This is a genomic window from Streptomyces sp. HUAS MG56, assembly GCF_058673395.1.
Genome location: NZ_CM178722.1, coordinates 2544925 through 2601042, shown reverse-complemented (window position 1 = coordinate 2601042; position 56118 = coordinate 2544925). Strand labels below are relative to the sequence as shown.

Sequence of the window (56118 nt, the reverse complement as noted above, 5' to 3'; positions counted from 1 at the left end):
ATGGCGTGGAAATGGTGACATGGAAACGGTGAGGCGGCGGCCTCGGCATGGCGTCCCTCCGGGGCGTACACCCGGTAGACGTACTGCTTGCCGTCGACCGCCGGCAGCGCCACGAGCCGGAACGCGCGTGCGCTCTGCATGATGTCGGCCGAATCTCCTCCGTAAGGATGAGATTGAGGTCGGCGACGTCCACTCTGTGTGGGACGCGAAGATGGTTCCGCTCGCGGATGACTCGGGCCGTTGAGGCTGATGGGGTAGAGGTTGTGCAACCCCGTACTACCCGCGGGACCGCCCACGACGAGGCGGTTCCGCACATCGAGGACGATGCCGCGCTCGGCGCCGAGCTGGCGGCGGTGGTCGCGGGTGCCCGCCGGAGGGCCGTCCGGGACGGGGACCGGCAGATCGACACCGCCCATCTGCTGCACTCCCTCCTGGAGCACGACCCCGGGGTCCGCGCCGCCGTCGGCGACCCGCAGCGGCTCGCGAGGCTCCTCGGCTACCTCGTGCAGCGCAGCATCGGCTACGGCCTGCGCTGGCAGGGCAGCGTGGAGGACTCCGGCGCCATCGCCGTCGTACCCGCTCCGGCCCGCTCCCTCGCGCGCGACACCCGGGACGCCCCCGCCTGGTCGCCCACCGCGGCCGCCGCCATGAGCGGCGCCCGCGAGCGGGCCCGGCGCCGCGGCGAGCTCCGCCCCGTCGGCACCGATCTGCTCGCCGCGCTCGCCGCGGACCCCGGCGCTCGCGCGGTCGAGGTCCTCGAACGCGCCGGCGTCTCCGCCCTCGACCTGGGTGCCCGCATCGACGCCGGCACCGGGGAGTACGCGGGCGACGGGGGCACGAGCTGCTGAACCGCCGAGTCCGGAACGGCCGCCGGCCGGTCGGCGGCCGCGCGGTCCAGCCCCTGAGACAGGTGTCAAAGGGCGTGACGCTCATGTCGCCGCCTGTCATCATGTGCCGGTGCAGATGTCTGAAAGCAGTCAGGGCAGTCACGGCAAGGGCGCCGGACTCGGTCTCGCGCTCGTGTCGGCGCTCGCCTTCGGCGGGTCCGGGGTGGCCGCGAAACCACTGATCGAGGCGGGACTCGACCCGCTCCACGTGGTGTGGCTGCGGGTCACCGGCGCCGCCCTGGTCATGCTGCCGCTCGCCGTACGCCACCGGAGCCTGCCGCGCCGCCGGCCCGCGCTGCTCGCCGGGTTCGGACTGCTCGCCGTCGCCGGTGTCCAGGCCTGCTACTTCGCCGCGCTCTCCCGGATCCCGGTGGGCGTGGCGCTGCTCATCGAATATCTGGCCCCGGCCCTGGTGCTGGGCTGGGTGCGCTTCGTCCAGCGGCGGCCGGTGACCCGCGCCGCCGCGCTCGGTGTCGTCCTCGCGGCCGGCGGTCTCGCCTGTGTGGTCGAGGTCTGGTCGGGACTGAGCTTCGACGCGCTCGGCCTGCTGTTCGCGCTCGCCGCCGCCTGCTGCCAGGTCGGCTACTTCGTCCTCGCCGACCAGGGCAGCGACGCGGGGGATGAGGCCCCGGACCCGCTCGGCGTCATCGCGTACGGGCTGCTCGTCGGCGCCGCGGTGCTGACCGTGGTGGCCCGCCCCTGGACCATGCGCTGGACGGTGCTGACCGGCTCCGCGGAGATGAACGGCACCGCCGTACCCGCCGTCGTCCTGCTGGCCTGGATCGTGCTGATCGCCACGGTCGTCGCGTACGTCACCGGGGTGCTCTCGGTACGGCGGCTGTCGCCGCAGGTCGCCGGGGTCGTCGCCTGTCTGGAGGCGGTCATCGCGACCGTGCTGGCCTGGGTGCTGCTCGGCGAGCACCTCTCGGCGCCGCAGCTCGCCGGCGGACTGGTCGTCCTGGTCGGCGCGTTCATCGCGCAGTCCTCCGCCCCGGCCAAGGGCTCCGCCGATCCCGTGGCCTCGGGCGGGCCGGAAAGGGAGTTGTCGGCGCGCGGGACGTCCGCCTAGGGTGCCGATCGTGCCGTCCCTCCTCGTTCTCTCGCCCCCGGCCGCCTGAGGCGGGCCTCCGGGACACCGCCCGGCGCGTGTGCGCCGGGCCGGACGGTGCTGCCCGCAGACGAAGTCCGCGCGCCCCGCTCAAACGGGTCGCCTTCGAACTTCCGCACCCCGTCGGTGCGTTTCTGCGGAGAAACTCTCTTGTCGACGAACCCGAACGTCTCTTCCGGCCTGCCCGTCGGGCATGGCCTGCTCTGTCTGATCGTCACCGGTGCCGCCTGGGGCACCGCCGGCGCCGCCGCCTCCCTCGTCTACCGGACCAGTGACCTGGGTGCCTTCGGCCTGTCGTTCTGGCGCTGCGCGCTGGGGCTGCTGTTCCTCCTGGCCGGGCGCGGGCTGCGCCCCAAGACCCGGCCGGCCCCGACCGAACCGCTGCCGCGCCGGACGGTCCGGGCCCTCGTCACGGGCCTCGGGCTGGCGGTGTTCCAGAGCGCCTACTTCGCGGCCGTGGAGTCGACCGGGCTCGCCGTGGCCACCGTCGTCACCCTCGGCGCCGGGCCCGTGCTCATCGCGCTCGGCGCCCGGCTCCTGCTCGGGGAACGGCTCGGCGCCGGAGGTGTCCTGGCCGTCGGCGGCGCGCTCGCCGGGCTGGCCGTGCTGACCTTCGGCGGCTCGGCCGCGACCGTCCGCCCGGCGGGCGTGCTGCCGGCGCTGCTGTCGGCCGCCGGATACGCCGTCATGACGCTGCTGACCCGCTGGTGGGGGAGGAGCGGCGCGGTCGACGCCTCCGACACCACCGTCTCGGCCTTCGCGGTGACCGGCCTGTGTCTGCTGCCGTTCGCCCTGCACGACGGGCTGCTCCCGCACACCGCCCACCCGGCCCGGCTGCTCTGGCTCCTCTGCTACATCGCCGCCGTGCCGACCGCTCTCGCGTACGCCCTGTACTTCGCGGGAGCGGCCGTCGTACGGTCCGCCACCGTCTCCGTGATCATGCTGCTGGAGCCGGTGACCGCGGCCGTGCTCGCCGTCGTGCTGCTCGGCGAACGGCTCACGGCGGCGACCGCGGCCGGCACGCTGCTGATGCTCACGGCGGTCGCGTGCCTCGCGGTGAGCGAGGCACGCGGCGCCGGCCGGCGGGGGCCGGTCCCGGGGAGACCGCGCCGCCCTACCGCGCCCTGAGGTAGTCCGGCAGTGCGATGCCGGGGGCCAGGTCGGCGTTGGGGACCGGCGTGTCGTAGCCCTTGCGGAGCGGGACGACGCCGGCCCAGTGCGGCAGGGCGAGGTCCTCGGGCTCGTCGTTCGCGCCGCCGGTGCGGACCTTGGCCGAGACCTCGTCCAGGTCCAGGCGGATCACCGCGGTGGCGGCCAGCTCCTTCTTGTTCGCGGGCCGGGAGTCGGCGGCCCGGCCCGGCACGACGTGGTCCACGAGCGCGTCCAGGGCGAGGCGCCGCTCCTCGGGGTCGGTGACCTGGTGCGCGACGCCGTGCACCACCACGGAGCGGTAGTTGATCGAGTGGTGGAAGGCGGAGCGGGCGAGCACCAGCCCGTCCACATGGGTGACCGTCAGGCACACCGCCAGCCCCGGGTCGGCCGCGCCGGACATCCGCAGCGGACGGGAACCGGTGGACCCGTGGACGTAGAGCCGCTCGCCGACCCGGCCGTAGAGCGTCGGCAGCACCACGGGTGCCCCGTCCCGGACGAAGCCGAGGTGGCAGACGTATCCCTCGTCGAGTATCGCGTGCACCAGTTCCTTGTCGTACGACGCCCGGTCCGCGGAGCGCGTGGGCACGGTGCGGTCGGTCGGGGCGTAGGCGGCGGCCCGGGATTCCTCGGTCGTCCCCTGCATGACGGTCCTCCATGGCGAGCTGTGGCGAGCCGCGTTGCGGCGCATATTGCACTAGTGCATAATTGGCTTTGTGCTAGGAGAGTATCGGATCGAAGGGCGTGGCGCAGCGGAGATTGCGGCCGGCATCGAGGGCGCGGTCGGTTCCGGTGAGCTCGCACCGGGGCAACCCCTGCCGCCCATGCGGGAGTTGGCGGTTCGGCTGGGCGTGAATCCCAACACGGTCGCGGCCGCCTATCGCACCCTGCGCGAGCGCGGGGTGATCGAGACGGCCGGCCGCCGCGGCAGCCGGGTGCGCCCCAGGCCGGCCACCACCGGACGCGAGGAACTGCACGTGGAGGTCCCCGCCGGGGGCCGCGACCTGGCCTCCGGCAACCCGGACCCGGCCCTGCTGCCCCGCCTCGCCCCGGCCCTCGCCGCGGCGGCGCGGGAGGGCGACCGACGGCCCGTCCGCTACGGGGACGACCCCGTCGACGCGGACCTCGTCCGCCTCGCCCGCGCCGAACTCGACGCCGACGGCGTCCCCGAGGGCCCGCTGACCGTGACGTCCGGCTCCCTCGACGCCATCGAACGCGTCCTGTCGGCCCACCTCAGACCGGGTGACGCCGTCGCCGTCGAGGACCCGGGCTGGGGCAGCGTCCTGGACCTGGTCCCCGCGCTGGGCCTGCGCACCCTTGCAGTGGCCGTGGACGACGACGGGCCGCGCCCCGAAGACCTGCGCGCGGCCCTCGACGCCGGGGCCCGCGCGCTGATCGTCACCGACCGCGCCCAGAACCCGACCGGTGCCTCGGTGACCGCCACGCGCGCGCGTGCGCTGCGCGCGGTCCTGCGAGACCATCCGGGGACCCTGCTGATCGAGGACGACCACGGCCACGGCATCGTCGACCTCCCGCTGCACCCCCTCGCGGGCGTCACCCGCCACTGGGCCGTCGTCCGCTCCGCCTCCAAGGCCTACGGCCCCGACCTGCGCGTGGCCGTCCTCACCGGTGACCCGGTCACCGTCGACCGGGTGCGCGGTCGCCAGCGCCTGGGCCCGGGCTGGGTCAGCCTGCTGCTGCAACGGGCCGTGGTCCGGCTGTGGCGGGAGGGCGCCGTGGACCGCACGGCGGTGGCGCGGTCGTACGGCGCACGCAGGGACGCGCTGCTCGACGCCCTCGCGGACCGGGGCGTCGTCGGCCACGGCCGCAGCGGCATGAACGTCTGGATCCCGGTCCCCGACGAGACGGGCGCGGTGGCACGCCTCGTCCAGTCCGGCTGGGCGGTGGCCCCGGGCGCCCGCTACCGCCTGAACAGCCCCCCGGCGATCCGTATCACCGTCTCGACGCTCACGGAGAAGGACATCGCCCCCCTGGCGGAGGCGGTGGCGGCAGCGGTACGGCCGTCCCCGGCGCGGGTCTACGGGTGAACGCTCCCCCGGGAGGGCCGGGGAAGTCCGCCGCGGCTCGGCAGCGGCCCGAAAGGGGCCGTGTCCGATATGCGGCTGCCGCCGCGTGGGCGCGACCGGCCGGGACGGCGCCGCGGACGAGCGACGGCACATCGCGGCACTTCCAGCGGAGCGCTCAGGCCCCCTTCCGCCCCCGCACCTGCGTCAGGGCGGCCCCCGCCAGCACGATCACCGCTCCGACCGGCGTGGTCCAGCGCAGTGACTCCCCGAGGATCGCGATGCCGGCGGCGGTGGCGATGACCGGGATGAAGTACGTGACCATCTGCGCGGTCGTCGGGCCGACCTCCGCGACCAGGCCGTACTGGATGAGCACCGCGAGTCCCGTCCCCAGGGCGCCCAGCGCGGCGACCGCCAGCAGCGGCACCGGCGAGAAATGCGTCGGGAAGCCGGTGAACAGCGGTGTCACCACGGCCAGTTGGAGCGTCGCGAGCAGCAGCTGCGCCCCGGTCATCGACAGGTGGGAGTTGCCGGTTCCGGCGAGTGTCCGGCGGACGTGGATCCAGCCGACGGGATAGCTCAGCGAGGCCAGCAGTGCCAGCGCCGTACCCGTGGGGTCCAGGCCGTGGAAGCCCTGCCACACGCCCAGCACGGTCAGCACCCCGAGGAAGCCCAGGCCGAGGCCGGCCACGCGGACCCGGGTCGGCCGGTCCTCGGAGAGGGCGACCAGGGACAGGGCCATGCCCCACAGGGGCGAGGTCGCGTTGCAGATGCCGGCCAGCGTGGACGGGATCGTCAGCTCGGAGTAGGCGAAGAGGGAGAAGGGGAGAGCGTTCAGGAAGAACGCGGCGACCGCCATGTGACCCCACAGGCGGGCCCCGCGGGGCAGCCGTTCACGCTTGACCGCCATCGCGGCCGCCAGTACCGCCGTGCCGAACGCCAGCCGTCCGAGGGTGACCTGGAACGGCGCGTAGCCGTCCGTCCCGACCTTGATCAGCAGAAAGCTGAAGCCCCAGATCAGGGACAGCGCGCCGAAGCGGAGCCGCCAGTCGAGGCGGGGGCGGGGCCGGGACGGCGACTCGGCGGACGTGGGGGAGGACTGGGCTGGGGGTGCGGTGACCGTGCTGCGCATGGCTTCACGATGCCCGGAGCCAACCTCGTAGCACAATCGAGATTTGTCACGCAGTATCTCTTAGACTCGCTTACATGTTGAACCTTGAGCGCCTGCGCACCCTGGACGCCCTCGCCCGGCACGGCTCGGTCAGCGCCGCCGCCGAGGCGCTGCACGTCACCACGTCCGCCGTCTCCCAGCAACTGGGCAAGCTGGAGCGGGAGGTCGGCCAGCAGCTCCTCGCCAAGAACGGCCGGGGCGTGCGGCTCACGGACGCCGGCCGGCTGCTGTCGGAGCACGCGGGCCGGATCCTCTCGCAGGTCGAGCTGGCCGAGTCCGATCTGGAGGCGCAGCGCGGGCAGGTCGTCGGCGAGCTGCGGCTGGCGGCGTTCCCGACCGCCGCCCGGGGGCTCTTCCCGGCCGCGCTCGGCACGCTGCGGGGCCGGCATCCGGGGCTGCGCGTGCGCTCGACCGAGCTGGAGCCGGAGCAGGGCATCGCCGGTGTCGTGCGCGGTGACCTCGATCTCGCGGTGGTCCTGGACTGGTACAACAAGCCGATGCCGGTGCCCGACGGCCTGGTCAAGGCGCCACTGCTGGACGACCCGGCCGACGTCGCCATGCCGACGGACCATCCGCTGGCCCACCGGGACGAGGTGGACCTCGCCGAGTTCGCCGACGACGAGTGGATCACCTGGGCCGAGGGCGAGTTCTGCCACGAGTGGCTCACCTTCACCCTGCGCTCCAAGGGCATCGAGCCGATCGTCGGCCACCGCGCCAGCGAGACCCACACCCAACTCGGCCTCGTCGCCTCCGGGTTGGGCGTGTGCATCGCCCCGCGCCTGGGCCGCCGCCCGGTGCCGGAGGGCGTGGTGCTGGTGCCTCTGGTCCAGCGCGTACGCCGCCATGTGTACGTCGTCTGGCGCGCGGACGCCGACCGCCGCCCCTCCATCCGGGCGGCGGTCGAGGCCCTGCGCACGGCGGCACAGTCGGTACATTGAGCCGGTGCACTGAGCACTGCGCCCCGCCCGACGGACGTGCGCATCGCCCAACTTCCCTACGCTGCACCCAGCTTCGTGAAGTCCCAGGAGACGATCTTCTCCGGGGTCAGCCGGACCCAGGCGTGCCGGCCGTCGTGCGGCATCTCGTCCAGGCCGAAGTTCTTCCGCGCGAACAGCGTCTCAGCCGTGTCGAGTTCGGCGCAGAGCTCGCCCGTACGCGGCGCCTCGCCCACGAACTCCACCCGGCCGGCCAGCTCGACCCCGCGCAACTGGTCGTACTCCTCGCCCGAGTCGACCACGACGGCCACGCGCGGATCCCGGCGCAGCTGGGTCCAGCGCCTGCTGCGCACCACCGAGTACAGCCACAGCGAGGTGCCGTCCCAGGCGAACCACAGCGCGCTGACGTGCGGCGTGCCGTCCGCCGAGACGGTCGCCACCCGGCAGGTGCGCTGCGCGGTCAGGAACGCGTCCAGCTCACCGGGCGTCATCATGATCCTGCGGCCCCGGCGCTGATCGGTCACGGTCATGCGGCCCCCTCTTCTCCCACGCCGTCTCGGCGAACTATCGTGTCCCGGTGATCCTCTGACAACTCGTCAGAAAAGGAAATGGGTATGCCGTCGCACGCACAGCTCAGCGAACTCCTCGACCCCGCGAGCACCGTCCTGCTCACCGTGGAGTGCCAGCAGGGGGTCGTCGGCCCGGACAGCGCGCTGCCCGAACTCGCCCGCGAGGCCCGCTCCTCCGGTGCCCTGCACAAGGTCGCCCGGCTGGTCGCCGCCGCCCACGAGAGCGGGGTCCAGGTGATCCACGCCATCGCCGAGCGCCGCCCGGACGGCCGGGGCGCGAGCCGCAACGCCCGGCTGTTCCGGGCCGCCGAGCGGCTTCCGGTGCGGCAGCTGGCGGGCAGCAGCGCCGTCCGGGTCGCGCCGCCGATCGAGGTCACCGAGGAGGACATCGTCGTGCGACGGCTGCACGGGCTGTCCCCGGTGCACGGCACGGAGGTCGACGCCCTGCTGCGCAACCTCGGCTGCCGCACGCTGGTCGTCACCGGGGTCTCCGCCAACGTGGCGATACCCAACGCGGTGTTCGACGCGGTCAACCTCGGCTACACCGTCGTCGTCCCGGCCGACGCGGTGGCGGGGGTGCCTGCCGAGTACACCCCCGCGATGATCCGGCACACCCTCGCGCTGGTCGCCACGGTGGCGACCACCGACGAGGTGCTCGGCTGCCTGGAACGGCCGCGCCGGCGCGGCTGAACCGGCTCAGGCCAGGGTGATGTTCTCGCCCGAGACACTGATCTTCTCGGCGGCCAGCGGCTGGGTCGCGGGACCCTGCTTCACGCTGCCGTCCGCGACCGAGAAGTGGCTGTTGTGACACGGGCAGACGATGACGCCGCCCGACACGCTGCCCACCGCGCACCCCTGGTGGGTGCACTTGGCCGAGAACGCCTTGAACGTGCCCGCCGTCGGCTGGGTCACGACCACGCCCTGGTCCTTGAAGATCTTGCCGCCGCCCTCGGGGATGTCGCTGGTCCTGGCGAGCGCGGTGCCGCCGCCGTTCTGGGACGACCCGGAGGACGCGGACGCCCCGCCGGTGGCGGCGGCCCCGGTCGAGCCCGTCGTACCGGTCGATCCGGACCCGGTGCCGGTCGTGCTGGACGAGTTGTCGTCGCTCGAACCGCAGGCGGTCAGCGCGGCGGCGAGACCCGCGGCTCCGGCCGCCGCCACGACGGTACGACGGGCCGGGCCGGCGGACGGCTGGGGCGTTGCGGTGCTCATGTGGATTTCCCTTCCGCGGAGCTTCTCGTGATCCGTCCAGGGGTACGGCGCTCGGGCACCACCCGTTCAGACGGGCACCCAGATCCTCGCGGCCGGGACATGAGGCGGCCGTAAGCCAGAGCTGTCCGTGAGCTGTCGCCATCGCCCCAGTAGCCTGGGGCGATGCTCAAGGAAGTCACCGCGACCCGCTACATCACGCCGCTGCGTGAGGGGGGCTCGCTGCCGGGGCTCGTCGAGGCCGACGACTTCGGGACCTACGTCATGAAGTTCACCGGAGCCGGACAGGGCCGCAAGACCCTGGTCGCCGAGGTGGTGTGCGGCGAACTCGCCCGGCGCCTCGGATTCCGGATGCCCCGGCTGGTCACCATCGCGCTGGACTCCGTGCTCGGACTCGGCGAGCCCGAGCAGCAGGTGCAGGACCTGCTGCGGTCCAGCGGCGGCGCCAACCTCGGCATGGACTTCCTCTCCGGCGCCCTCGGCTACGACCCGCTCGCCTTCCCGGTGAGCCCGCAGGAGGCCGGCCGGATCGTCTGGTTCGACGCGCTGATCAACAACGTGGACCGGTCCTGGCGCAATCCGAACCTCCTCGTGCACCGGGGCGAGCTGTGGCTCATCGACCACGGAGCGACGATGATCTGGCACCACAACTGGCCCTCCGCCGAGGCCTCCGCGGCCCGTCCCTACGACGCCCGCGACCACACCCTCGCCCGCTTCGCACCGGACGTCGCCGCCGCCGCGGCCGACCTCGCGCCCCGGGTCACCGAGGACCTGCTCGCCGAGGTCACCGCCGAGATCCCCGACGCCTGGCTCGCCGACGAGCCCGGCTTCGACACCCCGGACGACCTGCGCCGGGCCTACGCTCGGCCGCTGCTCGCCCGCGCCGCCGTCATCGCCGAGCGCATCACCGGCATCGGCTCCGGCTCCGAGGAGGGCAAGTGAGCGAGACGCACATCCACATGGCCGGGCACGTCGTCGAGCGGCACATCACGCGGGCGGGCCAGGGCGGCGACCGGGACGTGTTCGAGTACGCGCTGCTGCGGGTCGTACCCCGCGTGGAGCGCGGCGAGTGCATCAACGCGGGCGTGGTCGTCTACAGCCGGGCCACGGCCTACGTCGGAGCCCGCACCCATCTGGACGAGGCCCGGCTGCTCGCCCTCGACCCGGCGGCCGACGTGGCCGGGATCAGGGCCGCGCTCGACGCGATCGAGCTCCACTGCGCGGGCGGCGAGGGGGCCGGACAGGCGGCCCGGGACGACGCCGGGCGCCGCTTCCGCTGGCTGATCGCGCCCCGTTCCACCGTCGTCCAGCCCGGCCCGGTGCACACCGGGCTGACCACCGACCCGGCGGCCGAGACCGAGCGCTTGCTCGACCTCCTGGTGAGGTAATGGGTCAGGTAATGGATCACACGCACCCGGCGCGCCGTTGACACCGGGTGCCAGGGCTTCTAGCGTCACCTGTACTGAAGGTACTAAGCGGTCGCTCACCGCACCAGGGGTTCTCTCAGCGAGGGCCCCGTCAGGTTCTCTCAAGGGCGAGGAGAAGCAATGTCCACCACTGAACAGCGGGTCGCGGTCGTCACCGGCGCGGCGCGCGGCATCGGTGCCGCCACCGCCGTACGGCTGGCCGCCGAGGGTCGCGCGGTCGCCGTGATCGACCTCGACGAGGCCGCCTGCAAGGACACCGTCGAGAAGATCACCGCCGCGGGCGGCAAGGCCATCGCGGTCGGCGCGGACGTCTCCGACGAGGCGCAGGTCGAGGCGGCCGTCGCCCGGATCGTCGAGGAGCTGGGCGCCCCGACGATCCTCGTCAACAACGCGGGCGTGCTCCGTGACAACCTGCTGTTCAAGATGAGCGTCTCCGACTGGGACACCGTCCTGAACGTGCACCTGCGCGGCTCGTTCCTGATGACCAAGGCCGTCCAGAAGCACATGGTCGACGCGGGCTTCGGCCGCGTGGTCAACCTGTCCTCCTCCTCGGCCCTCGGCAACCGCGGCCAGGCCAACTACTCGGCCGCCAAGGCCGGCCTCCAGGGCTTCACCAAGACCCTCGCCATCGAGCTGGGCAAGTTCGGCATCACCGCCAACGCCGTCGCCCCCGGCTTCATCGCCACCGAGATGACCAAGGCCACCGCCGACCGCGTCGGCATGGGCTTCGAGGACTTCAAGAAGGCCGCCGCGGGCGCGATCCCGGTGCAGCGCGTCGGCGAGCCCGAGGACATCGCCAACGCCATCGCCTTCTTCACCGGCGAGGCGGCCGGCTTCGTCTCCGGCCAGGTGCTGTACGTGGCCGGCGGACCGCTCGACTAAGCAACCCTGAGGACCTGGGGAAACACCGACATGACTGAACTCCCGGAGCTGTCCGGCAAGGTCGCCCTCGTCACGGGCGCGAGCCGCGGCATCGGCTACGGCGTCGCCGAGGCACTGGTCGCCCGCGGCGACCGCGTGTGCATCACCGGCCGCAACGAGGACGCCCTGAAGGAGGCCGTCGACAAGCTCGGCGCCGAACGCGTCATCGGCGTCGCCGGCAAGGCGCACGACCTCGCCCACCAGGCCGAGGCCGTCGAGCGCACCATGGAGGCCTTCGGCCGCCTCGACCACCTGGTCAACAACGCGGGCACCAACCCGGTGTTCGGGCCCATCGCGGACCTCGACCTGGACGTCGCCCGCAAGGTCTTCGAGACCAACGTGATCTCCGCGCTCGGCTTCGCCCAGAAGACCTGGCACGCCTGGCAGAAGGACAACGGCGGCGCGATCGTCAACATCGCCTCGGTCGCGGGCCTCGCGCCCTCGCCGTTCATCGGCGCCTACGGCGTCAGCAAGGCCGCGATGATCAACCTGACCCAGCAGCTGGCGCACGAGTTCGCGCCGAAGGTACGGGTCAACGCGATCGCCCCGGCCGTCGTGAAGACCAAGTTCGCGCAGGCCCTGTACGAGGGCCGGGAGGAGGAGGCCGCCGCCGCCTACCCGCTCGCGCGGCTCGGCGTGCCCTCCGACATCGGCGGGGCCGCGGCCTTCCTCACCTCCGCGCAGTCCGACTGGATCACCGGCCAGACGCTCGTCGTGGACGGCGGCATCTTCCTCAACGCCGGCGTGGGCTGAGCCACGGTCCGGGCGCCGATTTTCGGACGGATCGGCGCCCGGAACGCCCATCGGGTCCGCACAGCGAACTGACAACGTCGTCATCGATTCGTCATCGTCTTTTCGATCAAGAACCCTTGATCCAGGGGAGGTTCAGAGGATCGAACGCTGCGGTATGGTCTGCCGACCCTTGGTACGGCGGATCGAGGAGCGTGCGCGTGTTCAACCGGAACCGAAGCCGGAACAGAAGCCTGCGTGTCGTCGCGGCGATCGCGTCCCTGTCCCTGGCGGCCGGCTGCGGAATGCTGTCCGGCGGCAGCGGTGACGGCAAGGGCCCCATCGTCGTCGGGACCACCAGCGCGCCGAGCACGCTGGACCCGGCGGGCGCCTGGGACGGTTCCTGGGAGCTGTACCGGAACATCTACCAGACGCTCCTCGCCTACCCGAACGGCGCCACCACCCCGCAGCCCGACGCCGCCGCGAGCTGCTCCTTCACCGACTCCGGCAGCCGCGTCTACCGCTGCGAGCTGCGCCCGGGCCTGAAGTTCTCCGACGGCGACCCGCTGAACGCGAACGCCGTCAAGTACTCCATCGACCGCATCCGCACCATCGACGCCCCCGGCGGTCCCGCCGGACTGCTCGGCAGCCTGGACCGGGTGCAGGCGCTCGGCGACCGCGAGATCGTCTTCCACCTCAACCAGTCCGACGCCACCTTCCCGTTCGTGCTGGCCACCCCCGCCATGTCGATCGTCGACCCGAACGACTACCCGGCGCGCTCCCTGCGCAAGGACACCGCGGTCAACGGCTCCGGGCCGTACACCCTGCGCTCCTACACGGAGGGCGAGCGGGCCGTCCTCGCCGCCAACGGCAGCTACCACGGCTTCGCCGAGCGGCAGAACGACGCGGTGACCATCCGCTACTTCCAGGACTCGGCCGAGATGGTCAAGGCACTGCGGGACAAGCGGATCGACGTCACCTACCGCGGCCTCGCCGCCGACGACATCCTCACCCTCCAGCAGCACGGCACCGCCAACCTGCAACTGGTCGACGGCGCGGGCACCGACATCAGCTACCTCGTGTTCAACCCCAAGGACCCCTGGGCCAGGGAGCCCGCCGTCCGCAAGGCGGTCGCCCAGCTCGTCGACCGGGCCGCCATCGCGCACAAGGTCTACAAGGACACCGTCGACCCGCTGTACTCGATGGTCCCCAAAGGCCTGACCGCCCACACCACCGGCTTCTTCGACGACTTCGGCGACCCGAGCGTCCCCAGGGCCGCGAAGATCCTCACCGACGCGGGCATCCACCAGCGCGTCCCGCTCACCCTCTGGTACACCACCGACCGCTACGGCTCCGAGACCGCCCTGATGTTCCAGGAACTGAAGCGGCAGCTGGAGAGCTCCGGGCTGTTCACCGTCACGCTCCAGGGCCGCCCCTGGAAGACCTTCGTGGTCGGCTACCAGAAGGGCGAGTACCCGGTGTTCGGCCGCGGCTGGTTCCCGGACTTCCCCGACGCCGACAACTTCATCGCCCCGTTCGTCGGCGAGCACAACGCGCTCGGCACCCCGTACCCGTCCCCGGAGATCACCGGCAAGCTGCTGCCGCACTCGCGCGCGGAGAGCGACCGCGCCCGGACCGTCAAGGACCTGGAGCAGGCCCAGCAGATCATGGTGAACGACGCCCGGCTGATCCCGCTGTGGCAGGGCCGGCAGTACGTCGCGGCCAGCGACGACATCTCCGGCGGCGAGCAGGCCCTCGACCCGTCGACGATCATGATGATGTGGATGCTGCACCGCAAGACCAGCTGGTGAACCGGCCTTCACGTGCCCGTTGTCAGTGGTCGCCTGTAGGTTCTGAAGCCTGGAAGTGACCGCACGTCGGCTTCGGCCGTAATTGATCGACACCGTGAGGACGTTGACGTGACCGACATCGCCATGCTGCCCGAATCCTGGCGCGGGGTTCTGGGCGACGAGCTCCAGCAGCCCTACTTCAAGGAGCTGACCGAGTTCGTCGAGGAGGAGCGGGCGCGGGGTCCCGTCTATCCGCCGCGCGACGAGGTCTTCGCCGCGCTCGACGCCACGCCGTACGACAAGGTCAAGGTCCTCGTCCTCGGCCAGGACCCGTACCACGGCGAGGGCCAGGGCCACGGCCTGTGCTTCTCGGTCCGCCCGGGTGTGAAGACCCCGCCCTCGCTGCGGAACATCTACAAGGAGATGCAGGAGGAGCTGGGTCTGCCCGTCCCGGACAACGGCTATCTGATGCCGTGGGCCGAGCAGGGCGTCCTGCTGCTCAACGCGGTGCTCACCGTCCGGGCCGGCGAGGCCAACTCGCACAAGGGCAAGGGCTGGGAGAAGTTCACCGACGCCGTGATCCGCGCGGTGGACTCGCGCCCGGACCCGGCGGTCTTCGTCCTGTGGGGCAACTACGCGCAGAAGAAGCTGCCCCTGATCGACGAGACCCGGCACGTGGTGGTCAAGGGCGCGCACCCCTCGCCGCTGTCCGCGAAGAAGTTCTTCGGCTCCCGCCCCTTCACGCAGATCAACGACGCGATCGCGGCGCAGGGCCACGAGGCGATCGACTGGACCATCCCGGACCTCAAGGGCTGACCGGCCGTACGGGCGGTCCCGTGCCGTACGGGGCCGCCTGCCCGGGATTGCCGCCGCGGCCGGTTAGCGTCGGGACCGGACAGTCGACGAGTGCCCGGAGGACGCGGTGGCGGAGCGGCAGGAGCAGGTGGCACCGGATGCCGTGCTGACGCGGATCGGGCAGGTCGTGATGCTGCACCACGGCGGCGACCGCGAGGAGGCCCGCAGTCGCTTCCTCGCGCTGTGGGCGGAGATCGGGGAGTCGGGGGACCCGCTGCACCGGTGCACCCTGGCCCACTATCTCGCCGACACCCAGGACGACCCGGGCGACGAACTGGCCTGGGATCTACGGGCGTTGACGGCGGCCGAGGAACTGGCCGACGGCGGCGACGGTGAACCGGCGCGCGTCCGCGGTTTCCTTCCGTCCCTCCACCTCAATCTCGCCGCCGACTACGTGAAGCTCGGCCGAGCGGACGCCGCGCGCAGCCATGTGCGCCGCGCCCGCCGCGCCGCGGGTGCCCTCTCCGACGACCGCTACGGCGACGGGGTGCGGGCCGCCATCAGGCGGCTGGAACTGCGGCTGGGGGAGTAGGCCCTGCCCGGCCCCGGACGTGGACCGACCCGGCCAGGGCGGCGGAACCGGTGGAGATGCCCCGGGCGGCGGGGAACAGCGCGGCCGAGGCCGCGACGACGTCAGCGGCCGTACGTCTGCTCGCAGATCCGCGCCGCCGGGCTGTCCCCCTGCCAGCCGCCGTACTTCCTGCCCAGGGCACAGACGTCCGGGGCCTGTTGGGCCGGGCCGGGGAAGTCGGGGGTGTCGGTGTGCGGGGGGCGGTGCCGGTGCTCGGGGCGGGTGCGGGGGTGCGGAGGAGCGGGCTCGGCCGCGCGAGGCCGGGGTGCGGTCGGTGCGGCCTCGGCCGTATGCCGTGGGGCAGCGTGCTTCCTGTGCTTCGGCCGCCGGGGCGAGCCCGCCATTTCCAGGGCCTGCTGGGCCGGGGCCTGGATCACCCGGGGCGCCACGCTGCCGTCCGGCCGGGGTGCCGTCGGCTGTGTGGGAGCCGTGTCCGGCGGCGGTGCCGGAGTCGCCGGGCCCGGTACCGTCACGCAGCCGGAGAGGGCCGAGAGGGCCACGGTGACGAGGAGCGCTGCGGTGGTGGTCGTTCGATGCACCCGGGCAACTCTGCTGGTTCGACGCCCGCGTTGGCACGAAGGTGCCGAGGTCGATGCCCCCGCACGGGTGATCTCGTGCCCCGTACGGAGGGTTCCGGGGTGCCGAAGGTGACGATCAGTCTCCGGTGGCGCCGTCGATCCGCTCGCGGATCAGGTCGGCGTGGCCGTTGTGCCGGGCGTACTCCTCGATCATGTGGGTGTAGATCCAGCGCAGGCTGAACGGCGTGTCCCTGAACCTGCTCTTCCCCACGGACAGATCGTCGAGCCCGAAACCGGCCGCGTTGCGCCGGGCGGTCTCGATCTCCGCCTGCCAGGTCGCGTACGCCTCCTGCCAGGTGTCGGCCTCGGGGACATGGAAGTCGCCGTCCTCGTCCTCGTCCGTGTAGTAGATCGGCCCCGGATCGTCGCCCGTCAGCACCTTGCGGAACCAGCCGCGCTCGCACTCGGCCAGGTGCCGCACCAGCCCCATCAGCGACAGCTCGGAGGGCGGCACGGACGCGGTGCGCAACTGCTCGTCCGTCAGCCCCTGGCACTTGGCGGCCAGCGTCTGCCGGTGGTACTCCAACCAGCCCTCCAGCATGGCGCGTTCACCGGCGGTCTGCTCGGGCTCTCGGCGTTCGGTCGTCGTCATGCCCCGTATCCTCCCCCGGTCCATCCCGCCCCACCAGCGGTTTTCCGGCTCCCGCGCGGCTTCGACGGCATCGCCGGCCGGCGGCCCCCGTATGCTGCCGAGGAAGCACGCACGGGCAGGCGAGACAGGGAGCACACGTGAAGGTCGGCTGCATCGGACTCGGGGACATCGCGCAGAAGGCCTACCTGCCGGTGCTGGCCACGCAGCCCGGGATCGACCTCCACCTGCAGACCCGGACACCCGCCACCCTCGGCCGGGTCGCGGACAGCCTCCACCTGGCGGACGAGCGGCGGCACACCACGCTCGACTCCCTGCTCGCCGCCGGCCTCGACGCGGCCTTCGTGCACGCGCCGACCGCCGCCCACCCCGAGATCGTCACCCGGCTCCTCCAGGCGGGCGTGCCGACGTACGTGGACAAGCCGCTGGCCTACGAACTGGCCGATTCCGAACGGCTGGTGGGCCTCGCCGAGGAACGCGGGGTCTCCCTCCTCGTCGGCTTCAACCGCCGCTACGCCCCCGGGTACGCGCAGTGCCTGGACCATCCGCGCGAGCTGATCCTCATGCAGAAGAACCGGATCGGGCTGCCCGAGGAGCCGCGCTCGATGATCCTGGACGACTTCATCCATGTCGTCGACACCCTGCGGTGGCTGGTGCCGGGAACGGTCGACGACGTGACCGTGCGCGCCCGGACCGAGGGCGGGCTGCTGCACCACATCGTGCTCCAGCTCGCCGGGGACGGCTTCACCGCGCTCGGCGTGATGAACCGCCTCAGCGGCTCCGCCGAGGAGATCCTGGAGGTCTCCGGGCAGGACACCAAGCGCCAGGTGCTCAACCTCGCCGAGGTGATCGACCACAAGGGCCAGCCGACCGTGCGCCGGCGCGGCGACTGGGTGCCGGTGGCCCGGCAGCGCGGCATCGAGCAGGCGGTCCTCGCCTTCCTCGACGCCGTACGCGCGGGCAGGGTGCTCAGCGCACGGGACGCACTGGCGACCCATGAGCTGTGCGAGCGGCTGGTACGAGCCGTCCAGGACCGTTCCGCCGCAGCAGCCTGAGCGCCCTCGCCCCCTCTGTCGCGCCGAGGGCGGCCAGCACCAGCAGGGCGCCGCCCACCGGCCAGTCGCCGTAGCGGACGTACGGCGTGACACCGTGCGTCAGCGGTACGTCGTACACGCGGGCCGTGTTCGCGTCGGTCCCGAGCCAGGGGCCCAGGCGCTGCCCGCTCGGCCCGAAGACCGCCGAGACCCCGGTGAGGGTCGCGTGCACCATCGGGCGGCCGGTCTCGGCGGCCCGCAGCGCACCCAGCGAGGCGTGCTGCTCCGGCGCCCAGCTGCCCTGGAAGGTGGAGGTGGCGGACTGGCCGAGCAGGACGTCGGCGCCGTCCTCGGCCAGATGCCGGCTCATGTCGGGGAACGCGGTCTCGAAGCAGATCAGCGGGCCGATCCGCAGCCCGTGCCCCACGTCCATCACGACCTGCCGGGTGCCCCGCCTGCGGTCCTCGCCGGCCGCCTTGCCGACCGAGGTGGCCCAGCCGAGCAGCGAGCGTGCCGGTATGTACTCGCCGAACGGCACCAGCCGCATCTTGTCGTACCGGTCGCCCGTCGGGCCGTTCGGGCCGATCAGCACCGAGCTCTTGTAGATGCCGGGCCGGTCGGAGCGGCGGGCGTCCACGTTGACCAGCACATCCGCGCCGACCGTCCGGGACAGCGCGGTGATCCGGCGGGCCAGGTCGGGCCGGTCGCCCAGGTCGAAGCCGACGCTGGACTCGCCCCACACGACCAGGCCGACGTCCTGCCCGGCCAGCTGCCGGGTCAGCTGCTCCTCGCGGTCGAACCGCTTGTCGCCGCCGTCCATGACTCCCGGCTGTACGACGGCGATCCTGACGTGCCCGGCCACCTCCGGGCGGGGCGCCCACGCCCACGCGGCGGAGGTCGCGGCGGCCGTCGCGACCAGCGAGGCCACCGCCGGCACCCGCGCCTCGCGCACCGAGACCAGCACGGCCGCCGCCACGTTCACGGCCACGATCAGGAAGCTGAGCAGCCACACCCCGCCGACCGAGGCCAGCCGCAGCGCGGGGGAGAGCTGCCACTGGCTGGCGCCGAGCATCCCCCACGGCCCGCCGAGGCCCTGCCAGGACCGCACCAGCTCCACGATCAGCCAGGCCGACGGCAGCACCAGCAGCGCGGCGCCGCCCCGGCCCGCCGTGGGCCGCCCGCCCAGGAAGCGGCGCACGAGCCAGCCCCAGGGCGCCCAGAGCGCGCCCAGCAGGGCGGCGATCACGAAGAGGAACACGGTCAGGCTCGGCAGCAGCCAGTGGTGCACGGCCAGCAGAAAGCCGAAGCCGCCGCTCCAGCCGTCGTACGCGGCCCGCCGCCCGGTCGGCGCCGAGCGGGCCAGCAGGATCCAGGGGACCAGGGCGACGTAGGCGAACCACCAGAGGGAGGGGGCCGGGAAGGCCAGTACGGGCAGGGCGCCGGCGAGCGCGGCGACGGTCGAGCGGCGCCAGGGGGAGGTGAGCCAGTGATCGATCGTCCTCATGTGGACCCTCCCTACCCGGCCTGCGCTTCCAGTGTGCGCTGGGGGAGCGATCTAGGACAGGGGGCCTGGTGAGCCTCCCTGCGGGGCCGCGGTCACCTTGGCCGAAAGGCTGCGCCACTTCTCCTCGACCGCCACCCGGTGCAGGCGCCAGCCCTCCGCCGTGCGCAGGAGCCCGAAGTCGTAGCGGCCACCGCACACCAGGTCCGGTGGCGTGGGGGTGTCGGCGGCCGTGAAGCACATGGGGTTCAGGTAGTCGGCCCGGACCCGGGCGGTGTCGCCCGTGTCGTGGTCCAGGACGCCGAAGCGGATCCGGCGGTTGACGATCAGGTGCTGGCGCACGGGGAACAGGGCCAGGTTCTCGGCGAGCCAGTCGGCGATCCCGGGCGCGGGGCCCTCGATGCCGCCCGACGAGCGGTAGTCGGCGCGGCCGTCCGGTGTGAACAGCCGCCGGTACGCCGTCCAGTCGCCGTCGTCCACCGCCACGGCGTACGCGGTGATCACCTCGTCCACGGCCAGCCGGTCGATCACGGTCGCGAGCTCCGCGCGCTGGGTCATCGGCACAGTGTTGGGCATGGCGGGTGAAGTGCCAAGAGGACGAACGGGTTTATTCGGGGATCATGGCCGGGTGACGAAGTGGACGAAGAACGAGCCTCCGGTCGAGCGGCCGGGCCGGGAGCCGGAGCTTTCCCCCTACCAGGAGGCGATGAGGCGAAGGCTTCTCGCCGCCCCGGTGGTAGAGGCGCCCGAGCCCTGGCGGCGCATCGCGTACGCCCCGGTCGGCGGACTTCTCGGGATCGGATTCGCGTCACACCCCGGCACCGGCCAGGACGTGGTCATGGTCGTCTCGCACGACGGGCACGGCCTCTTCGACGCCGTCACGGGGGAGAAGATCGCGCGGGATCGTGACGCGGACCCCGAGGACGGCGGCCCCGACGCGGATCCCGCGCTGTGGTGTCCCGGGCTGGGACCGGTCGCCGGAAGCAGGGTGCGCATCGCCGGCCTCTTCGGAGGAGGACTGCACACTTCCGGCGGAGACGGCTGGAGGCTGGAGGTGGTCGCCCCGGCCTGGCCGAACGAGCGTGTCCTGCTCTCTCGCGACGGCGGTCTGCCGCACTCCGGACCGCACGGGGAGCGCTGGTGGCACATCTTCCACTCCCACTACTCCGAACTCCGTGCCGCTGGATTCTCGCCCTCCGGTCGGACCCTTGCCGTGGCGACGAGCAGCGATCTGTCCCTGTGGACCCGCGACGCAAAGGGTGTGTGAGCGCGGCGACCCCGCCGCGGGCCGGCTCAGGCGGCCTCGATGACCTCCGCGCGGATCGCCGTGGCCCACTGGACCACCAACAGCTCGTACTCCTCGCGCTCTTGGGCGGACAGGGTGCCGCCCGCGCGCAGCCAGAGGGCCCGGATCTGCTCGTTCACCTCGGCGGCGGACCGCACGGAACCAGAGGTCGGGAATTCGCGGGACATGCGGACAGCCTAGGGGCAAGCACTGACACTGCGCTACCGCCCGGCTACGCAGAACGTATGGGGTTGGTCACCGCGGCCACGCGCCGCGCGGGACCCCGCTCAGCTCGCCGACTCGGCCGCGTGCGGGCTCAGTTCGCCCGCCGCGACCAGGGCGATGATGACGACGCCGAGGGCCACGCGGTACCAGACGAACGGCATGAAGCTCCGGTGGGAGATCCACTTCATGAACCATGCGATCACCGCGTATCCCGACGCGAACGCGATGGCCGTCGCGAACAGGGTCGGGCCCCACGCCACATGGCCCGCGGCCACCGAGTCCTTCACCTCGAACGCGCCCGAGGCGAGCACCGCCGGGACGGCGAGAAGGAACGAGTAGCGGGCCGCGGCCTCGCGCCGGTAGCCCATGAACAGGCCGCCGCTGATGGTCGCGCCGGAGCGGGAGACACCGGGGACCAGGGCGCAGGCCTGGCACAGGCCGAAGACCAGACCGTCCTTGACGCCCAGGTCCTGAAGGGACTTGCGCTGCTTGGGCGCCCGGTGCCGGCCGCCGGTCTCGTCGCGGGCCGCCAGCCGGTCGGCGACACCGATGACCAGGCCGACCACGATCAGCATCGTCGCGGTGACGCGCAGGTCCCGGAACGGGCCCTCGATCTGGTCCTTGAGCGTCAGACCCAGCGCGCCGATCGGGACCGAGCCGACGATCACCAGCCAGCCCGTCCGCGCGTCCTGGTCCCGGCGCATCGTCCTGTCGAACAGTGACCGGAACCAGGCGGAGACGATGCGCCCGATGTCCTTGCGGAAGTAGATCAGTACGGCGGTCTCCGTGCCGATCTGGGTGATCGCCGTGAAGGCCGCGCCGGGGTCCTCCCAGCCGGAGAACGCCGCGGTCAGCCGCAGATGCGCGCTGGAGGAGACGGGCAGGAATTCGGTCAGCCCCTGGACGAGTCCGAGGATGAGGGATTCGAACCAAGACATGAAGGTAATGCGTCCAGTGCTGTCGGGTAAAGAAGTGACCAAATGGCGAGGGTAGCGTAGCGGGCCCGGGTGACAGCGTGGAAACGGGGGCTGGGTGTGCTTCCCGTGGGGTTACGAGGCGACCGGGCCCGTGATCGTCCAGCCCGGCGCCTGCGGGTGGGCCGTCAGGTCCTCGTGGCGCACCTCGTCGCCGCAGGCCCGGCAGGTGACGACCGGGACGAGTTCGTGGCCGCAGGCGTGCTCGACGGCCATGGGCAGGTCGGCGCCGCCCCGGATGTGGCGGTCGCCCCACTCCTTCAGGGTCATCAGGACCGGCTCCAGCTCCAGGCCCGCCTGTGTGGGCCGGTACTCGAAGCGCTGCGGGCGCTCGCTGTAGAGGCGCTTGGTGAGGATCCCGGCGTCCACGAGGCGGCGCAGCCGGGTGGCCAGGATGTCGCGCGGGGCGCCTGTGTTGCGCACCAGCTGGTCGAAGCGGCCGTTGCCCAGACAGACCTCGCGCAGGACGAGCAGGGAGTACTTCTCGCCGACCAGTGCGAGGGCGTCGGCGATCGAGCAGGGGCGCGAGTCGTGCGTGGTCTTCCGTGCGGCCATGAGGGCCAGTCTAGAGGAGGGTTTGATTTTCCAACTCGCAGAGCTATGGTGAGTTCGGATTTCCTACTCACTGGTAGCCGGCCAAGGAGGCCTCCGCCATGCGCGACGCAGTGATCGTCGAAGCGGTACGCACCCCCATCGGCAAGGGCAAGCCGAACGGCTCCCTCGCCCACGTGCACCCCGTGCAGCTCCTCGCCCACACCCTGCGCACCCTGGTCGAGCGCTCCGGCGTCGACCCGGCGCTGATCGACGACGTCATCGGCGGCACCGTCGACCAGGTCGGCGAGCAGGCCATGAACACCACCCGGTACGCCGTCCTCGCGGCCGGGTTCCCCGAATCCGTCCCGGCGACCACCGTGGACCGCCAGTGCGGCTCCTCCCAGCAGGCCGTGCACTTCGCCGCGCAGGGCGTCGTCTCCGGCGCCTACGACCTCGTGGTCGCCTGCGGGGTGGAGTCGATGAGCCGGGTGCCGATGTGGTCCAACGTGCCCGCCGGGAAGGACCCGTTCGGGCCGGGAGTCGCCGAGCGCTATCCCGAGGGCCTGGTCCCGCAGGGCGTCAGCGCGGAGCTGATCGCCGCCAAGTGGTCCCTCACGCGCGCGCAGATGGACGAGTTCGCCGTCTCCTCGCACCACAAGGCGGCCCGCGCCTGGGAGAACGGCCTCTTCGACGCCGAGGTCGCCCCGCTCGACGGAGTCGGCCGCGACGAGTGCGTACGCCCCGGCAGCACCCCGGAGATCCTCGCCGGTCTCAAGCCCGCCTACTACGACCCCGGTTTCGCCGAACGCTTCCCGCAGATCGAGTGGAACGTCACGGCGGGCAACGCCAGCCCGGTCAACGACGGCGCCTCCGCCGTTCTGATCACCTCCGGCGAGACGGCCGCCCGCCTCGGCCTGCGCCCGCTCGCCCGCCTGCACAGCTTCGCCGTCACCGGCTCCGACCCGCTGCTGATGCTCACCGGTGTCGTCCCGGCCACCGAGAAGGTGCTGCGCAGGGCGGGGCTGACCATCGACGACATCGACCTCTTCGAGGTCAACGAGGCCTTCGCGAGCGTGGTGCTGGCCTGGCAGCAGGAGACCGGCGCCGACCTCGCCCGGGTCAACACGCACGGCGGCGCCATCGCCCTCGGCCACCCCCTCGGCGCCAGCGGCACCCGGCTGACCACCACCCTGGTCCACGCCATGCGGGAGCGGGGTGCCCGCTACGCCCTGCAGACCATGTGCGAGGCGGGCGGACTCGCCAACGCCATGATCCTCGAAGGGGTCTGACCGCTACCGGCCGCGCCAGTGATGCCGCTTGCGCCAGGCCACCACCGTGCCCAGCAGCGCCGGTACGGCGATGGAGGCCGTCGCGATCAGGAAGGCGGGGGAGGTCGGTGCCGAGGCGCGGGCGCCGGCGACCGCGTAGGCGGCGGTGTTCGGGACCGACCCGACGGCCGTGGCCAGCAGGAACGGCCACCAGCCCATGCGGGAGACGGCCGCGCAGTAGTTCGCCGCCCAGAACGGCACCCCCGGGAACAGCCGCGCCGCCAGCATCGAGCGGAACCCGTGCCGGCTCAGCTGCCCGTCGGCCGCCCTCAGCCAGCGGCCCCGCAGCAGCGGACGCAGCGCGTCCTGACCGAGGAGCCGGCCGAGACCGAAGGCGACACCGGCGCCGAGCACCGTGCCCGCCAGCGCCGTCGCCAGCCCCAGCGGGGAGCCGAACAGCGCCCCCGCCGCCAGGTTGAGCAACGGCCGCGGCACGAACGCCACCGTGCACAGCCCGTACGCCGCCGCGAACGCCATGGCCGCCGCGGCCCCGCCGAGCTGCGGCGGCCAGCCCCGGGCCAGCAGCCGCTGCGGCTCGAAGACCAGGACCCCCGCACCGGCCCCGGCGAGCAGCGCGAGCAGCAGCGACAGGCGGGCGTACGGGGACAGCAGCGCGCGCGTGCAGCGCGCGGCGAGTCCGGGAGCGGCTGTCGCGGTGCCGGCGGGATCGGCGTCGAGCATCCGGTGACATTAACCGACGTACGCGGATGATCGCCGCCACGGGTGGGTCCGGGTGCCCTCGGCGCCCGGACCCGGCGGTCACGCGCGCGTGCTCACGCGGCGAGCGCGTGACCGGGGTGCAGAACCACCTTGGTGTAGCCCTCGATCCGCTGGTCGAACTTCTCGTACGCGAGCGGTGCCTGGTCCAGCGGCAACTCGTGCGAGACCACGAAGCCGGGCTTGGCCCGCCCGGCGATGATCAGGTCGCGCAGCTGGCGGTTGTACCGCTTGACGTTGCACTGACCGGTGCCCATCTGCTGGCCCTTCTCGAACATCTTCCCGATCGAGACCAGCAGTTGGCCGTGCTTGGCGTGCTCGTCGGGGCCGCCCGGGTCCGAGGGCACGTACAGCCCCGGCACGCCGAGCATGCCGGTGGGCCGGACCGTCTCGACCAGTTCGTTGAGGACGATCGCGGGTTCCTCGTGGCTGGCATCGTGCGCCTGGGCCTGGTAGCCGACGGCGTCCACGCCCTTGTCGGTGCCCTCTCCGTCCGTCTGCTCCTTGATCTGCTGCGCCGGGTCGCCCTTGGTGAAGTCGATGGGGATCGCCCCGATCTGCTCGGCCTTGGCGAGCCGCTCGGGCACCCGGTCGACCGAGAAGACCTTCGCCGCACCGCGCAGCAGCGCCGAGTACGCGGCCATCAGCCCCACCGGCCCGGCGCCGTAGACGGCCACGCTCTCGCCGGGCGACACCTGGGCGAGTTCGCAGCCGTGGTAGCCGGTCGGGAAGATGTCGGCGAGCAGCACGAAGTCGGTCTCGAACTCCTCGCCCGGCGGCAGCTTCAGACAGTTGAAGTCGGCGAACGGCACCCGCAGCAGCTCGGCCTGGCCGCCCTCGTACGGGCCCATCGCCACATAGCCGTAGGCCCCGCCGGCGAATCCGGGATTGACCGTCAGACAGAATCCGGTCTTCCCGGCGAGACAGTTCTTGCAGAATCCGCAGGCCACGTTGAACGGCATCACGACCCGGTCGCCCACGGACAGCGAGGTCACGCCGCCGCCGACCTCCTCGATGACGCCGAGGTTCTCGTGCCCGAAGACGATGCCCGACCGGGCGGCCGTACGGCCCTCGTACATGTGCAGGTCCGAGCCGCATATGGCGGACGAGGTGACCCGTACGAGGACATCGTTGGGGTGCTGGATCGAAGGATCCTGGACGTCCTTCACCCGCACGCTGAAAGGCTGTTCGTAGACGACGGCTTTCATCTGTGTCACCTCCGCGTCGAACGCCGGACCATGGCCCCGCGTGCCCGCTTCACCGTCGGTACTTCCAGGGAACGCCCGTACGAAACGGGGCGCAACCCCCGTATCGTTCGTCCCATGACCGTCACCGGCGCGACCCCGCCGCACGTGCCGCGCAGCGCACTCGCCGACACCGTGCTGGCCCGCCTCACGCCCGCGTACGCCGCCGCCGGGGACCCCGGGCGGGCCGTCGCCATGCGGGACTACATGAAGGACGTGGCCCCCTTCCTCGGCATCCCGACCCCGGCCCGCCGCGCCCTGTCCCGCACGGTCCTCGCGGGTACGCCCCGCCCCGACGAGGCCGACTGCACCGCGATCGCCCTGCGCTGCTGGGCGCTGCCCGAGCGTGAGTACCACTACTTCGCCGTGGACTACCTGCGCCGGCACGCCGCCCGCTGCGGCTCCGGCTTCCTGCCGGTGACCCGGTACCTGGTGACGACCGTCCCCTGGTGGGACACCGTCGACCTGCTCGCCGCGCACGTCGTCGGCACGCTCGTCACCGCCGATCCGGAACTCACCGCCGACATGGACGCCTGGATCACCGACGGCGACCTGTGGGCGGTGCGCACGGCCCTGCTGCACCAGCTGGCGTGGAAGGAACGCACCGACGCGGAGCGGCTGTTCGGCTACTGCCTGCTCCAGTCCGGGCACCCCGACTTCTTCGTCCGCAAGGCGATCGGCTGGGCCCTTCGCGCGTACGCCAGGACCGACCCCGGGGCCGTGCGGGCGTTCCTGGCGCGGGAGCGGGGCCGGTTCGCCCCGCTGAGCGTGCGGGAGGCGCTGAAGAACATCGGCGCCTGACGGCGTCCGGCACGGAAAACCATTCGACGCCGAACGGCTCCTCGGCGATGATCGACGTCATGTTCCGGTACGCCTTCCTCCTCGCAGCATCCGCCGTCGCGGATGCGCCGAAGGCTGCCGTCCCGTATCTCGCGGCCGCTGTCGACGGCGCCCGAAGCTGACCCTCTCCGGACATTCCGGCGGACCCCGCAGGGGGAGGGTCGGCCGGTCCCCGGGGGTCCCGCATCTCTTCCCACGCCTGAGAGGCTTCGAGGTACAGCCATGTCCAAAACGGCCTACGTGCGCACCAAGCCGCACCTGAACATCGGCACCATGGGTCACGTCGACCACGGCAAGACCACCCTGACCGCCGCCATCACCAAGGTCCTCGCCGAGCGCGGCACCGGCACCTTCGTGCCCTTCGACCGCATCGACCGGGCCCCGGAGGAGGCGGCCCGCGGCATCACCATCAACATCGCCCACGTCGAGTACGAGACCGGCACCCGGCACTACGCCCACGTGGACATGCCGGGCCACGCCGACTACGTCAAGAACATGGTCACCGGCGCCGCGCAGCTCGACGGGGCGATCCTCGTCGTCTCCGCGCTCGACGGGATCATGCCGCAGACCGCCGAGCACGTGCTGCTCGCCCGCCAGGTGGGCGTCGACCACATCGTCGTCGCGCTGAACAAGGCGGACGGCGCCGCGGACGAGGAGCTGACCGACCTGGTCGAGCTGGAGGTGCGCGACCTGCTCACGGCGCAGGGCTACCCCGGGGACGCCGTACCCGTCGTACGGGTCTCCGGGCTCCGGGCGCTGGAGGGCGACCCGCGCTGGACGGCGTCCATCGAGGCGCTGCTCGACGCGGTGGACACCTATGTGCCCATGCCCGAGCGGTATCTGGACGCGCCGTTCCTGCTGCCGGTGGAGAACGTGCTCACCATCACCGGCCGGGGCACGGTCGTCACCGGCGCGGTGGAGCGGGGCACGCTCCGGGTGGGGGACCGGGTGTCCGTGCTGGGCGCCGACGTCGAGACCGTCGTCACCGGGCTGGAGACCTTCGGCAAGCCCATGGCGGAGGCGCAGGCCGGGGACAACGTGGCGGTGCTGCTGCGGGGCGTGCCGCGGGACGCCGTCCGGCGCGGACACGTCGTCGCGGCTCCCGGCAGCGTCGTGCCGGCCCGGCGGTTCTCGGCGCGGGTCTACCTGCTCTCGGGGCGCGAGGGCGGTCGTACGACACCGGTCGCGAGCGGGTACCGGCCGCAGTTCTACATCCGCACCGCGGACGTGGTCGGTGACGTCGACCTCGGCGCGGCGGGGGCGGCCCGGCCCGGCGAGACCGTGGAGATGACGGTCGAGCTGGGACGCGAGGTGCCGCTGGAGCCGGGGCTCGGGTTCGCCATCCGTGAGGGCGGCCGGACCGTGGGCGCGGGAACGGTGACGGTTGTCCACAATGGATGAGTGAACGAATCGATACCCGTCCTCCGCACCACCGACCACGGCACCGCCAAGCTCATGCCCGACGTCGACCGTGCGCGGGCCTGGCTGCTCACGGTCGACGGGGCGCCGCAGTCGTACGTCGATCTCGATGATCCCTCGTATCTGGAGTTCGAGTACGCGCGGCGCCTCGGGTATGTGCTCGACGTCGTGGCCGAGGCCGGGCGGGCGCTGGACGTGGCGCATCTCGGCGGGGGTGCGCTGACGTTGCCGCGGTACGTGGCGGCGACCCGGCCCGGCTCACGGCAGGACGTCGTCGAGGCGGACGCCGCCCTGCTGGAGCTGGTCGTCGAGCATCTGCCGCTGCCGGCGGGCTCGGGTGTCGAACTGCACGCGGCCGACGCCCGGGCCTGGCTGGAGGGCGCGCCGGACGATCACGCGGATGTGCTGATCGCCGACGTCTTCGGCGGCTCCCGGGTGCCGGCGCATCTCACCACGCGGGCCTACGCCCGCGAGGCCGAGCGGGTGCTGCGTCCCGGCGGGGTCTACTTGGCCAACCTCGCGGACTCCGCGCCGTTCGCCTTCCTGCGCTCCCAACTGGCCGCGTTCGCCGAGCTGTTCGAGGAGCTGCTGCTGATCGCCGAGCCGGGCGTACTGCGCGGGCGGCGGTTCGGCAACGCCGTGCTGGTCGCCTCGCACCGGCCCCTCGACGTCGCCGCCCTGGCCCGGCGCACGGCGGCGGACGCCTTCCCGGCGCGAGTCGAACACGGGGCGGCGGTACGGGAGTTCATCGGCGGCGCGCGGCCGGTCGAGGACGCGGACGCCGTACCGTCACCCGAGCCCCCCGACGGGGCGTTCGGCATCGGCTGACGCGGGTGTGGAGTCGGCGACCGGCTGGGTGCGGCGGGTCAGCGTGCGCACGTCCGGGACCAGCAGCACCAGCGCGGTGACCAGGACGACCAGGACGGCACAGCCCCACAGGGCGGCCGCCCGGCCGAAGCCGGACTCCGCCGGGCCCGCCAGCGCCGTGGCGAGGGGCAGCAGCGCGACCGAGCCGAACCAGTCGTACGCCGAGACCCGGGAGAGCTTGTCCTCGGGGATCTCCTGGTGCAGCGCGGTCATCCAGGAGACGGCGAACACCTCCACCGTCGTACCGGCGACGAACATCACCACGTACAGCGCGCCCACCGGCACCGGCACGGCCAGCGCGGCCGAGGGCAGGGCCAGCGGGAAGACGCAGAGCGTGCCGGCGAGCAGCAGCCGGCGGGGCTTCCAGCGGGTCATCAGCAGGGCGCCGGCCACCGTGCCCGCGCCGAACGACGCCAGCGCGAGGCCCCAGGGCCCGGCGCCGCCCAGGCGGTCGCGGGCGACGAGCGGGCCGTAGACCGAATCGGCCGCGCCGACCACCGCGTTGGCGATGGAGAACTGCACGACGATCCCCCACAGCCAGGGCCGGCCGACGAACTCCCGCCAGCCCTCGCGGAGATCGGCCAGCATGCCCACGCCCGGGGTACGCGGCGGGATGTGGCCGACGTCGAGGAAGGAGCGCAGGGCGCCCGCGACGGCGAAGCCCGCCGCGTCGATCGCGAGCACCCAGCCGGGGCCGACGGCGGCGACCAGCGCACCGCCGAGCGCGGCCCCGCCGAGGGCCGCGCCCTGCGTGGCCATGCGGAAGAAGGCGAACGCCCGGCCCGCCTGTTCGCCGTCCACGGAGGACATCAGCATGCCCTCGGCCGCCGGGCCGAAGAACGCCTGCCCGGTGCCGCCCAGCGCGGTGAGCAGCATCATCTGCCACAGTCTGGGCTCGCCGGTCAGCACGAGCAGGGCGAAGGCGCCCTGGGACAGGCAGTTGAGGACGTTGGCGGCGACCATCACCCGGTGCCGGGGCAGCCGGTCGGCGAGGACACCGCCGATGAGCAGGAACACCACCAGCGGCAGCGTGCGCGCGGCGGCCACCAGGCCCACGTCCCCGCCGTCGCCGCCCGATTCCAGCACGGCGAACGCGGCGGCGATGAGCGAGCCGTTCGCGCCGAGGTCGGTGATGACGGCCGCCGCGGTCAGCAGGGAGTAGTTGCGGCTTGCCCAGGTGGGTCTGTGGAGGTGGGTGGGGGAGCCGGAGATCTCGGTCACCGGCCGACTATCCCTACCCGCTCCGGGTTTGCCAAGCGAGTTTGCGGACGTCAGGGAGGGTGGCCACCACCCTGCGGAGGGGCGAGGGCGCTGATCGTGGGTGGAGGTCAAGTCCGGCGGTGGCGGGGCCTGTTACCGGCGAGTTCAAGAAGCTTGTAAGATCCACTCCGACCCAAACACGCCCTAACTGGGGGAAACAACTCATGACCAAGCGCCTTTCCGCCCTGGCCGTTTCCGTGGCCGTCGCCGGAGGCTTCCTCGTCACGTCGGTGCCCGCTCAGGCCGCTCCGGCCGGCCACGTGGTCTCGAAGGTCGCCATCACGTGCAACGAGAGCCGGATGCGCCAGCAGATAGCCGACCTCAAGCGCAAGGCCGCGCAGCTCAAGCAGTTGGGGGAGGACGCGGCGGCCAGGAAGGCGCTCAGCGACGCGGCCGCCCTCCAGCACCGGCTCGACCAGTGCATCGCGTCCGAGCGGGACGGGAGCAAGCCGTTCCCCGGCTGAGCATCCGGTTCGATGTGTGGCGCCGCCCGTCCCGTTTCACGGGTGGGCGGCGCCACACGCCTGTCAGGTCTGCCGACGCAGCCGGTCCCGGCCCCCGTTCCGGCGGGCCGGGACCGCTGGTCACTGCAGGGTCGGTTTGCCGTGCAGCCGTACCGTGCCGAGGATCTTCTGGATGGTCGCGTCGGACAGTTCGTCCTTGACGCCCTTGGCGCCGTAGAGCGTCCACGAGACGAAGTTGTCGACGGAGTTCTTGAAGGCGAACGTGATGGCCTTGCCGTCGGTGGCGCACTTGTTCTTCTTGGGCACCCCGACGACGTACGACGTCGCGACGCTGCCCTTCAGCCCCGACGCCGTCGTGAAGGGCTTCGCCTCGCCGATCTTGAGATACTTCTTGTCGGCGTCCGACTGGTCCGTGTATCCGCCGAACGCGAAGGCGGCCGCGTCGCCGCGGGCGATGCTGGCCGTGTCCTTGCCGCCGTTCTCGCCCTTCGTGCCGCTGCCCGCGAGCGCGTAGAACTCCTTCGAGCCGTTGTCGTCGGTGGTGCAGTAGTCCTGTTTCAGGAACGAGGGCCCGGAGAAGCCGATGTAGGCCGACCCGTCGCCCTTCTTCTTGTCCTCGAAGAAGCTGAAGATGCCGGGCCGTTCCACCTCCCAGTCGGCCGGTACGTCGAAAGCCGTGCCGTACTTGGGGTTCACCACGACCTTCCAGCCCGCGACGGTCGGCTTCTCCGTCTGGTTGCCGCGCGGGTCGCCGTCGTCCGAGGATGAGGTGGCCGTGGGGGCCTGCGTCGGCGACTGGCTCGTGTGCGCACCGCCCTTGCCGCCGCCCGCCGTGTCGTCCTTCTTGCCGTCCTTGCCGAGGACCAGGAATCCGGTCACGCCCGCGGCGACCACCACGGCCGCCGCCGCGATGATCGCGATCATCTTCGTACGGCCGCCGCCGCCCTGCGGAGGTGTCGGAACGGGCACGGTGGGCGGCTGCGGCTGCCCCCACGGCGGCTGCTGGCCATACTGCCCGGCCTGTGGGTACTGCTGGTACCCGGGCTGCTGGTACGGGTTCGGCTGCTGGTAACCCGGCTGCTGGTACGGGTTCTGCTGCGGGTTCGGCGCGCCCCCTGGCGGCTGCTGATCTGGCCACATGGCCAGTAACTCTATGGGGCCTGGGACACGATTCGGTCACCGGCCCTCGTCAGGGCCGTAGCGAAGCGCGGGCGGGCACCGGTCCGTGCTGGCCAGTTTCGGCTACTCGTGAGTAACGTGAGGTCCATGAGCGCAGACCAGATGTCGATCGGCGAGATGCTCGCCGCCACCGTGCCCATGGCCCGGACGCTGAACCTGGAGTTCCTGGAGACGAGCCGTGAGCGCGCCGTCGTGTCCCTGCCGGACCAGGACGCCTTCCACAACCACGTGGGCGGGCCCCACGCCGGGGCGATGTTCACGCTCGGAGAGTCGGCCAGCGGCGCCATCGTGCTGGCCGCCTTCGGGGACCAGCTCGCTCGCGCGGTGCCGCTCGCGGTCCGCGCCGAGATCGCCTACAAGAAGCTGGCGATGGGCGCCGTCACCGCGACCGCGACCCTGGGCCGCCCGGCCGCCGAGGTCGTCGCCGAGCTGGACGCGGGGCAGCGCCCCGAGTTTCCCGTGGCGATCGAGATCCGGCGTGCGGACGGCGCCGTCACCAGTGAGATGACGGTCGTCTGGACACTGCGCCCCAACAAGCAGGACTGACCCGGCATTTCGCGATACCGGCACAGAGGCCCCCGGCGTCGAGGAGTGGGGGTCCCGGGCTGCCGCGGGCGATGGGCGCGCCCGTGGGGAAGGGGCCGGCCGGCGCCCCCCCCACGGCCGGGCATCGCTCCGGCTCCCGTCCGGTGGGCGGACCGCCACCCGCCCCCGGCGCCGCCGCCCCGGACCGGCGGGCGGGCCGTCGACGGCTCAGGCGGCCCGGTGTTCCGCGCCGTCGCCGGTCGCGCCGTCCGCCAGGCCGGCCACGAACTCTCCGAGCCAGCGCCGGAATTCGGGCCCCAGGTCCGGCCGGTCGCAGGCCAGCCGGACCACCGTGCGCAGATAGTCGGCCTTGTCGCCGGTGTCGTAGCGCAGCCCGTCGAAGACGACCCCGTGCACGGTGCCGCCCGTCGCGAGGTCCTGGAGCGCGTCGGTCAGCTGGATCTCGCCGCCGCGACCCGGCGGGGTGCGCTCCAGGACGTCGAACACCGCCGGGTCCAGCACGTACCGGCCGATGACCGCGTACCGGCTCGGCGCGGTTCCGGGTGCCGGCTTCTCCACCAGGCCGGTGACCCGTACGACACCCTCCTCGCCGGTCGCCTCGACCGCCGCGCAGCCGTAGAGGTGTATCTGCTCCGGGGCGACCTCCATCAGCGCGACCACGCTGCCCTCGTAGCGCTCGCGCACGTCCAGCATGCGGCTCAGCAGGGTCTCGCGCGGGTCGATCAGATCGTCGCCGAGCAGGACCGCGAACGGCTCGTTCCCCACGTGGTGCCGGGCGCACAGCACCGCGTGGCCGAGGCCGAGCGGGTCGCCCTGGCGGATGTGGTGGATGTCGGCGAGCCGGGCGGGATCGCGTACGGCGTCCAGACGCACCGTGTCGCCCTTGGCGGCCAGCGCCTGCTCCAGCTCGAAGGCGTTGTCGAAGTGGTCCTCGATGGCGCGCTTGTGCCGGCCGGTGACCATCAGGACGTCGTCGAGACCGGCCGCGGCGGCCTCCTCGACCACGTACTGGATGGCCGGCTTGTCGACGACCGGCAGCATCTCCTTCGGTGTGGCCTTGGTCGCGGGCAGGAACCGGGTGCCGAGTCCCGCGGCCGGTACGACGGCCTTGCGGACGGCACGGGGGGAATCGGGGGGCGCTGCGGAGTGGGGGGCGATCATGCGGCTCATGGTGGAGCACATGGATGAGAGTGCGCCCGGAGAAGCATGGGAACCGGCTGTGGACGCCGGAGGAGCCGTCGGAGTCACTCACCGGAGAAGGCGTCGGAGTCGCCTGCCGGAGAACTGTCGGGGATCCCGACGGAGAACCGTCGGAGAACCCGCCGGGATGTGATACCGGCGGTAACTCCTGTGGAATTCGCCGATTTTGAAGCCCAGTCAATCCATCTTCTTGTTTCCTGTGAGGCGCGTGTGCGAAGGTGAGCCTCCCCGCGGGAAGGGCAAAGGTCGGCGTCGAACGCCGAGACCGGCCCTGGTGGTACGCACCAATCAGGCACTGCTTTCCGACAGAACCGCATTTCGTACGCAGTTCTGCGGTGAGAAAGGAAATGGTTCCGTGCAGTCCCCTCACCCCCCACGCCCGCCGTACCCGCCCCTGCCCGGTCCGGGCGGAGCCTCCGACCGGGATCTCCTCGCCCGGCTGTCCGGCCCGCACGCCGCCCGCCATCACGCCGTCGCGGTGCTGCTGGCCCGGCACTGGCGAGCCGCACGCGACTACGCCGTCGTCTGCCTCGCCTCCTTCGGCCCCGCCGCCCCGCTCGTCGCCACCGCCGCCTTCCACGACGTGCTCGGCCGCGCTGCGGGCGGTGCCGTCGGCGGCGCCCTGCGCCCGCACCTCCTGGTCGCCGTCCGCGACACCGTCCGCACCTGGGCCGCTGACGACGCAACCTGTACGACTCTGCCGGAATTGCGCAGACCCACCGGCGGCCGAGGACTGCGTGCCGCGCACCCCGGAACGCCGGAAAGGCGACGGCTCGCCGAACGCGCTTTCCGGGACCTTCCCGGCGCGTCGCAATGCCTTCTGTGGCACACCGAGGTGGAAGCGGAGCCGATAAACATACCCGCCGGTCTGCTGGGTATCGCTCCGGCCACCGCAGCGGCCGCCCTGGAACGGGTCCGCGAGCAATTCCGTGCGGGCTGCGTACGTGCCCACAGAGAACTCGCGCCGACGAAGGAATGCCGTTTCTACAACCGGCTCCTCGATGTCCCGATGCGCCGCGGCGGAGCCCTGCTGCCGGATGTGCGACACCATCTGACGGTCTGCCCGTACTGCCGGCATGCCGCCGACACCATCGGGCAGTTCGAGGGCGACCTGGGCCTGATGCTTGCCGAGACCGTGCTCGGCTGGGGCGCCCGCCGCTACCTCGACTCACGCCCCGGACGCGGCGCCGCCGAGGAGTGGCCGACCGCAGCCGCCCCGGACGCGGACCGGGCGGCGTCCGGCGTCCGGCATCGCACCGGCCCCGGGGGCCGCCGCCGAACGGCCCTGCTCGTCGGCGCCGGACTGACCTCGCTCGCCCTGCTCGCCACCGTCCTCGCGGTCAGAAGCTGGTCCGATGACAACGGTGTCCCCACCCCGGGCGCCACCTGGGGCGCCCCTGCCGGCCACACCGGCCCTGCGCGCGACAGCCGCCCCGGCGACGCGCCCTCCGCCGCGTCGGCCGCATCCGCCGCATCCGCCGAGTCCACCGGCTCGGTCGGCGGCTTGGGCGCCCCCGTCGAGGTCGCCCACGGCAATCTGCGCGCCCTCGGCTCCGGGCGCTGCCTGGACGTGCGCGGGGGCGGCGTGTGGGAAGGCGGGGTCGAGCCAGGCGCGGGGGTACGGCTCGCCCCGTGCTCGGCCGCCGCCTCGCAACAGTGGTCGTACCAGGACGACGGACTGCTGCGCAGCGCCGCCGACCCGGCCCTGTGCCTGGCCGCCGACCCCGGAACGAAGAGCGTCGTGCTGGCCGGCTGCGTCGTGCACGCGGGAGACGTGGTCTACGACTTCACCGTGCGGGGCGAGATCCTGCTCCGCCGGAGCGGGGGACTCGCGCTGGCTTCGGGAGCGGACGGCTCGGCCGACGGGGTCGGGGTGGCGCGCCGGGACGGTTCGTCGGGGCAGCGGTGGGCGCTCGGGTCCGGCGCGGGCGGGCCGGGGGCGAGTGAGGTGGCGCCCGGTGGCCCGGGAGCGCCGGACGGGGCAGGACCCACGGGGGTACCGGGTGCGCCGGGCGCCGCCGGGCAGCCCGAGCCGCCGCCGGGGGAGCCAGAAGTTCCCGGCGGGGGCTGGCAGTTGAGGTCGTCCGGGGGTGGGGACGGGGCCCGGAACGAGCACGAGAACGAGACCAGGATTGTTCAAGTCCGGACCGGCGAGCAACGGCGCCGTACCGAGCCGGGGTCCCCAGGTGACGTGCTGCTCGCGATGGGCGGTGCCCTCCAGCGGGTACCCGGTCCGGTCGCGGCGGTACCGGCGACGGTGCGCGAACTGCTCGGTGGATCGTGATCGAGTCACCGGCGTGAAGTCATGCAGAATTTACAGACTTCGCGTGACTGTCCCTGCGTGTTGCGCCCGGGTGAGTGCGCGGTGAAGCGGGCGGGCGGTTTGCCGGGGTTGGGGCGGTGTGGTGCGTGGGCCGGGGCGGTTCCCGGCCCACGCACGTGACGGAATTCGCCGCGTTTTCTCCCCTTGCGGGGAATTCGATCGCATGGCCGAATCGGCGTCACGGTCCGCGAATTGAGCGCGACGTTATTGACCCCTCAGTAACACCTCGCTAGGTTCCGGTGCCCTCGCACCAGAGAGTTCCGCCGCACACCCCCCACCGTGCTGTCTCGCCGACCGTGCCGGAGCAACATGACCTCCCCTGTGCGCGCCCACGACCTGATCCTTTGCCTCACCCCGTTCGGCGAGCCCGACGCCGGGCTCGCCGCAGCCGCCAGCGCCGCCGGCGGGCTCGGCATCCTCGACCTCGGCTCCGGCGATCGAAGATCACGAGAGGAACTGTCCCGGCTGAAGCGGGCGTCTCCGGGGGCCTTCGGAGTACGCGTGAGCGGGCGCTGCGCGCTGGCTCCGGCCGACGTCGGGGATGCCCCGGACGTGTTCGTCCTCACCCCGGACGCGCCGTGGAAGATGGCTGAACTCCCGCCGTCGTACCGGGTGTTGGCCGAGGTCACCGACCTCGGGCAGGCTCGCACCGCCGTCCGTGCCGGTGCCCGGGGGCTGATCGCCCGGGGCGGCGAGAGCGGCGGCCGGGTCGGTGACCTGAGCACCTTCGTCCTGCTGCAACAGCTCTTGTCCGACAGTGAGTTGGCGGGAGTCCCGGTCTGGGCCTGCGGCGGTGTCGGACCGCGAACGGCGGCGGCCGCCGTGGCCGGCGGGGCGGCCGGAGTCGTCCTCGACAGCCAACTGGCCCTGCTGCCCGAGTCGGGCCTGCCCGAGACGGTCCGGGCTGTGCTGCGGAACCTGGACGGCTCGGAGACCGTGCTGCTGGGCGGTCACCGGGTACTGCGGCGCCGCGGCCCCGCCGCCCCGCGGCCACCGGCCGACGACCCGGAGGAGATCGCGGCCCTGCTGGGCGTGGACGATACGCGCGGCCAGCTGCTGCCGGTGGGCCAGGACGGCTTCCTCGCCGCCCGGTTCGCCGATCAGTGGGGTGACGTACGGCGGGTGGTACGGGAACTGTCGGCGGCGATCCACGACGTGACGCGTACGGCACCCGATGCCCCGGTCGACAAGGGGTCCGACACTCCGGCCGATGCGAAAACCCCCGCCTCACTCGATACGGGATCCCCCGCCTCGGCCGCTACGGCACCCCACCCTCCGGCCGCCACGGGATCCCCCGCTCCGGCCGCTCCAGGAACCTCCGCCTCGGCCGCTACGGCACCTCACCCTCCGGGCGTCACGGAACCCCTCGCTTCGGCCGCTTCGCGAACCCCCGCCCCGGCCGTTACGGCACCCCACGTCGCAGCCACTACGCGAACCCCCACCCCGCCCGGCACACCACGCCCCACCCCGCCCCACACCCAACCCCCCGCCCCAGCCGACGCCGCACCGGCCGTCGCCCTGCGGCCCGGGTCTGCCATGAGTCGGGCGCTCGGGACGCGGTTGCCGTTGGCTCAGGGGCCCATGACACGGGTCAGTGACCAGGCCGGTTTCGCTGCCGCCGTTGCCGAGGGCGGTGCGCTGCCGTTCCTGGCGTTGGCCCTCGCGGACGGTGCGCGGACCCGGGCGATGCTGACCGAGGCGCGGGCCGTGCTGGACGGCCGGCCCTGGGGTGTGGGTGTTCTCGGATTCGCGCCGGAGGAGATCAGGAACGCCCAGCTGGACGCCGTACGGGAGCTGCGGCCCACGCACGCGGTCATCGCGGGCGGCCGCCCCGCCCAGGCCGAGGCGCTGGAGCGGGCCGGGATCCGGACCTTCCTGCATGTGCCCTCGCCGGGGCTGCTGCGGCAGTTCCTGGAGGCAGGGGCCCGCAGGTTCGTGTTCGAGGGGGCCGAGTGCGGCGGGCATGTGGGGCCCCGGGCGTCGTTCCCGCTGTGGGAGGCCCAACTCGCGGTACTTGAGGAGTACTTGGCGAGTGCAGGTGAGGAGGCCGCCCGGCAGGTGGAGGTCTTCTTCGCGGGCGGGATCCACGACGAGCGGTCGGCCGCGATGGTCGCCGCCCTGGCCGCGCCGCTCACCGCCCGGGGCGCCGCCGTCGGCCTCCTCATGGGAACCGCCTACCTGTTCACGCAGGAGGCGGTGGCACACGGCGCGATCCGGCCCCTCTTCCAGCGGCAGGTGCTCTCCGCCACCACGACCGCCCTGCTCAGGACCGCGCCCGGCCACGCGACCCGCTGCGTGCCGAGCCCCTTCACCGGCGACTACCCGGACCGGGAGGCCGTCCTGCGGGCACAGGGGCTGACCGACCGTGAGGTCTGGGAGGGACTGGAACGTCTCAACGTCGGCCGGCTGCGCATCGCCAGCAAGGGTGTCGAGCGGGGCGCCGACGGGCAGTTGGCGGCCGTCGACGAGCAACGGCAGCTGACCGACGGGATGTTCATGGCGGGCGAGGTCGCCGTCCTGCGCTCGGCGACCACCACCGTCGCCGAGCTGCACCGGTCGGTGACCGACGGCGCCGCCGACTTCCTGACCCGGCGCGCCGGACACCCGGATCCGCGGGCCGCGCAGGAGCCGGCCCCGCCCGCCCCGCTCGACATCGCGATCGTCGGCATGGCCTGCATGTTCCCGCAGGCCCCCGACCTCGCCGCCTTCTGGGCCAACGTCGTCGCCGGACACGACGCCGTGACCGAGGTCCCGCCCGACCGCTGGGACCCCGCCGTGCACCACGCGGCCGGCAGCACGGCGTCGAAGTGGGGCGGCTTCCTGCCCCGCATCCCCTTCGACCCGCTGAGCTACGGCATCCCGCCCGCCTCCCTCGGCAGCATCGAACCCGTCCAGCTGCTGTCCCTGGAGGCGGCCCGCCGGGCGCTGGAGGACGCCGGGTACGGCGAGCGGGGGCGGGCGTTCGACCGCGCGCGGACCTCGGTCGTCTTCGGCGCCGAGGCGGGCAGCGACCTGTCCAACGCCGTCACCCTGCGTGCCGTCCTGCCCGCGTACTACGGCCGCGTCCCCGACGGCATCGAGGAGCAGTTGCCCCGGCTGACCGAGGACTCCTTCCCCGGCATGCTGGCCAACGTCATCTCCGGCCGGATCGCCAACCGCCTCGACCTCGGCGGCGCCAACTTCACCGTCGACGCCGCCTGCGCCTCCTCGCTCGCCGCCCTCGACGTGGCCTGCAAGGAACTCGTCTCCGGCACCAGCGACCTGGTGCTGTGCGGCGGCGCGGACCTGCACAACGGCATCAACGACTACGTCCTGTTCTCCTCCGTCCACGCGCTCTCCCCGACCGGCCGCTCCCGGGCCTTCGACGCCTCCGCCGACGGCATCGCCCTCGGCGAGGGCGCGGCCTGCCTGGTCCTCAAGCGGCTCGCGGACGCCGAACGCGCCGGCGACCGGATCTACGGCGTGGTCAAGGGCCTCGGCTCCGCCAGCGACGGCCGCTCCCTCGGCCTGACCGCACCCCGGCCCGAAGGCCAGCGGGCCGCGCTGGAGCGGGCCTACCGCAACGCGGGCGTCTCACCGGCGGAGGTCGGCCTGGTCGAGGCCCATGGCACGGGGACCGTCGTGGGCGACCGCACCGAACTCACCGTACTGAGCGAAGTGTTCACCGAAGCGGGTGCGGGCACGGGCAGTTGCGCGCTCGGCTCGGTCAAGTCCCAGATCGGGCACACCAAGTGCGCCGCCGGACTCGCCGGGCTGATCAAGGCCGCCCTCGCCCTCCACACCGGCATCACCCCGCCCACCCTGCACCTGGAGCGCCCCAACCCGGCCTGGACGCAGGACGACAGCCCCTTCGTCTTCCACACCCGGGCCCGCCCCTGGACGGAGCCGCCCGCGCGACGCGTCGCCGGGGTCAGCGCGTTCGGGTTCGGCGGCACCAACTTCCACGCGGTGCTGGCCGCGCACACCGAAGCCGCGGCGCCTGCGCAGAGCCTGGACGCCTGGCCGTGCGAGCTGTTCCTGTTCCGGGGCCGGGACACGGCGGCGGCCCACCGCACGGCGGCGGAGATCCTCCGCGCCGCCGAGGCCGACGGCAGCCCCTGGCGGCTGCGGGACCTCGCCCTCGCCGCCGCCCGCCGCGCCGACACCACGCACGAACCGGTACGGGCCGCGGTCGTGGCCCGGGACGTGGACGACCTGACCGGGCAACTGCGGCGGGTCCTCGCAGGTGAGCAGGATCCGGCCGCCGGGATCCACGTGGCGCCTCCGGCGCAGGGCACCGACCCGCACGAGGGCCCGGACCCGCTCGACGGCCAGGTCGCGTTCCTCTTCCCCGGGCAGGGCAGCCAGCGCACCGGCATGCTGGCCGAACTCCTCGTCACCCTCCCCGAGTTGCGTCACTTCCTGCACCTCGGCCGCGCCCACGCCGACACCGTCCACCCGCCGGCCGCCTTCGACGACACCGCCCGGGAGCGGCACCGGGCCGCCCTCACCGACACCCGGGCCGCGCAGCCCGCCCTCGGCATCGCAGCTCTCGCCGCTCACGCCTTCCTCACCTGTGCGAACGTCCACCCCGACCAGGCCGCCGGCCACAGCTACGGCGAGCTGGCCGCCCTCGCCGCGGCCGGCGCCCTCGACCCGGAGACCCTGCTGGAACTGAGCGGCGAACGCGCGGCCGCGATCCTGGCGGCGGCCGGTGACGACCCCGGCACCATGGCCGCCGTCGGCGCCGGGGCCGAGACCGTCGGTGTCGCCCTGCGCACCTCGGGGGCGCCTGCGTCGGTCGTCGTGGCCAACGTCAACTCGCCGGAACAGACGGTGATTTCGGGACCGACGCCGGATGTCGAGACCGCCGTACGACTGCTGCGAGCGGCTGGGCTCGGGGCCCGGCGCATCCCCGTGGCCTGCGCCTTCCACAGCCCGCTCGTGGCCACGGCGGGCGAGCGCTTCGCGAAGGCGCTCGCGGAAAAGCCGGTACGGGCGCCCGAGTTCCCCGTCTTCGCCAACCGCACCGCCGCGCCCTACCCCGCCGACCCCGACGCGGTGCGCGCCGAGCTCGCCGCCCAGATCGGCTCCCCGGTCGACTTCGCCGCCCAGATCGAGGCGATGTACGAGGCGGGCGCGCGGCTCTTCGTCGAGGCGGGGCCCGGCACCGTGCTCACCCGGCTGGTCGGCCGGATCCTCGGCGACCGGCCGCACCGCACGGTCGCCTGCGAACCGACGGCCGACAGCGGCCTGCGCGGCTGGCTCGACGCACTCGCCCGGCTCGCGGTCGCCGGCCGGCCGGTGCGCACGGCCTGGCTGCTGCGGGGCCGCGACGCCGTCGACGCGCTGCGCGCCCCGGCGCCGAAACGGCCCGGCTGGACGGTCGACGGTCACCTCGTCCGCACCGCCGACGGAGCCCTCCTGCCCGGTGCCCTCGCACCGGCCCGACGAGTCGTGGAGACGACCGTGACCACCGACCAGCCGCATGGCACCCCGGCCGACCGGGACGCGTTGATCTCGGAGTTCCTGCGCACCAGCCGGGAGATGATCGCCGCCCAGCGCGACGTGCTGCTCACCTACTTCGGAGCCACGCCGGGCGCCACCCCACCGGCGCCCGCCCTGCCCGCGCCGTCCGCACAGTCGGCCCTGTCCGATGCGCCGGTCCGGCACGAGAGCCGCGAACTCTCCCCGGCCGAGGGGCAGTTGATACCGGAGGCGGCCGATGGTGTGCCGACGGACGACGTGGAGCGGATCGTCCTGGAGATCATCAGCGAACGTACCGGCTATCCGGTCGACATGATCGAACCCGACCTTGATCTGGAGGCGGACCTGAGCATCGACTCCATCAAGCGGGCCGAGATAGCGGGCGAACTCGCCAAGCGCCTGGGCATCGCGGGCGGCGCCGCCGTCCTGGACGACGCCGAGCTGGAGGAACTCGCGAAGGCGCGTACGGCAGCGGCGGTGACGGGGTGGCTGACGGCGCGGGTCGGAGCGGGCCCCGGGGACGATGGCGGGGCCGGGGGCGAGCCGGTCGGGAACCGGCCGGACACGTCGTACCCCGGTGCGCCGACCCCGGACACCCCGCGCGCGGAGCACACGTCGGCCGCGGCCGTGCCACCGGTCCCGGAAACCCCTCTGTCCCCCGGTGTACCACCCCGGCGCTGTGAGCTGCGGCCCGTGCCCCTCCCGGAGTCCGGCCCGGCTGGCCTCGACCCGGCCGGCCGGCGGTTCGTCCTGCTCGGCGGCGGCGAAGCCGTGGCGGCCGAGGTCGCGGCACGGCTCGCCGGGGCCGGAGCCGAGCCGGTGACCCTCGACGGCGGTCACCTCCTCGCCGCCGCCGACGGTCCCGTCGACGGTGTCGTGTACCTGGGCGCGCTGCCCGGCCCCGAGCTCCCGGCGCTGCCGGACGCCTTCCCGGTGCTCCGGGCGGCGCTGGCGTGCGGCCCGCGCGGGCTGCTCGCCGTGCGGTCCGCCGAGCGGGCGGCGGTGCGGGCGGCCGGGCTGGACGGGCTGTTCCGCACCATCGGCCGCGAACACCCCGAGCTGCTCACCAGGGTCGTGGCCGTACCGGACACCGCACCGGCGGCCGTCGCCGACGCCGTGCTCGCCGAACTGCGCGCCCCCAAGACCGCCGCCCCCGTCGTCCTGCGTACGGCGGCCGGCGCCCGCCAGGGTCTGGAACTGGTGCCCGCGCCCCTCGGACTGCTCGGCACGACCGGGGCCGGGCCCGCCGCCGACGGCGCCGCCGAGGCGGCCGCGCTCGGGCTCGACCGGGACTCCGTCGTCCTGCTGGCCGGGGGCGCCCGGGGCATCACCGCCCGGTTCGCGGCCGCACTCGCCCGTGCCTGCCGCTGCCGCGTCGAACTGCTGGGCCGCACGCCCGCGCCCACCGCACCCGAGGACCCGCGCACCGCCGCCGCCCGCACCCCCGTCGAGTTGCGCGCGGCGCTCGCCGCCGGACCCGGGGCGCCGAAGCCCGCCGAGATCAACAGGACCGCCGAACTGCTCCTCGCCCAGCGGGAGATCGCCACCACCCTCGCCGAACTCGGCGCACTCGGCAGCGAGGCACGTTACCGCGCGGTCGACTTCCGGGAGCGGGACGCCGTCCTCCAGGCGGTCAAGGAGATCCACGCCGAACACGGCAGACTCGACGGCGTCGTCTTCGCCGCCGGGATCATCGAGGACCGGCTGATCGCCGACAAGACCCCCGAGTCCTTCCAGCGGGTCTACGGCACGAAGACGGCCGGGGCCGCCGCGCTGTTCGCCGCTCTGGACGACCTGCCCGCCGCACCGGCGTTCACGGTGCTGTTCGGCAGCATCGCCGCCGTGCTCGGCAACCGCGGCCAGGCCGACTACGCCGCCGCCAACGACGCGCTGGAGGCGCTCGGCGCGGACTGGGCCGACCGCACCGGCAACCGCGCGCTGACCGTCCACTGGGGACCCTGGGCGCCGTCCGGCACGCACACCGGGATGGTCGGGGCGGAACTCGGCCGGGAGTACGCCCGGCGCGGGGTCGAACTGATCGACCCGGACGAGGGCACCGCGGCCCTGCTCCGGGAACTCGCCTGGGGCGACCCGGCGGCCCGCGCCGTCGTCCACACCGCGTCGGGCTGGTGACATGACGGAACGTCAACGTCATGCACCCGTCGCCATCGTCGGAATGGCGGTGCTCCTGCCCGGCGCCCCCGGACTGGACGCGTACTGGCGCAATCTGCGCGACGGCGTCGACGCGATCGGCGAGGTCCCCGCGGAGCGCTGGGACGCCGACTACTACCGGCCCGGAACGGCCGCCGGGCCCGCCGTCGCCGACCAGGTGTACTGCCGGCGCGGTGGATTCGTGGACGGCCTGGCCGAGGTCGAGGTCACGCGCTACGGCATCATGCCCGCCTCGGTGTCCGGCACCGAGCCCGACCAGCTGATCGCCCTCGACGTGGCCGCCGCCGCGCTCGCCGACGCGGGCGGCACGGACCGGCTCCCCGAACGGCACCGGATCGGGGTGGCGCTGGGCCGCGGCGGCTACCTCACCCCGGGCCTGGTCCGGCTCGACCAGCGGGTCCGGACGGCCGGTCAACTCATGCGTACCCTGGGCGAGTTGCTGCCGGACCTCGATTCCGCCCAACTCGACCGGATCCGCGCGGCGTTCACCGAACGGCTCGGTCCCGACAGCCCCGAGTCGGCGATCGGCCTCGTCCCCAACCTCGCCGCCTCCCGCATCGCCAACCGGCTCGACCTGCGCGGCCCCGCCTACACGGTGGACGCCGCCTGCGCCTCCTCGCTGGTCGCCGTGGACCAGGCGGTCACCGAACTGGCCACCGGGCGCTGCGACATGATGCTGGCCGGGGGAGTGCACCACTGCCACGACATCACCCTCTGGAGCGTCTTCTCCCAACTGCGCGCCCTGTCCCCGACCGAGCGCATCCGCCCCTTCCACCGCCACGCGGACGGCATCCTCATCGGGGAGGGGACCGGCGTCGTCGTACTGAAACGGCTCGCGGACGCCGAGCGCGCGGGCGACCGTGTGTACGCGGTGATCCGGGGCACGGGCGTGGCCAGCGACGGCCGTACGGCGGGCCTGGTCAACCCCGACCCGGGCGGACAGGCCCGCGCCGTACGGCAGGCCTGGCAGGCCGCCGGACTCGACCCCGCCGCACCGGACTCCCTCGGCCTGCTGGAGGCGCACGGCACCGCCACCCCCGCCGGGGACGCGGCCGAACTCACCACCCTGGCCGAGGTGTTCGGGGCACCGGTGCCCGGCCCCGACGGCCTGCGCCCGGTCCTCGGCTCGGTGAAGTCGATGATCGGTCACACCATGCCCGCCGCCGGAGTGGCGGGCCTGGTCAAGGCGGCCCTCGCGCTGCACCACCGCACGCTGCTGCCCACCCTCCACTGCGACGACCCGCATCCCGCCCTCGCCGCCACCCGATTCCGCACCCTGGAGGTCTCCCAGCCCTGGGAGACCGACGCCCGCGGAGCGGTGCGCCGGGCCGCTGTCAACGCCTTCGGGTTCGGCGGCATCAACGCCCACGTGGTCCTGGAGGAGCCCCCCGGCACCCCCTCACCCCCATTCCCGCACCCCACCCCACCCCGAACCACAGACCGGATCCCCGCGGCAACCACCGCAGAGGCCCCCGGCCACGCCCGCGAAACCGCCGCCGCCCGCGCCACCGAACCTGCCCGAGTCCCGGCTGCCGCCCAGCCCGCCGCCCCGACTCCGGCCACAACAGCCGTGCGAACGCCGGGACTTACCCCATCCGAAGCCGCCACCCACATCATCGGCTCCGCCACTCCTGCCACCACCGCCCGCGTCCCCGCGCCTGCCTCCGGCCCTGACGGCGCCCGTGTGCCTGCGCCTGCCTCCACCCCGGACGGCGCCCGTGTCCCCGCGCCCGACCCCACCCCGGCCGCCGACCTCGTCGCCGAGCCCGAGCCCGTGTTGCTCCTGGCCGCCGGCACCGTGGCGGAGCTCGGTGCGCTGCTCGATGCCGACGACTCCGTCGTGCTCGCCGCAGGGCTCGACCCCACGCGCTCGCACACCGGTGCAGGACCCGTGCGGCTCGGGATCGTGGGGCCGAACGCCAAGCGGCTCGGGCTGGCCCGTCGGGCGGTGGCCAAGGGGCGTGCCTGGCAGGGGCGCGGGGACGTGTGGTTCCGGCCGGGCCCGCTGCTCGGCGCGGGCGCAGGCGGGGGCGGGCTCGCCTTCGTCTTCCCCGGTCTGGAAGGGGACTTCACGCCGCGCACCGACGACATCGCGGCCCACTTCGGCCTGCCCCCGCTGCCCGCCACGGACGTCGAGGTCGGCGACGTCGGACGGCACGGCTTCGGTGTCGTCGGCGTGGGCCGCCTGCTGGACCGGGCGCTGCGCCACATCGGCGTCGTACCGGACGCGGTCGCCGGACACAGCGTCGGCGAGTGGACGGCCATGGCGGCGGCCGGGCTCTACTCGGCCGCCGAGGTCGACGCGTTCATGGCCGGGTTCGACCCCGACTCGGTCACCGTCCCCGGCCTCGCCTTCGCCGCCCTCGGCACCTCCGCCGGGCAGGTCCGCGCCGCGCTCGCCGACCACTGGCCGGACTCCGGGATCGTGCTCTCCCACGACAACGCGCCCCGCCAGTCCATGGTCTGCGGACCCGGCGCGGCCGTCGACGCGTTCGTGAAGTCCCTGCGCGCCCAGGGCGTGATCTGCCAGGTGCTGCCGTTCCGCTCCGGCTTCCACACCCCGATGCTCGAACCGTACCTCGCCCCCATCAAGGAGGCCGCCGGCCGCTTCCGGCTCCATCCGCCGACCGTGCCGGTGTGGTCCGGTACGACCGCGGCACCCTTCCCGCAGGCCCCGGCGGAGGTGCGCGCGCTGTTCGTCCGGCATCTGCTGGAACCCGTCCGCTTCCGCGAGCTGACCGAGGCCCTGTACGCCGCCGGGCACCGCGTCTTCGTCCAGACCGGACCCGGCCGGCTCACCTCCCTCATCGACGACACGCTCGGCGACCGCGACCACCTGGCCGTCGCCGCCAACGCCGCCCAGCACAGCGGTATGGCCCAACTCCGCCGGGTGGCAACGGCGTTGTGGGCGGCCGGCGCGTCCGTGGCGCCCGCGCTGCCACCCCGTGACACGCAAGCGGTGACCTCGCGGCGCCGCCCACCCGTCCGCCTGGACCTCTCCGGCGCCCTCGTCTCGCTGGCCGGACCGGAACTCGACGCGGTGCGCGCCGTACTGCGCCCCGCCGCCCACCCGGGCCCGGCCCGCTCCGGCCTCGACGAGCTGGACGGCCTGGCCACCCGCATCCCGGCCGCCGCCGAACTGACCGCCCTGCTCCGGGACACCGCCGACACGGCGGCCGAGCTGATCGCCGCGGGCCGCCGCCGCCCGACCGCCGCCGCCGTACCCACCCTCGCCCGGCCGGCCGCGACGACCACGACGGTTCACGTCTCGCACCGGACCATGCCCCACCTCCTGGACCACTGCTTCTTCCCGCAGCGCCCCGACTGGCCGGACGCGGAGGACCGTTGGCCGGTAGTGCCCGCCACCACGATCGTGCGGCACATGATGGACGCGGCGGAGGCCGCCGCCCCCGGACTGCGGGCGGTCGCCGTGCACGGGGCCCGCTTCGACCGCTGGCTCACCGCGACACCCCCGGTCGACGTCCAGGTCACCGTCACCCCGTCGGCCGACCGCCCGGACCGGGTCACCGTCGCCTTCGGCCCCACGGCCCGCGCCGTCGTCGAACTCGCCCCGCACCATCCCGCACCGCCCCCGCCGGGCCCGTTCCCGGAGGCCGTCGAGCGCCGCCCCGAGCACACCGCCGCCCAGCTGTACCGGGAGCGCTGGATGTTCCACGGCCCCGGCTTCCAGGGACTCACCGACCTCAGCGCGATCGGCGAACGGCACATCCGCGGAGTGATCACCACACCCGCCGCGCCCGGCGCCCTGCTGGACAACGTGGGCCAGCTACTCGGCTACTGGATCATGGCCACTCGCACCGAGCGGACGGTCGTCTTCCCGGTGCAGATAGGGGAGCTGAGGTTCCACGGTCCGCATCCGGCCCCCGGCACCGAGGTCGGCTGCCGCCTGCGGATCACGACCCTGACGGACACCCTCCTGGAGGCGGACGCCGAGCTGACGGCCGACGGCCGGGTGTGGGCCGTGGTCACCGGCTGGCAGGACCGCCGCTTCGACAACGACCCCACGACCCGGCCCGTCGAACGCTTCCCCGAGCGCCACACCCTGTCCACGGCCCGCCCCGGCGGCTGGGTGCTGGTGCACGAGCGCTGGCCCGACCTCGCCTCCCGCGAGCTGATCATGCGCAACTCGCTGGGCACGGCCGAACGTGCCGCGTACGCCGCCCGCCCGCCTCGCGGCCGCCGCCAGTGGCTGCTCGGCCGGATCGCGGTCAAGGACGCCGTACGGCAGTGGCTCTGGCAGCACGGCGAGGGGCCCGTCTTCCCGGCCGAACTCCTCGTTCGCAATGACGAGTTGGGGCGGCCGTACGTCACCGGGGTGCACGGCCGCACCCTGCCCCCGCTGGACGTCTCACTCGCGCACCGGGGCGAGGCGGGCGTGGCTATCGTACGGCCGCACAGCCCGGGGCCCGGCCCCGGCATCGACATCGAAGAGGTCACCGCACGCGACCCCGCGACCCTGGCCACCGCCCTCGCCCCGGCCGAACTGCGGCTGCTGGAAGGCCTGTCGGCGGACGGCCCCGACCCCCAGGACCTGTGGTTCACCCGCTTCTGGGCCGCCAAGGAGGCGGTCGCCAAGGCCGAGGGCGTCGGATTCGGCGGCCGGCCACGGGACTTCGCGGTGCTGGAGGCCGCCCCGGACGGCAGCCGACTGGTCGTCTCCGGCCGCCTGGAGCGCGCCTACACCGTGCACTGCGCGCCGGTGGGCAATCCACCGGCGCTGCCCGCACGGTCCTACGTGGTGGCCTGGACCACCGGCCCCGGCACCGACGACGCACCACCCCACGATGACGACGCAGCCGAGGAGTGACCCCCGATGAACCCCACCCAGCCGGCCCCGGCGCAGCCCACGACCGACATCGCGCCCACGGCCGACGCCGTCCTCGCCGACGTCCGCGACATGCTCCGCACGGTGCTCGCGGAGTACGGCGACGACGACGCCGAGATCGGGATGTCCACCACCTTCAACCGCGATCTGGAACTGGAGAGCATCGACCTGGTCACCCTGGCCGGCCTGCTGGAGGAGCGGTACGGACAGCGGGTCAACCTGGCCGAGTTCCTGGCCGGCATGGAGTTCGACGAGATCATCGAGCTGACCGTGGGCCGGCTGGTGGAGTACGTGGTGTGGAGCCTGAAGACCACGCAGGCGGGCTGAGCCGTGGCGATGGTCGACGCCGGCGGGATCCGGCTGCACGTCCAGCGCATGGGGCCGGCGGACGACCGGTCCCCGCGCGCCACGGTGGTCCTGGTGCACGGGCTGCTCACGGACAGCCTGGCCAGCTACTACTTCACCGTCGCCCCCGGCTTCGCGGCGGCCGGGCTCGACGTGGTCATGTACGACCTGCGCGGACACGGCCGCAGCGAGCGCCCGCCCGCGGGCTACACCCTCGACCACAACATCGACGACCTGGAGGCCCTCCTCGGCCGGCTGGCCGTCACCGGCCCCGTCCACCTCGTCGGCAACTCCTACGGCGGCACCATCGCCTTCGGCTACGCGGCCCGCCACCCCGAGCGCGCGCTCAGCCTGACACTGATCGAGTCCGAGCCGGCGACCTCCGCCTGGGCGACGAAACTCGGCGCCATCCTGGACCGGGTCGTCACCCACCTCGCGCACGACGAGCCCGACGCCATCGCCTGGATCACCGCCAACCGGGGCCACAACACCGCCCGCCTGGCCAAGGGCGCGGCCCGGCTCGCCCGCGAGACCACCCTCGGCCGGGACATCCCGGCCAGCCGGGTGCTCACGGAGGACGCGATCAGGGCCGTAGACTGCCCGGTCCTCGGGGTGTACGGCGGAGAGTCGGACCTCGTCGACCTCGTGCCGCTGAAGCGGGCGCTGCTGACCGACTTTCGCGCGGTCGTGCTGCCCGGGCACGAGCACTCGGTGCTGGTCGAGGCGCCGGCGGTGGTCGGCGGGCACATCCTGGACCTGATCCACGCGGGAGCGGGGGTCCGGTGAGCGCCTTCCTCTTCGTCGTACCGCCGCTGACCGGACACATCAACCCGGCCGTCGGCGTCGCCGCCCGACTGGCCGCACGCGGGCACCGGGTCGCCTGGGCGTGCGCCGACCCCGCGCTGGTGCGGCGGCTCGCGGGCCCGGACGCCGAGGTGTACGGGTGCACGGGGCCGGTGCCGGGGGCCGACGGGGCCGTACGACCGCCGGAGCTGCGGGGCGCGGAGGCGCTGAAGTTCCTCTGGGAGCGGTATCTGCTCCCGCTCGCCGACGCCATGGCCCCGGGTGTCCGGGCGGCGGTCCGGCAGTTCCGCCCCGATGTCGTCGTGGCCGACCAGCAGGCCTTCGCCGGCGCCCTGGTCGCCGAGCGGTGCGGGCTGCCGTGGGCCACCTCCGCCACCACGTCGGCCGAGTTCAGCGGCGCGTACGACGGCCTGCCCAAGGTCGCCGAGTGGCTGCACCGGAGCCTGGCCGAGCTGCGGACCCGGATCGGCGAAGGGGCCGGCACCGCCGACCCGCGCTTCTCGCCCCACCTCCTGCTGATCTTCAGCACCCCCGAACTCATCGGACCCCAGGCGCCGTTGGCCCCGCACATCCGGTACGTCGGCCCCTCGATCAGCGGGCGCCCGGCCGGGCCCGGCTTCCCCTGGGAGCGGCTCACCCCGGACCGGTCGAAGGTCCTGGTGACCCTCGGCACGGCGAACGCCGGCGCGGGCGACCGGTTCCTCGCCGAGTGCCTGACCGCGCTGCGCGAACGCGCCGACCGGGTGCAGGCGGTGATCGCCGACCCCGGCGGTGTCCTGCCCGTGCCGCCCGGCGACAAGGACGTCCTGGCCCTCTCGTCCGTACCCCAACTCCCCTTGCTGGAACGGATGGACGCCGTCGTCTGCCACGCGGGCCACAACACCGTCTGCGAGGCGCTGTGGCACGGCGTCCCGCTCGTCGTCGCCCCCATCCGCGACGACCAGCCCGTGATCGCCGGACAGGTCGTGGACGCGGGGGCCGGCGTCCGGGTCCGCTTCGGCCGGGTCCGCGCGGACCGGCTGGGCGCGGCCCTCGACACCGTCCTCACCGATCCGGCCCACCGGGCCGCCGCGACCCGCATCAGCACCGCGTTCCGCGCGGCGGGCGGCGCCCGGGCCGCCGTGGCCCATCTCGAACACCTCGCAGACCACGCATCCCGCGCAGACGTCGAAGCGGAGAGCCGATGACCGACGACAAGAGCGAGAAGAGCGAGAAGAGCGACAAGGGTGAGAAGCGGGCGCGCATCGCCGCCCTGCGCCCCGCCTACCAGCGGGACCTGGCCGCCGGCCCGGACCGCTTCTTCACGGCCCTGCGCGCCGACTGCCCCTGGTGCGGCTCGGCCCGGCTCGCCCCCCGCCTGCGCACCACCGACCTGCTCCAGCACAAGCCCGGCCGTTTCACCCTCGACCGCTGCGCCGACTGCGGCCACGTCTTCCAGAACCCCCGACTGACCGAGGAGGGACTGGAGTTCTACTACCGGGACTTCTACGACGGCCTCGGCGAGCAGCGCATGAGCGGCACCTTCGGCGGCCGCACCGCCATGTACCGCAGCCGTGCCGAGGCCATGCTGCCGTACGACCCGGCCCCGAAGACCTGGCTGGACGTCGGCACCGGCCACGGCCACTTCTGCGCCGCCGCCCGCACCGTCCTGCCCGGCACCTCCTTCGACGGCCTCGACTTCACCGACGGCGTCGAACTCGCCGCCCGCGAGGGCCGTGTGGACCACGCCTACCGCGGCGCCTTCCCGGCCCTCGCCCCCGAACTCACCGACCGCTACGACGTCGTGAGCATGTTCCACTACCTGGAGCACAGCACCGACCCCGACCGCGAGCTGCGCGCCGCCCACGAGACCGTACGCCCCGGCGGCCACCTCCTCATCGAGGTGCCGGACCCCGAGAGCCGCTACGCCCGGCTGCTCGGCCGCTGGTGGCTGCCCTGGCTCCAGCCGCAGCACCTGCACTTCATGCCCGTCGCCAACCTCCGGCGGCGGCTGACCGAGCTGGGCTTCACGGTGGTCGCGGAGCAGCACGCCGAACCGCACGATCCGGTCGACCTGCTCGCCGCCGTCTGGCTGGCCCTCGACCACGCGGCGCCCCGCGAGGACGCGCCCTGGCTGCCCGAGCCCCCCGGCGGTCCGCGCCGCGCCGCGCGCACCGCCCTTCTCCTCGCGGGCGTGCCCGCGCTCGTCACCGCCACGCTCCTCGACCGCTTCGCGGTACGCCCCCTCTCCCACCGCCTCGGCGTCTCGAACGCCTACCGTCTGGTGGCCCGCCGTGACTGACCGGTACGCGACGCGCGCTCACAGGATCCTGGCGCGGATCAACGCCGAGAACGTCAGGGCGCCCGGCACCAGCGGCACCCAGTCGGTCAGCACCCGGTAGCCGATGACGGTCGCGGTGGCCACGGCCGGTGCGGCGCCGAAGGCGATCAGCGTCCAGGCCAGCGCCGCGTCGACCGCGAACCCGCCGGGCGCCGGGACCGCCCCGACGGCCGTACCGGCCGCGAGGTAGGCGAGCACCACCTGCTGCCACGGCATGTGCAGCCCGAGCGAGGCCCCGACACAGACGAGGGTGGCCCCCTGCAGCAGCGGCATCGCGACCGCCCCGCCCCACAGGGCGGCCACCCGGCTGGGCCGCGTGTGCACCTCCCGCGCATCGGCGAGGGCGGAGCGCAGCAGCCCGGTCACGGGCCGCCGCAACGGCCGTACGACGGTCAGCAGCACCCCGGCGACCGCGAGGACCCCGCCCGCGACCGCGGCGAGCGGCACCAGCAGCCGCCCGTCCGGGACCAGCTCGCCAAGGCGCCGCCAGGCCGGCGACACCGCGAGCAGGACGACCAGCACGACCGTCTTGGCGGCGGACTTCGCCAGCGAGTACAGCCCGACCGACGCGGTCGCCCGGTCCAGCGGCACACCGCGCGCCCGCAGGAAGCGCACGGTGACGGCATGGGCACCGAGCCCGGCGGGCAGCGCGTGGTTGGCGGCACCGGCGGCGAACTGCGAGGCCAGCAACTGCCCCGCCGGGACCCGGTCGGGCAGCGCGCCCTGCCGGACACACGTGGCGGCCACCCAGTTCAGGCAGGTGAAACCGCCGCCGGCCAGCAGCCACCAGGGATCGGCGGCGACGAGCCGCCGGACCCCCTCGTACACCACGGGCCGGTTGGCCACCGCCCAGCCGCCCGCCAGCAGCAGCGGCGCGAGGCACAGGACGAGCCGTACGGAGCGGCCCGCCAGGAAGGACGACGGCCGGGGCGCGGGAGTCGCCTCCGGGAGGTGACCGGGGAGTTCTCCGGTGAGCGGGGCGGGCGGGACGGGCGGAGCGGAGGGCGGGGGCGGGGGCGGGAGGGAGAGCGGGGACGGGGACGGTGAGGGCACGGGGACGTCGTCCTTCCGCGGCGGGTCCCGGACGGGGACCTGGGGGAGGCGGGTCGGGCGATACCGCGGGAGTTTTCCCCGCCCGTGTGACACCGGGGTGTCCGTGAGCCCAAGGGCCGAGGGCGGGAGGGTGCCGCCGGGGAGCCGCCGGGAACGGCCGGGCAGGCCCGTGCTTAACCGCCGCTCACCGCCGACCAGGTAGCCTTCCCTTGGAACGCTCTTTACATGCGGTGTCCGGCAGCCACAGGTCGGCGACAGGGGAGGAACCCGCGGTGCACGTGCAGGAATGGCTCGACTCGGTGCCCGCGGTCGCCGTCTACGCCATGGTCGCGCTGGTGATCGGCGTCGAGAGCCTCGGCATCCCGCTGCCGGGCGAGATCGTCCTGGTCTCGGCGGCGCTGCTGTCCTCCCAGCACTCCGGCATCGACCCCGTCGTCCTCGGCGCGTGCGCGACCGCCGGCGCGGTGGTCGGCGACTCCATCGGCTACGCGATCGGCCGCAAGGGCGGCCGCCCGCTGCTGGCCTGGCTGGGCGGCAAGTTCCCGAGACACTTCAGCGAGGGCCATGTGGCCACCGCCGAACGGTCCTTCGAGAAGTGGGGCATGTGGGCCGTGTTCGTCGGCCGCTTCATCGCCCTGCTGCGCATCTTCGCCGGCCCCCTCGCGGGCGTCCTGCAGATGCCGTACTGGAAGTTCCTGATCGCCAACGTCCTCGGCGGCATCTGCTGGGCGGGCGGCACGACGGCCGTCATCTACTACGTGGGCGTGGTCGCCGAGGGCTGGCTGAAGAAGTTCTCCTACGTGGGCCTCGCGGCGGCGGTCCTCGTCGGCCTGGCCTCGATGCTGCTGGTCAAGCGCAAGGCGAAGAAGGCCCAGCAGGAGCACGGCCGGGAGGCGGAGCCGGTCGGCGCCGGCGAGTGAACCGCTGAGTGGGCCGGTGAGCGAAGACGCCCCGCAGGCGCGCGGGGCGGTATCGACATGCGGCTCCGCCGGACGGGCGTGATCGGCCCGGCTATGCCTGGCTGTGCACGTCCCTGTGCGCCTTCGCCAGCTCCGCGTACATCGTGCCGTTGAGGGTCACGCCCTGCCGCTCCTCCTCGGAGAGCGGCCGCCGCACCTTCGCAGGCACCCCCGCCACCAGTGAGCCGGCCGGCACCACCATCCCCTGCGGGACCAGAGCCTGCGCGGCGACCAGCGAGCCCGCCCCGATCACCGCGCCGTTGAGCACGGTCGCCCCCATCCCGACGAGGCAGTCGTCCTCGACGGTCGCCCCGTGCACCACCGCGTTGTGCCCGATGGAGACCCGCTCACCCACGCTGACGGGAAACCCGGGATCGGCGTGCAGCGTCACGTTGTCCTGCACGTTCGCGCTCGCCCCCACGGTGATCTTCTCGACGTCACCGCGCACGACCGCCCCGTACCAGACACTGGCCCCGGCATGCAGCGTGACGTCCCCGATCACGGAGGCGGTGGGGGCCACGAACGCCTCGGGATCGACCTGGGGCTCCCTGCCGCCGATGCCCACGATCAGCGCCTGCTGTGTCATGACGGTTCTCCTCGTGTCGTCGTCCACCGCACCGTACGACACGGGCTGGGGCAAAGATCACAGCGGTCGGCCCTCTCGCCGAAAGCGTCCGCTTAGTAACGTAACCCCGTGCCCCAGCGGAAGAACACGTTCTCATTCCGGCGACGCCGTGCGGCGCAACGTGTCGTCCACCAGGCCTGGGCCTGGATACAGCGCGCCGGCTCCGTCTCGGCCGAGCACCCGGCGGGGTACCGGTTCGGCGCGATCGGCGAAGCCACCCGCCTCGCCTTCCCGCTCGGCACCGTCTTCGGTGAACCCTGGATCCACCTCGGCTCCCACTGCATCATCGCCGAGCAGGTCACGCTGACCGCCGGCCTGATGCCGGACCTGGACCTCGGCCCGGACCCGATCCTGTGCATCGGCGACGGAGTCGTCCTCGGCCGCGGCAGCCACGTCATCGCGGACACGACGGTCACCATCGGCCGCGACTGCTACTTCGGCCCGTACGTCTACGTCACCTCCACCAACCACTCCTACGACGACCCGCACGAGCCCATCGGCAGGCAGTGGCCGCGGATGGAGCCGGTGGAGATCGGCCCGGGCTGCTGGATCGGCACCGGTGCGGTGATCCTGCCCGGGGCGCGGATCGGCCGGAACGTCGTCGTCGCGGCCGGTGCCGTGGTGCGTGGCGCGGTGCCCGACCACGCCGTGGTGGCCGGAGCACCGGCCCGCGTCGTCCGGCGCTGGACCCCCGCCGACGGCTGGCAACCCCCACTGCGCACCCCGGCCCCGGTCCCGATCCCGGCCGACACGACACCGGAGCAGCTCCGGGCACTGGCAGAACTGGACGAGGCCACGGTGACCCGCCTCGCCGAACTCGAAGCAGAGAGCTGAGCCGGGGCCGGGGTCGAAGGCTGAGCCGGGGCGCGGCCGGGTCGGGGGCCGAGCCGAAGCCCGGGCCGTGTCGGGGCCGAGGCTGGTTCCGGGGCGGCGTCGCGGCGGGGGGCGTTTCCGGGGTGGGGGCCGAGGCGGGGGCGAAGGGTGTTTCCAGGGCGGGAGTGAGAGCGGCCTGGAAGCGGGGGCGGGTTGTTTCAGCCGGTCGCCAGCAGCACTGTGCCGAGCAGGGCGAGCGCCGCGCCCGCTGCCTGGATCGCGCGCAGCCGCTCGCTGAGGAAGCCGCGGGCGGCCAGCGCGGTCACCACCGGGTACAGCGAGGCCAGCACCGCCGCGACGGTGACCGGGCCGAGCCGGGCGGCGATCGCGTAGGTGCCGTTGGCGGCCACGTCCGCGAGCCCGACGAAGGCCAGCGCGGGCAGCGAGGCCCACGGGAAGCCGCCGTCCGGCAGGCCGCGGCCGCCCCGGCGGACGGAGACGGCGAGCGCGGTCGCGCCGACCGCGACATTGGTCAGCCGCTGCACGAAGAGGGCGAGGAAGAGCCCGGTCACATCGGTCGAGGCCTCGGTGATCAGGGCGAACACCGTGCCGAAGCCGAGCGCCGCGACCAGGGTGAGCAGGACTGTCCGCCGCTGTACCGGCGCGCCGCGCAGCTGGGGCCCGCCCGCGAGGACGACGCCGGTGACGGCGACCGCGATGCCCGCGACCTGGAGCAGCCCCGGGCGCTCGCCGAGGACCAGGCCGACACCGACCGGGACGGCCACGCTGAGGGTGGCGAGCGGCGAGACGACTCCCATGGGGCCGAGCGCCAGGGCCTTGTAGAAGGAGAGCAGGGCGACCGGGCCGACCAGCCCCGCCGCGAACGCGAACCACAGCCGGGGCCCGGCCTCCCCCCAGCCACCGGTCGCGACGACGATCGCGCCCAGGACGGCCGCCGCGATGGACTGGGAGACCACGACGACCGTCAGCGCGGGCGTACGCCGGGTCAGCAGTCCGCCGCCGAAGTCGGCCAGGCCCCACAGGAGACTGGTGGTGAGGGCGAAGAATGCTGTCACGGACGGCCTCGCAGTACAGTTTGCTGCATGATCGGGTGCACCCCACCGTAGTTCAGCACAATGAACTACGTCATCCCATATAGTGAACTCTCCTCTCGATGGACGTGATGTGTCGGACCTCGACCTGCTGACCCAGTCCCTGGCGCGCAACGTCAAGCACTGGCGCACGGTGCGCGGCTTCACCCTG

General features: G+C 73.5%; 50 protein-coding genes (1 of these 50 only partly in view). 31 read left to right on the top strand and 19 right to left on the bottom strand.

Features of this window, described 5'->3' with window-relative positions; all coding sequences use genetic code 11:
- Positions 1 to 263: 263 nt before the first annotated feature.
- The 3 genes from AC4OXY_RS12460 to AC4OXY_RS12450 all read left to right on the top strand — a co-directional run bounded on the left by AC4OXY_RS12460 (position 264) and on the right by AC4OXY_RS12450 (position 3123).
- On the top strand, positions 264 to 848 hold the full coding sequence (locus AC4OXY_RS12460; RefSeq protein WP_362821393.1) for a Clp protease N-terminal domain-containing protein: 585 nt from the start codon (positions 264 to 266) through the stop codon (positions 846 to 848).
- A 115-nt stretch (positions 849 to 963) separates the two neighbouring features.
- Positions 964 to 1956: an EamA family transporter gene (locus AC4OXY_RS12455; RefSeq protein ID WP_376288503.1), complete on the top strand. Its 993-nt coding sequence runs from the start codon at positions 964 to 966 to the stop codon at positions 1954 to 1956.
- Between the two features lie 189 nt (positions 1957 to 2145).
- Complete coding sequence (locus AC4OXY_RS12450; RefSeq protein WP_491993924.1) at positions 2146 to 3123, top strand: DMT family transporter; 978 nt, start codon at positions 2146 to 2148, stop codon at positions 3121 to 3123.
- Here AC4OXY_RS12450 and AC4OXY_RS12445 read toward each other — a convergent pair.
- Entirely contained in the window at positions 3110 to 3790 is a 681-nt protein-coding gene (locus tag AC4OXY_RS12445) for a pyridoxamine 5'-phosphate oxidase family protein (protein WP_362821391.1), read from the bottom strand. The genes AC4OXY_RS12450 and AC4OXY_RS12445 overlap by 14 nt on opposite strands.
- 70 nt (positions 3791 to 3860) lie before the next feature.
- Between AC4OXY_RS12445 and AC4OXY_RS12440 the strand changes: the two genes are divergently transcribed.
- Positions 3861 to 5192 carry an aminotransferase class I/II-fold pyridoxal phosphate-dependent enzyme gene (locus AC4OXY_RS12440; protein WP_356029987.1) on the top strand — a complete coding sequence of 444 codons (1332 nt, stop codon included), beginning with the start codon at positions 3861 to 3863 and terminating at the stop codon, positions 5190 to 5192.
- Positions 5193 to 5346: 154 nt separating this feature from the next.
- On the opposite strand, the gene AC4OXY_RS12435 is transcribed toward AC4OXY_RS12440, so the two are convergent.
- The gene (locus tag AC4OXY_RS12435; RefSeq protein ID WP_491993923.1) at positions 5347 to 6300 is read right to left on the bottom strand and encodes a DMT family transporter; all 954 of its coding nucleotides are present in this window, start codon (positions 6298 to 6300) and stop codon (positions 5347 to 5349) included.
- A gap of 74 nt (positions 6301 to 6374) precedes the next feature.
- On the opposite strand from AC4OXY_RS12435, the gene AC4OXY_RS12430 reads away from it, so the two are divergent.
- On the top strand, positions 6375 to 7277 hold the full coding sequence (locus AC4OXY_RS12430; protein WP_356029989.1) for a LysR family transcriptional regulator: 903 nt from the start codon (positions 6375 to 6377) through the stop codon (positions 7275 to 7277).
- A 56-nt stretch (positions 7278 to 7333) separates the two neighbouring features.
- Here AC4OXY_RS12430 and AC4OXY_RS12425 read toward each other — a convergent pair whose 3' ends face one another.
- Positions 7334 to 7804 (bottom strand): pyridoxamine 5'-phosphate oxidase family protein, encoded by a 471-nt coding sequence (locus AC4OXY_RS12425; RefSeq protein WP_491993922.1) that lies wholly within the window; start codon positions 7802 to 7804, stop codon positions 7334 to 7336.
- 84 nt (positions 7805 to 7888) lie between these two features.
- Here AC4OXY_RS12425 and AC4OXY_RS12420 point away from each other — a divergent pair, with 84 nt between their 5' ends.
- A complete protein-coding gene (locus AC4OXY_RS12420; RefSeq protein ID WP_491993921.1) occupies positions 7889 to 8533 on the top strand; it encodes a cysteine hydrolase family protein in 645 nt (214 codons plus the stop codon).
- Between the two features lie 6 nt (positions 8534 to 8539).
- On the opposite strand, the gene AC4OXY_RS12415 is transcribed toward AC4OXY_RS12420, so the two are convergent.
- The gene (locus tag AC4OXY_RS12415) at positions 8540 to 9055 is read right to left on the bottom strand and encodes a Rieske (2Fe-2S) protein (protein WP_356029993.1); all 516 of its coding nucleotides are present in this window, start codon (positions 9053 to 9055) and stop codon (positions 8540 to 8542) included.
- A 162-nt stretch (positions 9056 to 9217) separates the two neighbouring features.
- On the opposite strand from AC4OXY_RS12415, the gene AC4OXY_RS12410 reads away from it, so the two are divergent.
- The 7 genes from AC4OXY_RS12410 to AC4OXY_RS12380 all read left to right on the top strand — a co-directional run bounded on the left by AC4OXY_RS12410 (position 9218) and on the right by AC4OXY_RS12380 (position 15306).
- The gene (locus AC4OXY_RS12410) at positions 9218 to 9994 is read left to right on the top strand and encodes a HipA family kinase (RefSeq protein WP_362821388.1); all 777 of its coding nucleotides are present in this window, start codon (positions 9218 to 9220) and stop codon (positions 9992 to 9994) included.
- Positions 9991 to 10440 (top strand): DUF3037 domain-containing protein, encoded by a 450-nt coding sequence (locus AC4OXY_RS12405; RefSeq protein WP_356029996.1) that lies wholly within the window; start codon positions 9991 to 9993, stop codon positions 10438 to 10440. The genes AC4OXY_RS12410 and AC4OXY_RS12405 overlap by 4 nt, the downstream gene beginning before the upstream one ends.
- Before the next feature lie 159 nt (positions 10441 to 10599).
- On the top strand, positions 10600 to 11361 hold the full coding sequence (fabG, locus tag AC4OXY_RS12400; RefSeq protein WP_362821386.1) for a 3-oxoacyl-ACP reductase FabG: 762 nt from the start codon (positions 10600 to 10602) through the stop codon (positions 11359 to 11361).
- A gap of 30 nt (positions 11362 to 11391) precedes the next feature.
- Positions 11392 to 12153, top strand: a complete 762-nt coding sequence (locus AC4OXY_RS12395) for an SDR family oxidoreductase (protein WP_356029999.1) — start codon at positions 11392 to 11394, stop codon at positions 12151 to 12153.
- Positions 12154 to 12344: 191 nt separating this feature from the next.
- The gene (locus tag AC4OXY_RS12390; RefSeq protein WP_362821385.1) at positions 12345 to 13940 is read left to right on the top strand and encodes an ABC transporter substrate-binding protein; all 1596 of its coding nucleotides are present in this window, start codon (positions 12345 to 12347) and stop codon (positions 13938 to 13940) included.
- Positions 13941 to 14048: 108 nt separating this feature from the next.
- Positions 14049 to 14735 carry a uracil-DNA glycosylase gene (gene ung, locus AC4OXY_RS12385; RefSeq protein ID WP_356030002.1) on the top strand — a complete coding sequence of 229 codons (687 nt, stop codon included), beginning with the start codon at positions 14049 to 14051 and terminating at the stop codon, positions 14733 to 14735.
- Positions 14736 to 14841: 106 nt separating this feature from the next.
- On the top strand, positions 14842 to 15306 hold the full coding sequence (locus AC4OXY_RS12380) for a hypothetical protein (protein ID WP_356030003.1): 465 nt from the start codon (positions 14842 to 14844) through the stop codon (positions 15304 to 15306).
- A 101-nt stretch (positions 15307 to 15407) separates the two neighbouring features.
- Here the strand turns inward: AC4OXY_RS12380 and AC4OXY_RS12375 are convergent, their stop codons facing one another.
- Both AC4OXY_RS12375 and AC4OXY_RS12370 read right to left on the bottom strand, forming a co-directional pair.
- Positions 15408 to 15884 (bottom strand): hypothetical protein, encoded by a 477-nt coding sequence (locus tag AC4OXY_RS12375; protein ID WP_356030005.1) that lies wholly within the window; start codon positions 15882 to 15884, stop codon positions 15408 to 15410.
- Between the two features lie 115 nt (positions 15885 to 15999).
- A complete protein-coding gene (locus AC4OXY_RS12370; RefSeq protein ID WP_491993920.1) occupies positions 16000 to 16515 on the bottom strand; it encodes a DinB family protein in 516 nt (171 codons plus the stop codon).
- A gap of 137 nt (positions 16516 to 16652) precedes the next feature.
- On the opposite strand from AC4OXY_RS12370, the gene AC4OXY_RS12365 reads away from it, so the two are divergent.
- On the top strand, positions 16653 to 17567 hold the full coding sequence (locus tag AC4OXY_RS12365; RefSeq protein ID WP_356030008.1) for a Gfo/Idh/MocA family protein: 915 nt from the start codon (positions 16653 to 16655) through the stop codon (positions 17565 to 17567).
- On the opposite strand, the gene lnt is transcribed toward AC4OXY_RS12365, so the two are convergent.
- Together lnt and AC4OXY_RS12355 are read right to left on the bottom strand one after the other, a co-directional pair.
- Positions 17482 to 19050 (bottom strand): apolipoprotein N-acyltransferase, encoded by a 1569-nt coding sequence (lnt, locus tag AC4OXY_RS12360; protein ID WP_362821381.1) that lies wholly within the window; start codon positions 19048 to 19050, stop codon positions 17482 to 17484. The two genes, AC4OXY_RS12365 and lnt, sit on opposite strands and share 86 nt — an antisense overlap.
- Before the next feature lie 51 nt (positions 19051 to 19101).
- Positions 19102 to 19605, bottom strand: a complete 504-nt coding sequence (locus tag AC4OXY_RS12355; protein WP_356030011.1) for a nuclear transport factor 2 family protein — start codon at positions 19603 to 19605, stop codon at positions 19102 to 19104.
- Positions 19606 to 19675: 70 nt separating this feature from the next.
- Here AC4OXY_RS12355 and AC4OXY_RS12350 point away from each other — a divergent pair, with 70 nt between their 5' ends.
- Positions 19676 to 20314, top strand: a complete 639-nt coding sequence (locus AC4OXY_RS12350; RefSeq protein WP_491993919.1) for a hypothetical protein — start codon at positions 19676 to 19678, stop codon at positions 20312 to 20314.
- Between the two features lie 26 nt (positions 20315 to 20340).
- On the opposite strand, the gene AC4OXY_RS12345 is transcribed toward AC4OXY_RS12350, so the two are convergent.
- The 3 genes from AC4OXY_RS12345 to AC4OXY_RS12335 form a co-directional block, all read right to left on the bottom strand.
- On the bottom strand, positions 20341 to 20520 hold the full coding sequence (locus AC4OXY_RS12345) for a hypothetical protein (RefSeq protein ID WP_356030012.1): 180 nt from the start codon (positions 20518 to 20520) through the stop codon (positions 20341 to 20343).
- A gap of 99 nt (positions 20521 to 20619) precedes the next feature.
- On the bottom strand, positions 20620 to 21495 hold the full coding sequence (locus AC4OXY_RS12340) for an undecaprenyl-diphosphate phosphatase (protein ID WP_491993918.1): 876 nt from the start codon (positions 21493 to 21495) through the stop codon (positions 20620 to 20622).
- A gap of 111 nt (positions 21496 to 21606) precedes the next feature.
- Positions 21607 to 22086, bottom strand: a complete 480-nt coding sequence (locus AC4OXY_RS12335) for a winged helix-turn-helix transcriptional regulator (protein WP_356030014.1) — start codon at positions 22084 to 22086, stop codon at positions 21607 to 21609.
- A gap of 98 nt (positions 22087 to 22184) precedes the next feature.
- Between AC4OXY_RS12335 and AC4OXY_RS12330 the strand changes: the two genes are divergently transcribed.
- Complete coding sequence (locus AC4OXY_RS12330) at positions 22185 to 23354, top strand: thiolase family protein (RefSeq protein ID WP_356030015.1); 1170 nt, start codon at positions 22185 to 22187, stop codon at positions 23352 to 23354.
- Between the two features lie 3 nt (positions 23355 to 23357).
- On the opposite strand, the gene AC4OXY_RS12325 is transcribed toward AC4OXY_RS12330, so the two are convergent.
- A complete protein-coding gene (locus AC4OXY_RS12325) occupies positions 23358 to 24074 on the bottom strand; it encodes a TVP38/TMEM64 family protein (RefSeq protein WP_491993917.1) in 717 nt (238 codons plus the stop codon).
- A 92-nt stretch (positions 24075 to 24166) separates the two neighbouring features.
- Positions 24167 to 25318 (bottom strand): glutathione-independent formaldehyde dehydrogenase, encoded by a 1152-nt coding sequence (locus AC4OXY_RS12320; protein ID WP_376288317.1) that lies wholly within the window; start codon positions 25316 to 25318, stop codon positions 24167 to 24169.
- 114 nt (positions 25319 to 25432) lie between these two features.
- Here AC4OXY_RS12320 and AC4OXY_RS12315 point away from each other — a divergent pair, with 114 nt between their 5' ends.
- From AC4OXY_RS12315 to AC4OXY_RS12305, 3 genes are all read left to right on the top strand, one after another.
- On the top strand, positions 25433 to 26155 hold the full coding sequence (locus AC4OXY_RS12315) for a DNA alkylation repair protein (RefSeq protein ID WP_491993916.1): 723 nt from the start codon (positions 25433 to 25435) through the stop codon (positions 26153 to 26155).
- A gap of 261 nt (positions 26156 to 26416) precedes the next feature.
- On the top strand, positions 26417 to 27595 hold the full coding sequence (gene tuf / locus AC4OXY_RS12310; protein WP_402065314.1) for an elongation factor Tu: 1179 nt from the start codon (positions 26417 to 26419) through the stop codon (positions 27593 to 27595).
- Positions 27596 to 28441, top strand: a complete 846-nt coding sequence (locus AC4OXY_RS12305) for a spermidine synthase (RefSeq protein ID WP_362821376.1) — start codon at positions 27596 to 27598, stop codon at positions 28439 to 28441.
- Here the strand turns inward: AC4OXY_RS12305 and AC4OXY_RS12300 are convergent.
- The gene (locus AC4OXY_RS12300) at positions 28403 to 29701 is read right to left on the bottom strand and encodes an MFS transporter (protein WP_356030023.1); all 1299 of its coding nucleotides are present in this window, start codon (positions 29699 to 29701) and stop codon (positions 28403 to 28405) included. The two genes, AC4OXY_RS12305 and AC4OXY_RS12300, sit on opposite strands and share 39 nt — an antisense overlap.
- Before the next feature lie 203 nt (positions 29702 to 29904).
- On the opposite strand from AC4OXY_RS12300, the gene AC4OXY_RS12295 reads away from it, so the two are divergent.
- Positions 29905 to 30204, top strand: a complete 300-nt coding sequence (locus tag AC4OXY_RS12295) for a hypothetical protein (RefSeq protein WP_356030025.1) — start codon at positions 29905 to 29907, stop codon at positions 30202 to 30204.
- A gap of 120 nt (positions 30205 to 30324) precedes the next feature.
- Here the strand turns inward: AC4OXY_RS12295 and AC4OXY_RS12290 are convergent, their stop codons facing one another.
- Positions 30325 to 31344: a DUF8017 domain-containing protein gene (locus tag AC4OXY_RS12290; RefSeq protein WP_356030026.1), complete on the bottom strand. Its 1020-nt coding sequence runs from the start codon at positions 31342 to 31344 to the stop codon at positions 30325 to 30327.
- A gap of 126 nt (positions 31345 to 31470) precedes the next feature.
- Between AC4OXY_RS12290 and AC4OXY_RS12285 the strand changes: the two genes are divergently transcribed.
- Positions 31471 to 31929 carry a DUF4442 domain-containing protein gene (locus AC4OXY_RS12285; RefSeq protein ID WP_356030028.1) on the top strand — a complete coding sequence of 153 codons (459 nt, stop codon included), beginning with the start codon at positions 31471 to 31473 and terminating at the stop codon, positions 31927 to 31929.
- Positions 31930 to 32136: 207 nt separating this feature from the next.
- On the opposite strand, the gene galU is transcribed toward AC4OXY_RS12285, so the two are convergent.
- On the bottom strand, positions 32137 to 33090 hold the full coding sequence (gene galU / locus AC4OXY_RS12280) for a UTP--glucose-1-phosphate uridylyltransferase GalU (RefSeq protein WP_376288322.1): 954 nt from the start codon (positions 33088 to 33090) through the stop codon (positions 32137 to 32139).
- 394 nt (positions 33091 to 33484) lie between these two features.
- Between galU and AC4OXY_RS12275 the strand changes: the two genes are divergently transcribed.
- The 7 genes from AC4OXY_RS12275 (at position 33485) to AC4OXY_RS12245 (ending at position 51366) form a co-directional block, all read left to right on the top strand.
- Positions 33485 to 35413: an RICIN domain-containing protein gene (locus AC4OXY_RS12275; RefSeq protein WP_491993915.1), complete on the top strand. Its 1929-nt coding sequence runs from the start codon at positions 33485 to 33487 to the stop codon at positions 35411 to 35413.
- A gap of 348 nt (positions 35414 to 35761) precedes the next feature.
- Positions 35762 to 43051, top strand: coding sequence for an SDR family NAD(P)-dependent oxidoreductase (locus tag AC4OXY_RS12270; RefSeq protein ID WP_491993914.1), 7290 nt, complete (start codon positions 35762 to 35764; stop codon positions 43049 to 43051).
- 1 nt (position 43052) lies between these two features.
- Positions 43053 to 47918: a beta-ketoacyl synthase N-terminal-like domain-containing protein gene (locus AC4OXY_RS12265; RefSeq protein ID WP_491993913.1), complete on the top strand. Its 4866-nt coding sequence runs from the start codon at positions 43053 to 43055 to the stop codon at positions 47916 to 47918.
- Between the two features lie 6 nt (positions 47919 to 47924).
- Positions 47925 to 48263 (top strand): acyl carrier protein, encoded by a 339-nt coding sequence (locus AC4OXY_RS12260; protein ID WP_356030036.1) that lies wholly within the window; start codon positions 47925 to 47927, stop codon positions 48261 to 48263.
- 9 nt (positions 48264 to 48272) lie between these two features.
- Complete coding sequence (locus AC4OXY_RS12255; protein ID WP_491994821.1) at positions 48273 to 49067, top strand: alpha/beta fold hydrolase; 795 nt, start codon at positions 48273 to 48275, stop codon at positions 49065 to 49067.
- Positions 49064 to 50272 (top strand): glycosyltransferase, encoded by a 1209-nt coding sequence (locus tag AC4OXY_RS12250; protein WP_491993912.1) that lies wholly within the window; start codon positions 49064 to 49066, stop codon positions 50270 to 50272. The genes AC4OXY_RS12255 and AC4OXY_RS12250 overlap by 4 nt, the downstream gene beginning before the upstream one ends.
- Complete coding sequence (locus tag AC4OXY_RS12245) at positions 50269 to 51366, top strand: class I SAM-dependent methyltransferase (protein ID WP_402065300.1); 1098 nt, start codon at positions 50269 to 50271, stop codon at positions 51364 to 51366. Before AC4OXY_RS12250 ends, AC4OXY_RS12245 begins: the two co-directional genes overlap by 4 nt.
- A gap of 18 nt (positions 51367 to 51384) precedes the next feature.
- On the opposite strand, the gene AC4OXY_RS12240 is transcribed toward AC4OXY_RS12245, so the two are convergent.
- A complete protein-coding gene (locus tag AC4OXY_RS12240) occupies positions 51385 to 52458 on the bottom strand; it encodes a lysylphosphatidylglycerol synthase transmembrane domain-containing protein (protein WP_491993911.1) in 1074 nt (357 codons plus the stop codon).
- A 272-nt stretch (positions 52459 to 52730) separates the two neighbouring features.
- On the opposite strand from AC4OXY_RS12240, the gene AC4OXY_RS12235 reads away from it, so the two are divergent.
- On the top strand, positions 52731 to 53378 hold the full coding sequence (locus AC4OXY_RS12235; RefSeq protein ID WP_491993910.1) for a DedA family protein: 648 nt from the start codon (positions 52731 to 52733) through the stop codon (positions 53376 to 53378).
- A gap of 91 nt (positions 53379 to 53469) precedes the next feature.
- Here AC4OXY_RS12235 and AC4OXY_RS12230 read toward each other — a convergent pair whose 3' ends face one another.
- Positions 53470 to 54003: a gamma carbonic anhydrase family protein gene (locus AC4OXY_RS12230; RefSeq protein WP_356030045.1), complete on the bottom strand. Its 534-nt coding sequence runs from the start codon at positions 54001 to 54003 to the stop codon at positions 53470 to 53472.
- Between the two features lie 108 nt (positions 54004 to 54111).
- On the opposite strand from AC4OXY_RS12230, the gene AC4OXY_RS12225 reads away from it, so the two are divergent.
- Entirely contained in the window at positions 54112 to 54876 is a 765-nt protein-coding gene (locus tag AC4OXY_RS12225; RefSeq protein ID WP_491993909.1) for an acyltransferase, read from the top strand.
- Positions 54877 to 55073: 197 nt separating this feature from the next.
- Here AC4OXY_RS12225 and AC4OXY_RS12220 read toward each other — a convergent pair whose 3' ends face one another.
- On the bottom strand, positions 55074 to 55931 hold the full coding sequence (locus tag AC4OXY_RS12220) for an EamA family transporter (RefSeq protein WP_491993908.1): 858 nt from the start codon (positions 55929 to 55931) through the stop codon (positions 55074 to 55076).
- A gap of 109 nt (positions 55932 to 56040) precedes the next feature.
- Between AC4OXY_RS12220 and AC4OXY_RS12215 the strand changes: the two genes are divergently transcribed.
- On the top strand, positions 56041 to 56118 hold the 5' end (the start) of the coding sequence (locus AC4OXY_RS12215; RefSeq protein ID WP_356030050.1) for a cupin domain-containing protein. The gene runs 495 nt beyond the window's last position; the window shows 78 of its 573 coding nt (coding positions 1-78); its start codon is at positions 56041 to 56043; its stop codon lies beyond the right edge, outside the window.

What these genes read in the sequence shown, in the direction of transcription:
- AC4OXY_RS12435 (WP_491993923.1), bottom strand. Translation starts at nt 6,300, where the DNA reads ATGCGCAGCACGGTCACCGCACCCCCAGCCCAGTCCTCCCCCACGTCC.
- AC4OXY_RS12445 (WP_362821391.1), bottom strand. Translation starts at nt 3,790, where the DNA reads ATGCAGGGGACGACCGAGGAATCCCGGGCCGCCGCCTACGCCCCGACC.
- AC4OXY_RS12230 (WP_356030045.1), bottom strand. Translation starts at nt 54,003, where the DNA reads ATGACACAGCAGGCGCTGATCGTGGGCATCGGCGGCAGGGAGCCCCAG.
- AC4OXY_RS12245 (WP_402065300.1), top strand. Translation starts at nt 50,269, where the DNA reads ATGACCGACGACAAGAGCGAGAAGAGCGAGAAGAGCGACAAGGGTGAG.
- AC4OXY_RS12260 (WP_356030036.1), top strand. Translation starts at nt 47,925, where the DNA reads ATGAACCCCACCCAGCCGGCCCCGGCGCAGCCCACGACCGACATCGCG.
- AC4OXY_RS12270 (WP_491993914.1), top strand. Translation starts at nt 35,762, where the DNA reads ATGACCTCCCCTGTGCGCGCCCACGACCTGATCCTTTGCCTCACCCCG.
- AC4OXY_RS12345 (WP_356030012.1), bottom strand. Translation starts at nt 20,520, where the DNA reads ATGTCCCGCGAATTCCCGACCTCTGGTTCCGTGCGGTCCGCCGCCGAG.
- AC4OXY_RS12410 (WP_362821388.1), top strand. Translation starts at nt 9,218, where the DNA reads ATGCTCAAGGAAGTCACCGCGACCCGCTACATCACGCCGCTGCGTGAG.
- AC4OXY_RS12370 (WP_491993920.1), bottom strand. Translation starts at nt 16,515, where the DNA reads ATGACGACGACCGAACGCCGAGAGCCCGAGCAGACCGCCGGTGAACGC.
- AC4OXY_RS12415 (WP_356029993.1), bottom strand. Translation starts at nt 9,055, where the DNA reads ATGAGCACCGCAACGCCCCAGCCGTCCGCCGGCCCGGCCCGTCGTACC.
- AC4OXY_RS12455 (WP_376288503.1), top strand. Translation starts at nt 964, where the DNA reads ATGTCTGAAAGCAGTCAGGGCAGTCACGGCAAGGGCGCCGGACTCGGT.
- AC4OXY_RS12315 (WP_491993916.1), top strand. Translation starts at nt 25,433, where the DNA reads ATGACCGTCACCGGCGCGACCCCGCCGCACGTGCCGCGCAGCGCACTC.
- AC4OXY_RS12395 (WP_356029999.1), top strand. Translation starts at nt 11,392, where the DNA reads ATGACTGAACTCCCGGAGCTGTCCGGCAAGGTCGCCCTCGTCACGGGC.
- AC4OXY_RS12265 (WP_491993913.1), top strand. Translation starts at nt 43,053, where the DNA reads ATGACGGAACGTCAACGTCATGCACCCGTCGCCATCGTCGGAATGGCG.
- AC4OXY_RS12355 (WP_356030011.1), bottom strand. Translation starts at nt 19,605, where the DNA reads ATGACCCAGCGCGCGGAGCTCGCGACCGTGATCGACCGGCTGGCCGTG.
- AC4OXY_RS12330 (WP_356030015.1), top strand. Translation starts at nt 22,185, where the DNA reads ATGCGCGACGCAGTGATCGTCGAAGCGGTACGCACCCCCATCGGCAAG.
- AC4OXY_RS12425 (WP_491993922.1), bottom strand. Translation starts at nt 7,804, where the DNA reads ATGACCGTGACCGATCAGCGCCGGGGCCGCAGGATCATGATGACGCCC.
- AC4OXY_RS12255 (WP_491994821.1), top strand. Translation starts at nt 48,273, where the DNA reads ATGGTCGACGCCGGCGGGATCCGGCTGCACGTCCAGCGCATGGGGCCG.
- AC4OXY_RS12430 (WP_356029989.1), top strand. Translation starts at nt 6,375, where the DNA reads ATGTTGAACCTTGAGCGCCTGCGCACCCTGGACGCCCTCGCCCGGCAC.
- AC4OXY_RS12320 (WP_376288317.1), bottom strand. Translation starts at nt 25,318, where the DNA reads ATGAAAGCCGTCGTCTACGAACAGCCTTTCAGCGTGCGGGTGAAGGAC.
- AC4OXY_RS12295 (WP_356030025.1), top strand. Translation starts at nt 29,905, where the DNA reads ATGACCAAGCGCCTTTCCGCCCTGGCCGTTTCCGTGGCCGTCGCCGGA.
- AC4OXY_RS12290 (WP_356030026.1), bottom strand. Translation starts at nt 31,344, where the DNA reads ATGTGGCCAGATCAGCAGCCGCCAGGGGGCGCGCCGAACCCGCAGCAG.
- tuf (WP_402065314.1), top strand. Translation starts at nt 26,417, where the DNA reads ATGTCCAAAACGGCCTACGTGCGCACCAAGCCGCACCTGAACATCGGC.
- AC4OXY_RS12325 (WP_491993917.1), bottom strand. Translation starts at nt 24,074, where the DNA reads ATGCTCGACGCCGATCCCGCCGGCACCGCGACAGCCGCTCCCGGACTC.
- AC4OXY_RS12420 (WP_491993921.1), top strand. Translation starts at nt 7,889, where the DNA reads ATGCCGTCGCACGCACAGCTCAGCGAACTCCTCGACCCCGCGAGCACC.
- lnt (WP_362821381.1), bottom strand. Translation starts at nt 19,050, where the DNA reads ATGAGGACGATCGATCACTGGCTCACCTCCCCCTGGCGCCGCTCGACC.
- galU (WP_376288322.1), bottom strand. Translation starts at nt 33,090, where the DNA reads ATGATCGCCCCCCACTCCGCAGCGCCCCCCGATTCCCCCCGTGCCGTC.
- fabG (WP_362821386.1), top strand. Translation starts at nt 10,600, where the DNA reads ATGTCCACCACTGAACAGCGGGTCGCGGTCGTCACCGGCGCGGCGCGC.
- AC4OXY_RS12285 (WP_356030028.1), top strand. Translation starts at nt 31,471, where the DNA reads ATGAGCGCAGACCAGATGTCGATCGGCGAGATGCTCGCCGCCACCGTG.
- AC4OXY_RS12340 (WP_491993918.1), bottom strand. Translation starts at nt 21,495, where the DNA reads ATGTCTTGGTTCGAATCCCTCATCCTCGGACTCGTCCAGGGGCTGACC.
- AC4OXY_RS12335 (WP_356030014.1), bottom strand. Translation starts at nt 22,086, where the DNA reads ATGGCCGCACGGAAGACCACGCACGACTCGCGCCCCTGCTCGATCGCC.